Below are 54,040 nucleotides of genomic sequence, written 5' to 3' on the forward strand. Positions count from 1 at the left end.
GATCAAAAAGTCCATGATGGCCGCCGCCGTGACCGGCGCACTGGCTCTGGCAAGCTCGGCCGCGATGGCGCAAACCTTCCCGTATTTCACGGTCAACGAAGGCTCGGTCGCTGGTGCGAATGCGAATACCTTCACCGCCGACAAAGTGACTGGCAACTACACCGAAGTGATTTCCTTCGGCGCAAACAATAGCTTCAATGTCTCGCTGCTGTGGAATGCCGGTCAGTTCGTCACCAACAACGGTGCTACCCCGGTGCCGACACAGCTGGGCCAGACGGGCTCGGTGGTGTCTCAACAGTACGGCCTGTATGCGCTGTACACCGGCAGCGGTACCTACAGCATGAACAATGGCACCACGAGCTTCAACTTCACGCCGGGCGGCGCCCTGTCGGTGTACATCGATCCGAACACCAACACCATGTTCAACAAGCCGGGTAACGGTTCGACTGCCTGGACTACCACCAACAGCGGCGACGACTACCTGATCGGCACCGGCATGCCGACTTCCGGCCAAGGCACGCTGGATCCGTCGCTGTCGACCTGCGGCAGCAGCGGCGGCATCAACTGCGGCAGCTTTGGCTCGTCCACCAGCTTTGCCCTCACCGCGCAAGGCAGCCAGTACTTCACCTCGCCGAACCCGTTCTACAACGTGTCGTTCCAGTCCGGCCAGTTCAACAACATCCCGCTGAGCGGCACGCAGACCGTCAACGGCTCAATGGACGTGATCTTCGGCAGCACCGCGGTACCGGAACCGGCCAGCGTTGCGCTGATCGGCCTGGGTCTGATGGGTCTGGGTCTGTCGCGTCGCAAGAAGCAGGCGTAAGCCTCGCAGCGCTGAAAAGCAGCAGTCTCATCACCGCCGCGGCGACCAATGCCGCGGCGTTTTTTTTACCCTCGTCCCGAACGCAGTTCTTGGTGCGAACCCGACACGGTATGCCAGCTCTAGGCATTGCAACGTGGCGAAGCATTGCGCGTACATCGCCGCGATGGTCGAGATTAGCGCCGACCGCCGTCCCTATTGCCCAGAAGCGCTGGCCGCGACATTCTTGTCGAGTTCGAAGACCTGCGACAGACCCGCTATTTGCGCAGCGCGTTCGAGCATGCTGGCTGCGGATCCGGAAGCCGCCTGCACCATCTCGGCATTCTGCTGCATGCCCTGGTCAATGGCTTCCACGCTGCGCTTGACTTCGACAACAGCCCGGCTTTGCTCGTCGCTCGAGTGAACGATCCGCGCCATGATCGCGCTGACCTCGCGGATCGATTCCACGATCCCATTCATGGTCCGCCCTGCCTCGCTGGCGAGTTCGCTGCCATTGGCGATCGTGGTCGTGGTTTCGCCGATCAACTGCCCGATCTCGCGCGCGGCCGCTGCCGAGCGTTGCGCCAGCGCCCGCACTTCCGAGGCGACTACCGCAAAGCCGCGTCCCTGCTCGCCGGCGCGGGCGGCTTCCACCGCCGCATTCAGCGCGAGGATGTTGGTCTGGAATGCGATGCCGTCGATGACGCTGATGATGTCGACGATGCGCCGCGATTTTTCGTGCAGGCCATCCATCGCCTCAACCACGCGCGACACCGCCGTGCCGCCGTCCTGCGCCTGTGTCGAAGCCTGGGTTGCCAACGCATCTGCCTGGCGCGCATCCGCATGGTTCTGCTGGACCGCTTCGGTGTACTGGCTCACCGCCTCGGCCGTTTCCTGAAGATTCTGCAACTGGGTTTCGGTGCGCTGCGCCAGCATAGCGTTATCGTCGACCATGGTCTGCGCAGCCACATGAATATTTTGCCCGCCCTCACGTACATCAGAAATGGCGCCGTGCAGGGTGCGCAGCATAAGGTTCAGGGTGCGCGCCGATGTGCTGAGGTAAGTCATATCCTGCGCTACGAGATTGATGCGGCCTTCGCCGCCACCACTCAGCGCTTCCACGCGCCCCGCGAGTTCGACTTCCTGCCGTGCCTGGCGATCCATGACGATCGATAGATAAATGAGTACGCCGGCTTCCGCCACCACATAGGCTGCATGCACCAGCACGATGTCCAGGCCGGTATGGGTGAAGCACAGCACCCCGTAGCCGAATTCCTGCAGAAAATTGAAACTCAGATGGTGCAGTGCGACCGCTACGGCCGCGGTGAGGATGACGGTCCAGTCGCGATAGCAAAGCAAAAACGACAGCAGCACGAAAACACCGAAGTGGACTTCGGTCATCCCGCCGGATTGATGGATGTGAAGCGCACAGTACACCATCACTGCTACCGCCACCACGCAGCGCGTGAAACGGGTGCCGGGGAGCCAGACAATGCAGGCAGCGGGGATGATGAGTGTCGGCACGCCGATGATGGCGGCCCATGCCAGCGTGTTGTGGAGGTTCGAAAGCGCAAACGACATTGCGCACAGGATGGCCAGTACGCCGAGCATCAAACGGTCAGCCTGCTGGTAGTACTGCTGCATGCGTCGAGCGGTATCGTTCATTTTTGGGCGGTCAGATGGGCAAGACTGCGAAGGGGGGAAATGCGGTCGGGCGTGGACTTGGTCAGTCCTGGCCATCATATGTTATTGCCATGAATAAACATATTTATTTCAACTTCGCTGTGCATTTGCGCCCTGCTCGCTGCGCCACCGGCGAATTTTTTTGTTCCGCGGCGCGCGCTGACGACAGCAGCAGACCCTGTTCTATGCCGCTATGGCTTCGCGGCCACCTCCGGCTTTGCAACGCCATCTGAGCGGGCGGGCGGGGCAAGCACATCAAGTTCTTTCGTCCAGAACAGTTCGACGCGCTCGCCGGCGCGATTGGTCGGTTCGAGCCGCACATGCCACAGGCCGTCGGGTTTGCGTCCCGCCTGGTTTTGCCGCAGCACGATCCCGCGGCGTCCCGGGTACTTCGGCCCGCCCAGTCGCGTCTGGTCGTGCCGCACCGCGACATGCTCGCCCGTGAGCATGTCGCCCGGCAGCCGCGTCGCCATGAGGCCTTGGCGCGTAAGCTGGTAGCCCTGTTCGGCTGCCTCGATCATGCCAGAGGCAATCAACCGCAATAGCGCTGCCTCGACCGCAGCAAGCGAGGCGTGGGCCGAGTCATCGAACCCTTCCAGCCGCGCATGCAGTCGGCTCGCGGCGAGGCGCTGTGCGTTCGCATGCGGCGTGAGCAGCGTGACGATGGCCGCCTCGATGGGATGCGTTTTGTGTTCCTGCGCAGTCGCTTGCGGCTGCGTGTTCGAGGTGGTCATGGCGCGTCTCCCCGGCGGGACGCGGTCCTCTCGCGCGAGGACACTGGCGGCAAGTACCGCTGCAGGTAGTCGCGCCGCTTCACATGCTCGATGGCCTCTTCGATGCGCATGCCGAATTCCTGGGCGAGAAACTGGGCGAGTTCTTCGTCGCCCGACGATTCATCGTTGGCGAGAATGCCTTCGATTGCCGATTCGGTATTGGCGATCGCGAAAATCTGTTCGCCACGCGCTTCGGCCAACACCGCGCCGTTACAGTACGCGACCATGTCACGCAGGCCCTGCAAGATGACCGGGTCACTCGGCAAATCGACTGCGGCCAGGTGCTCGATGACAGCGCGTTGCGCCGGCTTCAGAATGCATTCTGCGTTCGCTGCGTGAAGCAGCTCGCGCAACGCCTGCAGATGCAGGCCGGCCATCACGCGCGCCGTTTCTTCTGCGGTCAGCGTCGCCGGCGGAAATGGCGGGAACGCCAGTGTGGAATTGCTCATCATGGAACCTCAGTCGGATGGGAGATTTCATCGTCTCATCCGCAAACGCCGTCGCAAGTGCGATTAGGGCTTGATAAGCCATTGATTCCAAACAGCCATTACAATCATTGGGATCGCCGAGCCAGGAAAAGAGGCATAGCATCGGCGGCTCTCAACGGTTTTCGCCTGGTTTGCGCAGGGAGGCTGCGATGGCACAGAGCATTACGTATCGGGGATTCACGGTGTCGAGTACGGCGAAAGAGGCTGGCGGCAAGTGGTGTGTGACGCTGTGCATCGAAAAAGATCAAAGCATCGTACGCAAGCGCCAGATGTTCTTTTCACGATGCACGCCGGACCAGGCCCAGCGCAATGGCACTACCCATGCAATGCGGGAAATCGATGCGCTTGTTCAAGGACAAACCGTTCCCCGAAGAGGTTGAAGGCGCTGCTGACTCCGTATCAGCCTTGGGAGTAGAGCATGTTTTATGACACCGACCGCCACCGTCCGCGCAGTTGACAACGCTCCGCCCCTCATGAAGGGGCAGGAAAGGAATTTGCGCAAAAAACGTAACGATGTCAGCTCGGTCGATGGGTCTGTGTACCAAATCGTGCCTGACTTGGAAATCGCCATCGTGAACTCTGACGTAGGCGACATTCAGCTTCATCTGCCGGCACGTCTTTGCCCTGTGCCGTTGCATGAAATGCGCGTGGGACAAAAGCTGACGGTCAGTCTCAAGGGCGTCCTGGCGCTCAGGATATTGCAGGTCAGCCTTGCGGAGACCTGAACTTCGCTCATTCGGCGAGCACGTCGAAACATTTCTCATTGCCTCGGGCTCTCAGATCGCGAGCGAGGTGTTCGGCGATCTGCCGGTCAACCGCTTCGGCTGCCACCATCCCTCGATTCGCCACAAGCGCATGCCGTAGCAGCTGCTGGTGCTTCATGCCTTGCGCTTCCGGGCCGAGCGCATTGAGTACGCCAACGACAATGTCTTGCGCCGTCGGCTCTGCGACCATATTACCGGTTTCGACCTCACCCACCGCGAAACCCTCCGCTTCCGGCCACGCCTGTAGCCATTGCTGGCGAAGAAACGCATATCCGGTCGGCACCCTCTTTGCCTTCCCCGCCGGCGTGCGGCCGCGTTCCTTCTCCAGAGGCGCCACGCTGCGATTGCTTTCCGATGTAGTTGATTCCGGCGTCCATTTGCGGCCCGCAAAGCGAGCTCTAATGTTCTCGTCGATGGACACGATATCGAACGCCTCGGTGTCCCATCTGGCGGGAATCGAACAGGCATCGAGATAACGGGCAAGCTCGGTGCGATATACCAACTCGAGCACGGCACGTCCGCGCGTAATGAGGCCTGTGCCGAGCGCCGTCCACGCTTCGTCGGAACGGCGGCAAAGATTGAACAGCAGGACCTGCGTGTGCAGGTAGGGGCTGGCGCTTTCCAGCGAACATCTGTGGAAGATCGCGAACAGCACTTCCGCGGCTGGTACGTGAGAGGTTTTGCCACCCACCCTGGCGCGATATCCGAGACGCCGTCGCATGAAGTCCAACGAAGCCTGTACGGCATCTTCATGCGCCGCAATCAGCCGCTCTTCACCGGCAACCAGAGCGGCAAGCCCTACCCCCTGTGGCGCCGCGAACGTCATGTGCAAGGCGGGAGTTGCGTTACCGCGCTGCCGCGCCCAGGTGCCGCCGATGTCGCGTGCCAGAACGCGCTGGATCTGCGGCAGGGTAGGAACGCCGACCAGCCCAAAGCGGTCCTGAAGCCCGCCGTACCAGAAGCTATGGCGGCGATATGGCAGGTACGGCCTGTCGAGATAGGGAACGGAAAAGTCCGCAGAGACCAAAGCAAGTGGCAGCACCCCGCAATTCCTTTATCCCGCCGAGTGCCGCAACAGACAAGGCATCGGCGCGTTCGCGGCGACCAGGGCATTGATCGTCTCCGCGATCGAATGCGGCGAGCCCGGACGCGCGCCATCGGGGCCATCAACCTTCGTCGTCCACAGCGCCGTATGGGACAGTGCAGCAGGCGAAGAATCGACTGCGCCAGCGGTGTCGGCCACGGGCCGGCCCGACCTCTTCTCGTAGGCGGCAACGACTTCTTCAGCCGTGCCGGTGCCGGCGATCCAGACGCCGGGGCCGAGGCAATACACATCGATATCATGCTCAAGCTCGCACGAACTGCACACGCCGATTCCGCGCGCGCGGTCGACCTCGATCCACCAGCACCCTTCTTCGCAGGCGTGGTAGTCGTCACAGCCACAGGCAACGCAATGGGCCACCTTCGTCAATTTCCGGTACAGCATGTGAAAGTCTCCAGAAATGAAATCAGTCTTGATTGATGAGATTGGTCTGCAGCAGGTATTGCCGGGCATTGCTCGCGAGCTGGTGATCCGGCGACGCGTCTTCAAGCGCCTGAGCGAGCTGCTCGACCAGAGCGGCGAGTTCCGTGATTCGGATGTGATCTGCCCCACGCTTTGCCTTGCGCGCGCTGACCCGGTCTTTGATGAATGTTCGTCCCATCGATGACATGGGCGCCTTGACGCCACTGCCTGTCCTTGTCATGAACGAACCCGGCTATTCGCCGCTGCCGAACCGCGCCCGCAGATCTGCTGCAAGCTGAGGATGACTTGATGCACAGGAATCCGCATAGGCCCGCAGCGCCGCTGCCGCGTGCGGATCGTGATTTAGATCCAGCACGAAGTATTCACAGCCATGGTGCCTTCCGCCAGCACCGTCACTGCCGTCGATGCGGGTCACTATGAATTTGCGGAAAAGGCCTTGCTGCTCGGCCGGCTTGCTGCCGTCTCGCGACGGAAAGGATGCACTGTCCACTCGAATCTCCTGTTCCTGCCTGGTCGTGATTGCGAAGTACTCTCGCTGCACGTCAGCAACGATCGTGTTTGCCGTACTGTGTCTTTTGCTTCAGAGAAATCGGCTTGCCACATACCGGGCAGAAGTGACATCGCCGTAGCGTTACCGGCTTCTTGTCCACGCAAGCGCCAGCCCGCGATTGCGAGGCATGACGGTTGCGGTTCTTCCTCCAGTCTGAATCGGCGTAGCGCATGTCAATTTCGATGTGTAGTCGCCGCTAACGCTTCGCGGCCTGCATCCGTCGCGTTCGCGGCTGCGCGCCCGCCACCGAACTCGCCTATGCGCATGAGCTTGCGTTTGACCAGCGCGTTGACTTCTCTGGTCGCCGGCTCGCCGGCGCATATCCATTGGTACTTCCCGCGGAGGGACAAGCCTTCGGCACCGCGCCTCAGTACTTCCTTCTGCCGCTCCGACAGCCTTTCGATGCGCGCTGCCTTCGCCGGCGCGGCGATTCGGCTTGCGTCGTAGATCGCCCTCGCAGCGTCGATCGCCGCAGTCAGCGTGCTGCCGCGCCCGATGGGCGTCCACTGCCGATCATTGCGGCTGCCGCTGACGCGATAGACAACGCGGACCGTGTCGCCGTCGTCGTCCTCGCGTCCGATCTCGATATCGACATTTTGCTCGAGCCACTGCATACGCTCGGCGTCCAGAACCATGCCTTTCATGTGGTTGCGCGGCATGGCTGCGGCCGAAACCTCGTGCCTAGCTTCCATCATTGCCTCGTTGCGTCGGTGCTTCAACGGTTGCACTGCCGTGGCGCCGGACACATTCCAGGCAGGTTGCCGGCTCCCCGTGCGCAGGCCGCCAGCCGCCGCGCTTGCGCATCTGGTAGGCACGGTTGCGCGGCCTGTAGCCGCATAAAGCGGTGCCGGTATTGCGATTGACGATGTGAAGGACTGGTGCGCTGCCGGCGCGGCAGACCTCCAGGCGCGGTGTTTCCGCAGCCAATACCGACGACACCTGCTGTTGATGGCATGCCCAATGCGCGCCGGTGATGCTGTACAGCTGCTCGTCCGAAGTGACTGGCTTGCCGCAATGTCCGCAAGTGTCGACAGCCTCCTGCGCGCTGGTGTGTTTCTCGATTTCTGCAATTGTCATGATGACCTCCGGAAGTAACCCTGCTTCCAGGATGCCTCAGCAAGAACAGCGCGCAACCCGCGTTTTTGTCGTGGCATCGCAATGTCATCGAATTATTTTGCGAGCGCAAGCAGGTCCTCTCGCATTTGCGCTATCACGCTCTCCCAATCACCCGCTCTGGGCTGGCGGTAGACCACAGCAGACGAATACCAAGGGCTGTCGCGGCGATCGAGCAGCCAGCGCCAGCAGGTATCGAAGCGATTCAGAATCCACACTGGCTTGCCCATTGCAGCCGCCAGATGCGCAGTCGACGTGTCGACGCTGATCACCAGGTCGAGATTGGAGATCAGCGCTGCCGTATCGGAAAAATCGTGGAGCATGTCCGCATGGCTGTGCAGATTCGACTCCGGCCACACTTCGTCTCTGCGCAGGCGCAGTTCCGATTCGGCCGGCTCGCCCTTCTGCAGGCTGTAGAAGTCGATGCCATCGCATCGCAGCTGCGCTATCTGCTCCAGGGTCAGGTTACGACGCCGGTTCACAGCGGCGAGGTCGGGCCGGTCGGCTCGCAGGCCACCGTTCCATACCAACCCGACCCGCGGCCGCGTTTTCGGTCCGAGCCTGTCATGCCAGGCGCGGACCTTGGACGCATCTGCGGCGATGTAGGGAGCGCGAAACGGGATCGACTGCAGATCGGTCTTGAATAGCCGCGGCATGCTCATCAGCGCGGCGTGGTAGTCGAAGGCGGGCCTGGGATCGCCTGCTGCGACAACATGCACCCCCGGCAGGCCGCGCAGCACGCCGACCAAAGCCGGCTGCACTTCGAGCACCACGCGCGCGAACAGCGCCTTGGCCAATAGGGCGTAGCGGCAGAACTGGATCGTGTCGCCCAGTCCTTGCTCCGCATACAGCAGCAGCGTCTTGCCGTGTCCCCATTCCATGCCAGTCCATTCCGGCTGCGAGAACCTCGGTTTGCGCATCATCGGTTGGCACAGCCAGCGCGCCTCGTACAGTTCCCAGCCGGGTCGCAAATCCCCGCGCAGCAGCACAGCCAGCGATTCGTTGAAATACGCTGCCGGCGCGTCCGGCTTGAGCGCAATGGCGCGCTCGAAACTGAGCACGGCCTCATCCACCCGGCACGAATCGCGCAACACCACACCGCGGTCCATGTGCGCTGCCGCATAGTCGGGCTGACACGCGATCGCGGCGTCGTAGCTGTCCAGTGCGGCATCCAGGCGTTCGAGGCTGGCAAGGATGGTGGCGCGAATATAGTGGGCCTTCGCGTGCAGCGGCTCCATCTGAAGCGCCTCCTCGCTGCTTGCCAACGCCTCTTCCATCTGGCCCAGCTCGCGCAGCACTGTCGCGCGATTCGCGAGGTCGTTGGCAGACTGCGGCCGCAGCGCCAGTGCACGGTCAAAGCTGGCAAGGGCATCCTGTGGACGGCCGAGTTCGCTCTGCACGACGCCGCGGTTGGCGTGCGCTTCGTACAGACCCGGCGTCAGGATGATGGCGCGGTCGTAACAGCAAAGCGCGTCTTCCATCTGCCCGAGGGCCTGGTAGGCGCAGCCGAGGTGGTACAGCGTGTGAGCATTGTGCGGGTGATAGGCCGCCGACCTGCCGAAAAAGCCCGCCGCGCTCGCGTAGTCGCCGCACTGGAAGGCGATCGCCCCGACACCGTGCAATGCCTTGTGGTGGTTGGGACTCAGCGCCAGCACTTCCTCGTAAAGCCGCATCGCGTCATCGAGCGCGCCGCGCTGGTGAAACGCGAACGCGGCCTCGAACCGCTGCTTGACGTCCGGTGCAGCGCCCGGATCTTTTGCCCGAACGGGCTTGTTTCGCTTCGGCATAACAGAGCGCAGGAACCAGGAAGTTGAATGGGATACGGGCATCGTGCATTTTCTAGTTTTCCACGTTGCAACGCCCGCCCCGTGAGGAAATAAACGCGTAATTGTCGCTTTAAAAGCACACAGGCGAAACGAAAAGGAGAACTTTCGCTTCCATGCCAAGCTGGCCGGCCATGCGAAGGTGCGGTCTTGCCGCATGCCATTTGTTGTCGGTTTTGCCTGTGTAGGATTTTTCTGAAGCTAACTGGCGGCATTGACCGGCTTGTTCCGAGCGCCAGCTTTCCCCATGATCAGTCCACCGAATTCTCGGGGACTCTGGCGTCCATCATCATGACTTCTACTGACTTCCAAGGGCTGCTGAATGCAGTGCCTGTTTCTGTCGAGGACCTGCATATCGCAGTGCAGGAAGTACATAAGGCCTGTCCCAAATCGGCCGACGTCGAGACGCGGCTGTGCACGCTGTCCGGCATATTCGGCGGGCATCGGGAGAAAGGCGCGGCAGTCGAGGCTCGCCTGACGGCAATGGCCAACGTTGTCGCAACCGGTGCGTTGCCGAAGGACGTGATTGCTGTCGTTGACGGCGGTGCGGTCGACCTGATGCTGCCTGTCTGGCAGGCTGCGGCCACGCTGCCTTTGATCGTCGACGAAGAAGTCGGCGACGTGGAGTTCGATGCACGGGCTTTCCTCGATGCGACGGTGCAGTTCGCCGGGCATCCAGCCGCGCATATGAGCCAGCCGGCCAACTAACCGCGAACGTCAATGTCGATGGGCATGGTGCGCAGGAGCGGCGCTTTGATCTCGAAGTAGCCACCTTCCAAGGGCGCGGCATGCTCGCGCAGCCATTCCGCGGCCATTTCACCCGACAGCGCCGCCTTTACGCGCTCGAGCATGGCGTCGTCGTCGCAGACGACACTGAGATGGTGATTCATCGGCAGGTAGCCAGCAGGGATGGAAGTCGGGCGCGGCGTTCTCGCAATGCGTGACACGAACAGCGACGGCTTGTCTAACCGGAAATTGTGGAAGGATTCCGGGGCCAGCCACGGCGTTCCCCTGCGTGCGCGCTTCTGCGGGGCCGGATTACGTTGGAGGTGCGCCAGCACTTCGGCACAGGGGATCTCGTCGGGCCGCGTCAGAACGGCAAAACGATCTGGTTCGGCCAGCGTGTAGTCAGCGATATCGTCCACGTCGAAGACCGGCACCAGAACCTCGCGCGGCAAGCCGCTGTGCGCTGCCTGCGCGGCATTGACGACGAAGCGCCCAGGCCGGCCCAGCCAGGGTGCGAGGCGCACCGTGGCGAGGTCGCCTAGCATCGGCATCCCAGCGTAGCGAGTGGCATCCACGCCGGGATAGATGGCACGGCGTGACAGCGCGCGGCCGCTCCCCGCCGCGCCCAGCACCAGCGCCACGGGATGCACGCGCGGCGCGGTACCGACACGCCGCTGCTTCGGATAGTAGAACGCGCTGGATGGCTCCAGTCGCTGCATGTGCCGGATCGCCAGCCGCTTGCCGACCGCTTCGCGCAGTTGCGCCGTACTGGCGCCGTACAGCCAGCGGTCCGAGGTCACCAGCGCGATCTCGCCGCCATCGCGCAGGCATGTCACACATCGATCGAGGAACGAATGCAGAAGGTCACCGGCCGCATACCGCGGCACCAGCGCTTCATACTGTGTGCGTAGCAGCTCAGGGACCTTCAGCCAGCGCAGGTAAGGCAAATTGCCAACGATCAGATCTGCCATGGGCGAGATCGGCCCGGCAGCGAGAAAATCCCGGTTGACGACGATGTGCTGCGCAAGCCGTTGGGCGGCGGCGGCGCTGCGGCCGTGGGCCACGAAGGTCGCTTCGATACGCGCCCTCGCCTGTGCGCAGGCGAACGGGTGGATTTCCCAGCCCTCCACGATGTTCGCAAGTGTCTCATCGTCATAAGCATGCAGCGCCAGCGCCTTGGCCAGCGCCGCAGCCAGGAACGCGCCATCACCGCAGGAAGAATCGAGTAGCCGCGCCGTGCCGTTCGGCCAGTTCAGCCGGGACAAAAGCTCGTTGACCACCGGCTCGCAGGTATAGATGGCGGTAGCCGCATGCAGGCGGTCGATGGCTTCACATTGCGCGGCGTGCGCGCCGTCTTCGGCAAACAGCGAATAGGTGTCAGAGGTGGTCGGCATGGCGTGTTCTGAGGTCGTGGATCGTCAGAACCATCATGACAGTCGATAGCGACCGCGCAAGCCGCTTCCAGCGTGACCAGGCGTGGCTACAGGCCGTCGCCCACCGCGCAGCACCGATCGGCGGGACCGCGCCAGATGCTGCCATCCTCTTCGTCGAGGACCGTCAGCATGTCCGTATGCTCATCGCGAGAAAGGACGCGCCCGTAACCGTATTGCGCATGGCCGACTTCGTATGCCACGCGCTCGCGTTCGCGCAATGGGATCGGTATGGGATATGGCATCGGCTACTCCAGCCGCTTGACGATGTGATCGCCGCCGTCCATCACGACGCTCTGGTTCATCGTCAGCGCGCGAATTCTGCGGATATCGTCTTTGTCGTAATTGTTGTCGACATCGAAGAAGTCGAGATCGACAATCTCGGTGGCGGGCCGCACGTAGCTGCCCTTCCAGACAGCTTCGAATTTTCGTTCCATGGCCAAGGCTCCTTTTGCCGATTCCCCATCCTATTGGGATTTCCCAAAAGAATCTAGCGGCTAGCCGCAGTCGGTATCGCATCCGGCAGCCGGGTGATGGTGTGGCGCTCGTGCACCGCACCGACGATGGTATGGGTCTCGCCGACGCGCAGCGCCGCGATATCGACAATGTCTTCGTCCGAGTAGCCATTGTCGTCGCAGAAGAAGGCCGGATCGACGTCTGCCGGCTGGGCGTCGCCGTAACCGACCGGCCATCGGCATTGAAAGCGGGCATGCGCGGGGATGGTAGCCATGAGAATTCCTTTGGGGGAGGGATCGATGACTCGATCCTGTCGGGCCGAGCTACGACCATGCTGACATGCGCAGACCGCCGCGCAACCGGCGCACGCGCCGTTTCTCCCGTTCGTGCTGCTATGCTTGCTCCTTTGCTTGAAACGCACAGGGGGAATGGAGTTGGATGAGCTGAAACAGCGGCGCGATCAGCGTCAGGCAGACAAGCGGACGGCGAAAGAGCTCGCCAAGCTCACTGAAATGTATTGCGGCTTGCCGACCGATGAATTCCGCGCCGAGATCATGGACATTCTTTCCCGAGGCAACGAGCTGGCGCCCGCGGAATTTCAAAAAATGCTGCGCGACTTCGTGGAGCGCGTGAACGCATGGTATCCCTCTGCCGAGATCATTGCGTTTCCCACTGCCCGCAACTGACGTTCGACTACGCCAGTGTGGATGCACGCCAGTTCATTGCAGCCGCCTCGCGCATCGGCCCGAAAGGCTCAAGACCCCGGCGTGTCCCTACCCAAGCTCTTGACTAGTACGCGGCCCGTGCGAGGAAAGAAATGCACCTTGCGCGGACGCACGTCGTTCAGGTCCTCCGCAACGACGGGAATCTTCTGCTCGTGCAGGTAGGCTTTGACGAAGGCGGCGTTGCGCTCGCCCACATTGACTGCCGTCAGACCGCTTATCACATTGCCGCCGCCGAACACCTTGGCCTCCAGGTTTTCCCGACAGGCTCCAAGTCGCAGTAGCTCGATGATGAGCGCTTCCATCGCGAAGTTGCCATACCTGGGTGATGGGGCAAGCGCGGCCGGGCCGTCGAGATCCTCGGGCAGCAGGAAGTGATTCATTCCCCCGACGCCGGAGACGCGGTCGCGGAGGCAGGCAGCCACGCATGAGCCGAGTACGGTGACGATCATCATGTCGCGGTCGGTGCCGAAATATTCGCCCGGCAGTAGCTTGGCCGTATCGCAGCTGAAGCGGTGATCCCAGTAGATATTCGACGTAGGCTGTGGCGCAATCCGTTTCACGGCGCATCACCCCTGAACGACGCCAACTGGTACACCGTCTTGGCCCGCAATGAGAAGGCGTCGGTTACGTACATGAAATTCTCGGAATGCCCGGCAAACAGCAGCCCATCCGGCTTGATGATGGGCGCGAACCGCGCCAGGATCCGGGTCTGCGTCGGCTTGTCGAAGTAGATCATCACGTTGCGGCAGAACACCGCATCGAACGGCTCCGATAGAGGCCAGGACGCGTCCATCAGGTTGATGCGCTTGAACGTCACCATGCGCCGCAGTTCCGGGCGTACTCGAGCAAGACCGTGTTGGGCTCCCTGTCCTTTCAGGAAAAAGCGTTTCTGGCGCTCCGGGGACAGCCGCTCGACGCGCTCGATCGGATAGATGCCCGCCTCTGCCGTTGCCAGCACGTTGGTGTCGATGTCCGAGGCAAGGATGTGCGCTGGCGGTGTCAGGCTGCCATAGGCTTCGCACAGCGTCATCGCGATCGAATACGCCTCTTCCCCAGTGGAGGCAGCGCAGCACCATACCTGCACGGCCTCGCGGCGCCGCACATGCTCGGCCAACAGCGGGAAATGATGTTCCTCGCGAAAAAAGGCGGTCAGGTTGGTGGTTAGCGCATTCGTGAACGCTTCCCATTCGGTGTGCCCGGTGTCGCTCTCGAGCGCATCGAGGTAGCCGACGAACGAATCGACGCCAACAGCGCGCAGGCGTCGCGCGAGGCGGCTATAGACCATTTCCTGTTTTCCGGCCGCAAGTGCAATGCCGGCTCGCTCGTAGATCAGCCGCCGGATGCGCTCGAAGTCGCGCCGTGTAAACGCGAATTCCTTCTGAGCGTCAGCCGCATTCTGTGCCGTCGGAGCCATGCTCGATGCATCCCGGTTTTATCTGCTTAGTGCGTTGGCCAGCCAGGGCAGGACCGATTTCCCGAACAGCAGAGGAAATAGTTTTCCTGTGGAAATTATCCCTATTTTCGCTTAGGAGGGTGTGGCTGCATAGACAGCAGCATGGAATTCATGGTTACCTGTACATCATTGCCAGACTTTTAACCAGAAGAGCGTTGATTCCGGGAGGGTTAGCGACGGCTTAGCAAACGCACCACCGAGCGATGGATACCGCCGTATCGGCACAATCGCAATCTACGTTTGCGGTTTTCGCTATTTTGTATCCATATATTGCATCTTTAACAAATATGTTCAGAAAATTCCGATACTATTAGGAACTTTTAACGGAAGGCAATTGTCGACATTGACATGGACCAGTCATCTACCACGCCGCGCAATCCGGGCGCCTACAATCCGGACAACCTGCTCGACACGCTTTTGTCGATGCTCCATCTGAAAAATGATGCCGCACTGTCGCGGGCGCTGGAAGTCGCGCCGCCGGTGATCAGCAAGATCCGCCATCGCCGGCTGCCGGTCGGCGCCTCAATGCTCATTCGCATGCATGAGGTCTCTAACCTGCCGATACGCGAGTTGCGCGATCTGATGGGCGACCGCCGCCAGAAATACCGTTTGAGCGATGCGCAGGGCAAGCCGAAGGAAGCAGGCCAAATCGCCGAGTAACGTCGAAAGAAAAAGCCGCGGTCGGCTCACTCTGTGACCTTCCGCGGCCATTGCTTCTACGCCGGCTACCTCACCGGACGTTTCTTCCACGCGCCTTGGTAGCCACCCCAGTACTCTTCAGCCATCCAAAGCGGCGTATCGGGCCCAAGCAAGCTCCGTAATCCTGCGATGGCTTCTTCATAGTCACGGCTGCTGAACTTCGTCCAGCCGACATCCCTCAAGCGGCGCCAGAGCCTCTGATCACCCACCTTCGCGCGCACGATGGCTTGCAGCATATCTCCGTCGATCGGTGGATGCAGAGCGGCGATGAGTGGATGCATGCAATTCTCGGCAGTAATCAAAACCACTTTGAAGTACATGTTGATCAGCTTCGCCGCGATGCCGTGCGTGAAGCTAAGCCCGCACGCAGCGGCTGCAGCAATGACTGAGTGCCTGAGACTGTGGTGGAACTCGTTCATCTTGCATGGTTCTGGCCAGGACAGCGCGCCCGTCAGCAGATCTACGATCCCAAGCTCGATGATGCGGGTGCCTGTCTCTACATCGAAGCGACAGCTAGGACTAGACCGCGCTGCTGTGCTGGCGGCCCATGCGGCAAGGCGATGCATGTGAACGTGGATGGTGTAGACGTCGCCATTGCGTGTAGCTGACGACACTAAGGCAATGCTCGATGGGACTGTAAAAGCCTCGGGTTTCATACCAAACTCCTCATGTGTGTTTGGTTGGAGCGATGCGCGATATAGCCCACGGCCCGAGTCTTGAACCATGGGACAGTTATCGACACATCACGCCTTCCTCGTCCAACCACACCGAGGGCGGTAATTGCGCTCGCCAAGCGCACAATGTTGTGACAAATCTACTTGCACGGAAACCGTGCCGTAATCTGGGGCCTTTCCGCATCAGTGAGATTCCCGACTCTAGCCTGCTTCTGTCCGTCCGCATTTTTATCCGATTATTGCATTTAATGCAAGTGCGTTCAGTAAGCTCAATGCAGCTGGAAGCCATTTCGGATCGTCGCTGCCAGGGAGGCAATCTCGGGTGGCACGAGCGCGCCCTTGCGCGTAATTTGGTAGTAGTTCAGTGGCACCCGCGGCTCCTCGAGGATAGCCATTCTGACCCGGTATCTTCGGCAGGCTGGCGCAATGAAAGTCGGCAGGATCGCCGTACCCTGCTTGGCTTCGACCATCGCCAGTAACGTCTGCAGGTTTTCATACGTCGGCCTGTCCTCATTGGCGCGCTTAATCGGTTTGAGACGAAGCTCGATCAGTTGCTGGATGTCGTTTGCGGCAGGCAGGCCGATCAGCTGCTCGTCGCGCAGGGCTGACCAGGTCGTTTTGCCGAGGTTGTCAGGCGTTTGAACCCCGCCCGCATGCCGCGCCGCGGGAAAGACGTGCGCCATCGCGAATTCCGCAATTACCTTGGACTCGATACCAGCGGTTGGATTGAAGAAGGCGCCGAACCCAACGTCCAACTCCCCGCTTGCCACGCCATCCTGGATGCGCTGACGGTCGATATCCCTCACGCGCAGGTTGATCTCGGGGTGCAGCTTGTGAAAGGCCCTGCTTGCCGACGGCATCACGGTTGCTGCGATGAGCGGCGTGACCGCAACGGTGAGGATCCGCCTGGCTCGTGTCTCGAACTTGCTGATTGCCGCTGACACCGTATTGAGTTCAGACAGCACCCGGGTCGCTACGGGAACGAGCTGCTCACCGGCGTAGGTCAGCGTCACCGAGCGGGTAGTACGGTCGAACAGCCTGCAATCGAGCTGGCGCTCAAGGTCGCGCAGGATAGCCGACAGGCCGGACTGACTGATGTGCATGCGCTCGGCTGCGCGGGTGAAACTGCCGAGCTCCGCAAGGGCGACAAACGCATGGAGCTGACGTTGCGACAGATTCATCAGATTTTCTTCTGAATTGAGAACAATCTGCTGATTATATCTTAGCCGCATATGAGTTCTAATTTCAACTTGTGCATTTTGTACGATGTTGAACGAACCAATGAAGAAACCCCTTTCTATCCTGATTGCTGGTGCAGGCATCGGTGGCCTGACCGCGGCGCTGGCGCTGCTCAAGCGCGGCTACTCGGTACGTGTGTTTGAGCAGGCATCGGAATTGCGCGAGGTAGGCGCCGGCCTGCAACTGAGCCCCAATGCGCTGCGCGCGCTGTATCAACTCGGCCTGGGCGACGCCTTGCGCGCCGTCGCTTGCGAGCCGGACGGCAAAGAGGTGCGTCTGTGGAATACCGGGCAGACCTGGAAACTGTTCGACCTGGGAACGACCGCCGTTGAAAAATACGGCTATCCCTACTTCATGATGTATCGCCCGGATCTGCACAAGGTCCTGGTGGACGCGGTTCGTGCGATCAGTGCCGATGCGATCGTGCTCGGTGCGCATTGCACCGGGTTCGAGGAGATCTGCGACCGCGTCGTGCTGAAAATGAGCGATGGCCATGAAGCGCATGGTGACATTCTGATCGGCGCAGATGGCGTGCATTCCCCGATCCGCGGGCAGATGTTCGGCGCGGACAAGCCGACGTTTTCCGGCATGCTGGCCTGGCGCGGCGTCATCCCTATGGAGCGCCTGCCGCAGCGCCTGCGCCGCTCGGTGGGAACGAACTGGGTCGGCCCCGGCAAGCACGTGATCCACTATCCGCTGCATGGCGGCGCGCTGATGAATTTCGTGGGCATCGTCGAGCGCGACGACTGGCAGGTCGAATCCTGGACACAGAAAGGCACGCACGAGGAATGCCATGCCGACTTCGCGGGCTGGCATGACGACGTGCATGAACTGATCCGCAATGTCGATGTGCCGTTCAAATGGGCGCTGATGTCGCGCGAGCCGATGCAGCAGTGGGCGGCCGGGCGCGTGGCGCTGCTGGGTGACGCCTGCCATCCCACGCTGCCGTTTCTGGCCCAGGGTGCGGTGATGGCAATTGAGGACGGCTACATCCTCGCACGCGCTATCGAAGCACACGAGGGCAATCCAGCGTTGGCGCTGAAGAAGTACGAGGCCGCACGTGTCGAACGGACCTCGATGATCGTGCAGCGATCCACCGAAAACGGAAAGCGCTTCCACAATCCGGCGCTCGCCTCCGTCGACGGCGCGGCGGCCTATGTCGACCGCGAATGGGCAGAAGAAAAGGTGGTGCAGCGCTACGACTGGCTGTTCAGCTACAACGTCGATGAGGTGCCGATCTAGCCATCCCGAAATTCAAGCTTGCGGCGGCGGAAAAGCAGCGCATCATGGATAGCAAGGGAGCAGCTGCAGCAGTCAAGCCGAAAAGAACAGCGGGATGCAAAGAACATCCCGCGTCAATCACTTAGGAGACTTGCCAGTGGATCAAATCCATACCCGGACGGATGTAGGAACAGCGCCCATAGCCGCACATGGCGCGACGATTCAAATTAGCGACGTCATCGAGCGACAAGGCGTCGGGCGCTATCAGATCTGGATGCTCGTTGTCTGCTTCGTCGTGGTACTCATGGACGGCTTTGACACCCAGGCCATTGGCTATGTGGCGCCGGCCCTGTCCGCGGCGTGGAAATTTCCCAAGCAGGCGCTCGGCCCGGTCTTCTCAGCAGGCCTGTTCGGGCTGATGCTCGGCGCGCTGTTGTTTGGTCCTCTGGCAGACCGCTACGGCCGCAAGGTCATCATCATCGTGTGCACGCTGGTCTTCAGCGCCTTTACGCTGGCCAGCACCCAGGCGCATAGCCTCGATCAAATCCTCGTGCTGCGGCTGCTTGGCGGGCTCGGGCTCGGCGGCGCGATGCCGAACGCGATCGCGCTGATGTCCGAATACGCACCGCGCCGTCACCGCGCGATGATGGTGGTGATCCTCGTGTGCGGCTTCTCCGCCGGCGCAGCTGTGGGCGGCTTCCTGGCCGCGCATATCATCCCGGCGTTCGGCTGGCCTGCCGTTTTCTACGTCGGCGGCCTGCTGCCACTGGTGCTGATTCCGCTAATCGCATACGGCCTGCCCGAGTCGGCCCGCTTCCTGAGCATGAAACAAGGCACCGAGGCGCGCATCGTCGCCATCCTCCAGCGCCTGGCTCCCCGCATGAATATCCCAGCAGACGCGCGCTTTGTCGCGGAAGGCGAAGTGAAGTCGTTCCCGGTCAGCGAACTGTTCACCGAGGGCCGCGCGCGTGCGACCAGCCTGATCTGGTTCGCCTTTCTGATGAACCTCATCGTGCTGTACTTTTTCTCCAGCTGGCTGCCTAGCGTGCTGACTAGCGTCGGCATGACGATGGCGCAGGCGGTCAAGACGACGGCCTACTTCCAAGTGGGCGGAACCGTCGGTGCATTGACGATTGGCTGGATGAGCGACAAGTTCCGGCCGACGCGAATCCTGGCGCTGGCGTTCGCCGGGGCTGCGGTGTTCATCGCCATCATCGGCAACGCCGGCGCGTCTGCCTGGGTGGCGCCCGCAGTGTTCGGCGCGGGGTTCTGCATTGTGGGCGGCCAGATCGGCGCCAATGCGTTCGTGGGCGGCTTTTATCCGACCCGTATCCGGTCGACTGGCGTGGGCTGGGCCCTCGGTATCGGCCGGGTTGGCTCGGTCATTGGACCGATGTTGGCCGGGTGGCTGCTCGCGATGAAATGGTCACCCGCTTCAGTGTTCTTTATGGCGATGATCCCGGCATTGCTTGCCGGCATTTCAATGCTGATGGTTGGGCAAATGAAGAACAGCACGAATGTGCAGGATAATGGTGCGCTGCCAGCTGCCGCGAGTAATTAGTTCGACACCTTGTTTGAGAGGGTGGGCATATTACTGATTGGATTTACCCCCGTACTACCAGACACAGCGTCACACCAAGGCTAATGATTCCGTCCCGCGCCGAAACTCGCGTGGCGGCCGATATTTCAGCGCGCTATGGGGATGCTGCTCGTTGTAATGTTCGAAGGCGATAGCCAGGTTACGTACCGCCGTCACGGCATCTGGCTTGGGCATGAAGACGATCTAATCTCGCTCCTTGGTCTTCACGAAGCTCTCTGCCATGCCGTTGTTATGCACTGAATCCTGCTCAGATGAAGCCCAACGCGCACCACTTGGGATACCGAGCCATTGCCGGCAGCCCCTCAAACTCGGTGAATTGCTTGATCAAGGACTCGCGGGCAATACGAGTCGCCATGTCACGGAAATTCATGCTCGCTGGCGGTGGCGGAATAGGGTAGCGGCAAGGGGACCGCAACAAAGGCGAGAATTTCAGTGAAGAAAGACAACAAGGCGCGAATATTCTCCAGGAACGAAACTATCGTCGGACGAATACGAAAGGTGCCGCAGTGTTCAATGAACGTAGCCCAGCCGGAAAACGGAGTTGTAGGCGGTTGGCACAATAATCTGTTATCGCGCCAGTTTGCCGTACCGATGGACAACAGATACGAAGGCCGAGAAAACGATGATGAAGGCACCGCCGAGGATCGCGATCAGATGCCAAAATCCATTTGCCTCGTCCCGCACATCGCCGCGATATTCGCCGCGGTCTTTGTACACTTTGATAGGGTCGCCAACGTGGTAGATGCGCAGGCCTGCCAGGGAGTCGGGGGATATAGTCTCGGGCCGGAAGTCAGAGAAGGTGTGCCTGACGCCTGATTCGTCCGTAAATTCGATGATCGGGTAGGCGTAGTGGGCGCGGTTTGGGTGAGAGATGTCTAGCCCAACGACTACCCCATCTAGGCGTTTCGCTGTCACTCTCGGGTATTCGACGCGAATCACGTCAACGACAAAATACAGGAAAACCAATGATAGGGCTGCGAGCGCGATACGAAAGAACCGAAGCGCACCGAGGTCGTTGGTAAAAAAAGGCATCGTTCCCGGGCGGGCAAACAATATCCCCGACCAGACAAGAAGCGGAATCGCTGCCTTTGATACGGTGAAATGCGACTCCCTGAAGTCCGAGACGATGCAGAAGATGGCGAAAGCCATCAACGTCAGAAGGGCAGCACGGACAACAAGTTTGGAAAGTCGCATTCCTTGGCAGTCGCTTAATCGCAATCAGGATCGTCCGAATCTGGATACCCGCTCTCCGTATCATCGTCCGAGCAGACGCCGACCGGCTCTTAGTGCCAAGTAGGTGGTAAAACGCTGTTTAGTGCCAAGTCACTGACATCTAGGATGGGTAAGTGCCAAGTTGGATGGTTCCCTACAAAATTTCTATACCACTGAACCTAACTTGAATATCGGCAAGTACATCGATACCACAAGTCCTCCTATAAGCACACCAAGTATTACCATAATAAGCGGTTCCATTAAGCTCGACAACTGCTCGACCGCTTCATCGACCTCCTGCTCGTAGAAGTCCGCGACCTTTCCGAGCATCGAATCCAGCGCTCCTGATTCCTCGCCGATGGATACCATCTGCGTGACCATGGTCGGAAACACGTTCACGCCCTGCATGGCAATCGTCAGGCTGGTGCCGGTAGCGACCTCGTTCTGGATCTTCTTCGTCGCATCCTTGTAGACGGCATTGCCGGAAGCGCCGCCCACGGAATCGAGTGACTCGACCAATGGCACGCCGGCGGCGAACATCGTGGCCAGCGTGCGCGTCCAGCGCGCGATAGTGGCCTTGCGGATCACCGCGCCGAACACGGGCGCCTTAAGCAGCAGCGCGTCCATCTTGCGCTGCATCTTCAGCGATCGCTTCCACGACTGGAAGAAAAGGTACAGCGCTCCGAACAGGCCGCCGAACATGATGTACCAGTTCGCCACGAAAAAGTCCGACATGGCCATGACGATGAGCGTCGGCGCCGGTAGGTCCGCGCCGAAGCTGGCGAACACGCTTTTGAATGCAGGGATCACCCAGATCATGATGACGCTGGTGACAATGAAGGCCACCGCCAGAATCGCGATCGGATAGAAAAGGGCCGAGCGGATCTTGCCTTTGATGGCAAGCGTCTTTTCCTTGTACAACGCAAGGCGGTCGAGAAGTGTCTCGAGGATGCCCGCCTGCTCGCCGGCAGCAACCAGGTTGCAGAACAGCTGGTCGAAGTGCGTCGGGAATTTGCGGAAGGACTGATTCAGGCTCGTGCCCGTTTCCACATCGCCGCGGATATCCGTGATCAGCCGGGACATGGCCGGGTTGCCGTGGCCACGCGCGACGATATCGAACGACTGCAGCAGCGGCACACCGGCCTTCATCATCGTTGCGAGCTGGCGCGTGAACAGCGCAATGTCCTTCTCGGTGATCTTTTTGCCGGTGCGCAGCTTGCGCTTTTTGACCTTGGTGACAGAAATCCCCTGGCGGCGCAGCGTTACGCTGACCACGTTCTCACCGCCGGCGCGCAGTTCGCCGCGCAGGATCTTGCCGCTGCGGTCCTTGCCTTCCCAAACGTAGACCGATTCCTTGGATTGCTTGCTGCTTGCTGTCGACGCCATCGCCCTACCCTCGCTCTCGCCTGGTGACGGCGTTCCGGTTTCCCGGTGCCGCAGAAAGGTGATGCTGCCACGCAACTTTCTATCCTTCAAGCAATTTAAGCGAATATTTGGCGAATAAAGCTCGCATTCCCTGCGAGTGTAGGAAGTTGATAGCGCGCATGCCATTACGCCAACATTGCGCGCACAATCGGCTTTTCGTGCCGGAAAGGCGAGCCATGAAGCTGCGCTTACGCGACGCCCTGCGTCTCAAGCCGTTTGACGAATCTGCGGAATCAGGCAGCGCAATGTTCGTTTATTACAGCTCGCCTTCCTTGATGGTCGGCGCTGTCGTGACGGTACTGCTTGCCGTTGCTGCAGCTGGACTTGCAATTGCCGGCTTCTCCCAAGCGATGGATACCATCTACGCGGGCCTCGGCGTCGGCGCCATCACGACCGGCCTGGAATGGAATGCCGGACTGAAGGCGCGCTCGTTGAACCATCTGTTTCTGGTGCTGCTCGTTCTGGGCGCACTCGCGGTATCGCGCGCGGTCTTTGGCTGAAAGGCGCCCTATTCGTCGTTTTCCCTATCTTGGTCATCGCGAGGGAAATTCCAATGCAGTACATCGGCGGCGACATTGGCGAGTTGGGTTCTGACACGCTCGGATGGCTCGGCGAGCTGAGCATAAAGCGGGCGCAGGCCATCCCGCGCAGCCTCAATGCATTGTCGGACCACGGCCTCGAATCGCACTTCGTCCGGCGTGTCGTGAGCGAGACCTTGATCCTGAAGCGCGAGGCATGAGTCGTCTATCGGGATGCCCGCGCTTTCGCATAGCCAAAGCGCGATCGCGTTGCCCGGCTCATCAGCCATCTGCGAATCGCCGCTGGTGACCTCGGGATAGAGGTCGGAAAATCTTTGCCAGAAAGCCGCGATACCTTGCACGATCCCGCGGTCGAATTCGGCCGGCACGCCGGCCGCCAGAAGGTCCTCCCGGTTCTGGATCAGGCTGGGTTCTAGACTGTCTACTGGATTGGCTGAGGATGACATGATGGAATTGGGCTTAGTTGTACGCCCATCCATTCTTGCGGATCGACATAGCAGCGCAACCGCCTTTTGCCATGGATCGGCGCGGCATCCTGTACCACTCAATCCGCATGTTCGATGTCAGGGCGTGGCAGCGGCCGCAGCAGGATGCCGGTAACGCGTACAGAAAGCGATCGCTTGCCGGATGACTTTCTCATCGCCGCGCGTGATGGAGCGTCCTTGTTCCAGACCGTGCGCTATCCAGCGCAGAGGCGTCATGTCGGCGGGATTCTGCCATCCGGCCTGCTCCAGAGGGCAGCCATCCCAGACCGTGTTCTTGGCAGCCGACTCGAGTGCGACAAGCTGTGCTGGCGACAACGCAATCTTGTCGATATGGTGGTACCCCGCAACGCCGAGAAAGCCTGCGGAACCCAGCATGAACACGCCGAGCAGGATGTCGTTGACATTGCGGCGTTTAACGGCGCCGCGTGGCCGGTCGTTGCGACTGGCCAATGGGGCATGGTGATGAATGTCGGCATGCATAATGGAAACACTTCGAAAGGGAAACCTGTTTCAGACTTGCCGGAGCGCGAAAAATTCCCGGCGCTCCGGTCCGTTGCGCACGGCGCGGGCGCCGCAACGCTGCGAAGCTCAGGCGACTTCCGCCATTTCCCGCTCGTGGTACAGATTCGCCTCGATGATCGCCTTCGCGACGGGGGGACACACGCTGTTGCCGATCATCCGGATCTGCGCCGTCTTTGACAACGGCTTGCCGTTGACGACCGGGTTGAGGATGTACGAGTCCGGAAATCCCTGGGCACGCGCCAACTCGCGCGGCGTGAGCATGCGCATGCCGATATCGACGATCGCGTAGTCCTCGCCGTGGATGGTGACAAGACCCAGCCGGTCCTTTGTCGGTATCGTGTGCATCGGATCACGCACATCCTGCCATTGGCCGCCGTCGCCGTAATACTTGATCAGGAACGCGCGCACCTCGCCCAGATGCGTGCCCTGGGCGCTGACCGTGTGTAGCGGCTCGTCCACCGCCTGGCCGTGCTGGCAGGTTCCGCGCAGCTTGATTAGATGCGATGCGCAGATCGCATCGCGAGCGTGCGCGCCGGTCGCGTTGGCCGCTTCATCGGCGGCGGTGTCCCGACCTTCGGCGTTCTCCGCCCCGGATAGTGCCTCCATACGGGCTACGACAACCGAATGGTGGTCCGTGCTGGTGACCGTGCCAGCAGGTGTATCGACCGGTATGCCGACGACGCCGCCGTAGTGCTTGGCGAGGAACGCGGAAACCAGTGCATGTTTTGCGCCGCCAGCCACGATGGTTCCGAGCGGCTTGTCCACGCCGGGCACACGCGGCGCTTGTCCTTCGCGCTCGCCATATCCGGTCTGTATCAACGTGGCTGCGACCAGGCCCATCGCGTGCGCGGCGCCCGCTGGCCTTGCGCATTCGCCACCGGCGGTGATGGTGTGAATCGGCTCGTTCAGGGCGGTACCGGTGCTCCCGGTGCGGAATTTCGTGATGTGGGCAGCGATCACGGCGTGGTGCCCGCCCTTGACCTGTGCGCACACGGTTCGCAGCGGCGCATCGGCCGGCATGCAGCGCGGAGAGGATGCATTCGCATGCTCGGTCAGTACCGGAGCCACAAGCGGCTCGACCAGGTAGTGATGGTTGCCGGTCGTGGCAGTCGGCAGAGGAACGTCCACTGCGGCAGGCGCATGGCGGGTCGTATTGGTGACGATGAACGGATCGGGGTTGTCGACCACGAACTTCATGATCCCCTTGGCGATTCTGCGCAGGGTTGCATCCTTCAGCGGACGCTTACGCTCGAAAATCGATGGGCAAGGTATCGACCAATCGATGCATTCCGCGGCAGTGCGCCACGGCGCCAGCTCGCCGCTTCTCACCGCTGCCGACTTCGGGTCCCCGTGGGTCGCCGCTGGCCAGCGTATCGGCAGGCCATCGCGGCGCGCGATGATGTAGACGCGCTTGCGGATGGTCGGCGTATCGTGATCGCAGGCGCGGATGATGCGGTACTCGAGCTTGTATCCGAGCCCGTCGAACAGCCGGTGCATCGGGAAGTCGGCGCCCAGCGCCGCGTAGATCTCATCGATGTCCGGGTGGTCGCTTGCCAGCCCTGTCGTGAGGGCCGCGATGAAGGCGCGGAAGGTGCGGCCGCGTTCGGATTTGATCGGCTTGTTGTCCGGGCCAAGGGGAGCCCAGTCCACGAATTCGGGCACGTTTTCAATATAGATTTGCCGCGGATACTGGAAAGCTGCCCATTTTAAAGTCACCCATGCCAACCCCCTAATTTTCTGGTCGCGCGGCTTGCCGCCCTTTGCCTTGCTGTGGTGTTTGCAGTCGGGAGAAAACCAGCATGCGCCGATGGGCTGCTCGCGCGTGACGAACCCAGGATGCACATCGAATACGTCCTCCTTGTAGTGCGCCGTGTGCGGGTGGTTCGCCGCATGCATGGCGAGCGCCTCGCCGTCGTGGTTGATCGCGATATCGACCGGTCTGCCGAATGCCTGCTCCAGTCCTTCGCTGGCCCCGCCGCCGCCGGCGAACGAGTCGATGATCAGTTCGGGCAGAAATGCCAATGGCATGGAACCGGATTTGCTCTTAGCCCGTGCGCGGGCGCGGTGGGTCGTTTGCATGGAAGGGAGTCCTGTTGGTCTTGATCGAATGCGCAGGCTTCGTTCTGCGGCATGGTCTTGTAGCGACCAGACCAGATTGCCAGGGGAGACTCGCCGCGCAAGCCGGAATCCGGCGATTGCGCGGCATGGACGCCATTGCAGCGTCCCCATGCGATGCGACGTGCTTACATCGCGTAGTCGCAGGCCTTATACGAGCCGCTCGCGGGGTCGCCAAAGGTCGCGTTGTTGCAGGCGATGCCGCCGGTGGCGGTTTGATAGAAGTACTGCCCCGGTACGCCGTAGCGCACCTGGTGGGTGCCGGAGAAGCTGCAATAGCCGTTCTCGGCGGCGCAGTTCGCCCAGGTCGTGGTAGGGGTCACGGTGATGGCCGACAGCGTGCTCGTGGAAGTGCTGCTGACCGGGGAATAGTCGCAGCTCTTGACGATGCCATAAGCGGGGTCGCCGAAGGTGGCAAAGGTGCAGGCAATCGAACCGGTCGCGGTCTGGTAGTAGTAGCTGCCATTCGCGCCAAAGCGCACCAGCGCGGTGCCGGAGAAGCTGCAGGTACTCCATTCGGCGGCGCACGCGGTCCAGGTCGTGGGACTGCTCGAGCTTGTGGTTGTGTTGGTCGTCGAGGTGGTCGGCGTAGAGGTGGTCGTTGCCGGCGAATAGTCGCAGCTCTTGATGATGCCTACGGCAGGATCGCCGAAGGTGGCGTCGTTGCAGGCGATCGAGCCGGTCGCCGTCTGATAGTAATAGCTGCCGTTCACGCCGAAACGTACCTGTGCCGTGCCAGAGAAGGTACAGATGCCCCATTCAGCGGAACAAGCTGTCCAGTTCGCAGCCGTGCTGGTGGTCGAGGTGGTACTGGTGGTGGGCGTGGTGCTGGTCGTCGGCGTAGTGGCAGTCGTGGAAGACGCGTAGGCGCAGGTTTTGGTGTAGCCCACCGCAGGATCGCCGAAGGTGCTGTTGTTGCAGGCAACCGGGCCTGTCAGGGATTGGTAGAAGTAACTGCCGTTGGCGCCGTACTGGACCTGGCGCGTGCCGGTAAAGCTGCAGGTGCCCCATTCGCTGGCGCAGACAACCCAGCTTGTCGTACTGCTTGTGGTGGAAACCGGCGCAGTGAAGGTCGTGCTGGTCGGCGCTGGCGCGCTGGTAGTCGTGCTGGTAGTGCTGGAGGCTGCAACCTCGTACGCGCCGATATCGATGGTGCCATTGACCGGCCTGGCCTGCGTCTGCGCGGTAGCGAGATATTGGAGCGTCGGCGTCAACGCGAAGCCGGAAGCGGCATTGCCCGGCGCCGAGCCGCCGTCGATCATCGGCGAGCCAGCCGCAGGAGTAAGGTTCCAGTTGGTGCGGTCGACGAACGCCGGCGACACGCTGCGGTAGTTGTTCCTGTCGATCGCATTGGTCTGCGTGGTGGCTGCTCCGGTGCCGCCAAAGACGTTGTTCTGCATCAGGACCGAAGTGGTCACGCCGCTGCCGACCATAATGAAGGTGCCGTGCGAGCTGTCATCGTTGAGGAAGGTATTGTTGACCACGTACAGGTCCTGGCCGCTGTTGGAAGCGCCTTCCTCGCCATAGGCCAGCATGTTCGGATTCGAGTCGTTGGCCGGCTGGTGGATCACGTTGCCGACCACATACGAGCTGCCGGCATTGGGCAGGTCGATCTCGTAGCTGGGCGAGCCGCCCATGGTGCTGGAGAAGCGGTTGTACAGGATGGTATTGGTGTTGGCACGCGACTTCAGCAGATGGCCGATATTGGCGTCGTGCGAGTAGTTGCCGTGGAAGGTCAGGCTGTTGACGTGGCCGATGTAGAGGTTGTGGGTGTAGCCGTCGCCAGCGCCGTTGAAGGCGAACTCGGTGTTTTCGATGTCGATGTTGGAGACGCCGTCGTTGCTGGTGAGGATGCCGTCCTGGTTGTTGTGGAAGTAGCTGCCGGTGACGGTGAGATGCTGGCCGTCGAGCCGGATGCCGGCGCCGTTGCCGTCGGCGACGGTGGCGCCGGAGAGTTCGACGTTCTGGACGGTGGTGTTATTGCCTTCGAGGACCCAGATGCCCTTGCCGCCGGCGTTCTGGCCATTGGCATCGATATGGGGCCGGCCGTTGACGCCGCGGATGGTGAGGTTGCTCGGATAAATGAAACAGACGTCGCCGGAATAGGAGCCGGAAGCGTCGATCTCGATGGTGTCGCCATTGGCGGCGGCGGCGAAGGCGCGGCAGGGGGTTGCGTAGGTCTTGCCGGGGCCGACGGACAGCGTGGCTGCCGAAGCGGCCGTGACGCCAAGCGCCAGGAGCGTCGCCGCTGCCGATGTGATGGAGCGACGTGCGCCGGGCCGGCGCAGGAACTGCGGCTGAAACATTGGAACCTCAACTTTCTTGGTATCGATTGGCGAAGGTTACTTCCTGGAAATTGCTTCCAATCGACAACATTCTCTTGGGAAAGGTTCCATTGCCTTGCGGCATTTTCGCATTTTCCGCGAATCTCGCGGACGAACGGTTGACGTGCGCCGTCTAGCGTGTTGTCATGTGATGCAGTATGGAAACATTCACATGCGGCGTGTACCTGCACGACGAACCACCGCGCTACGCCTTTGGCCCTTCTGTGGCCTGCGCCGAGGAAGACGATGGATCTCGAAACTTGCTGGTATGAGGTATCGCCGTACATGTATATCGCCGGCGGTACAGCCTCGATCTTCTACGCGGAAGCGCCGATGGCGCGTCTGCCCGGACTGCTGCTGATCGCAGCGGCCGCAACGATCATTCGCCTGCGGTGGCGGCACCGCCGCGCCGAGGTTGCCAAGATCCCGCGCGCACATGATGTCGACCAGGGCAAAGCCGATCTGCCCGGCGTGTCGCATCGCCGCAGGTAGCCGTACCGGCGCGAAGCCGGCAACACCGAAGGAGCGTCATGAAAGTCATGGCTTGCAAACTCAAGGACCAGCGCGGCCTGTCGCTGACGGGCCTGATCCTCTCGCTGGCAGTGATCGCCGTCGTTGCGATCGTGGCTCTGCAGATCGTTCCGGCGCAGACCGAATACAACTCGATCAAGAAGGCGGTGGCGAGCGCGCGCGCGAGCGGCACGACGCCTAAGGAAATCCGCGACGCCTTCGATCGGCAAGCGGAAGTCGGCTACATCACGTCGCTCAGCGGCGCCGATCTGGATATTGAACAGAACAACGGGATCTATGAAGTTGGCTTTGCGTACCGCAAGGTGATCCCGCTTTTTGGTCCGGCAAGCCTGGTGCTGGACTACCATGCTTCGACCGCGCCCGAAGGGACAATGAAGACGGCCTCGCGGTAGGCAGTCTCCCGGCGCCGCTCGGGCCGGCGGCCGTCGAGGTCTTAGCGCGTCGTGCTCGCAGCTTTCATGACGCATTTCGACAGCTTATCGAAATGCATCAGTGCGGCCTGCGACAGTTCCACCTGCTTGCGGCGCGCATCCTCGGTATCGGAAAGCAGAATCCATCCCTTGGCGCGCATGGACTTCAGGCGGGTATGGATCGTCGCGGGAGCCCCAAACTCTACGCGAGACATCATTGTGCGTACGGACAGGTCGGCGCCCTCATCGTTGGCACGGGCAATGCTGCCGAGCATGCGCTCCTCGAGCGGATCGAGCGCCGGCAGGCTGGGCAAACTGCAAATGGCTTCGGCCAGTTCAAGAAACCGCAGATAGGTCGCGCCCAGTCGAGCTTTCGTCGTCATCAGAACACCTCCGGTTGAGACAGGCATGCCACGCCAGGCACGCATTCGCTCAAAATTCTACAATGAATTTCACATGAATAATTTTTCGCGCAAGCGTAGAGTGATGCCCTACCACAGTTCATGCAGCCGCATTGCGTTACGAAAATATTGCGGATTTGAAATTCAATATGCTGAAAAAGTTGCAGCGAAATGTTGCGTTTCCGCGTGATAATTTCGAGTCCGCTATGCTTTAAATAGGAGGTCTTTTACCTGCTATGCGCCGCTCTCGTTGATTTTGGGCACATCACCCATTTCCTGTTTGATTTCGCTGGATAGCGGTGGGAGAGCGACAGCGCGCATGAGAATGTCGGCGGCCTCGGAGATGGCTTTCCAGTTATCGATGATGTCTGCGGGTGCAGCTCTGCCCTGGAAGAGTTGCCGGTGTATCCCGGCCGCATGATATGCCCTGCTGAATGCGTCCCGTGCCTCGGGCTCGAGATAGAGGCAGTTATTTTCCCACCACTCCTGGCATTCCATCACGACTTTGCCGATCTCATCGGTGTTGGCCGCGGGAAGAATTTTGCGCCAAAGAGCGAAAGCTTTCTGATGCGCCTCCAAGCGCTTGTCCAATGCAGCTAGGCGCATCTGGTTTGACGTTTTGTGCTCCTCGAGCAGCACGTTAAATTGGTGTGTCAGCGCCTGGAGCTGTGCGGCGTTTTGGGTCTTGACCGATTCCACAATCTCGGTGAGCCGATGTAGATCTTCCTTGTCGGCGAGGTTTTTACCTTTCTGGCCAGTGTATGCGGATAGGTATTTTCGGGCGACGAAGAAGAGCAAAGCAACGGCGAGCGATCCGCATGAAATGCCTGAGATAGTGGCTGCGATGAACGTGTCGATAAACGAGGAGGCTGGCATGAAAGCTTTGAAGAGGTCTGGGTGCAAAATTCTACACAACGCTGCGCGCCCTCACCGCTTCAAAATCGCAGCCCCCTCGGAAACAGGCAGTCAGGGCGGTGTTTCTTTGTCCCTGACCCTTCCGAAGAAACCGGCCCGGTACAGGCCAAGGATGCTGGTAGCGACGAATCCGGTTTGCTGAAGCAGCAGACCGTAGCGGTGAATGCCTAACGCGAATGCAATCATCGCCAGATTCGCGGCGAAAAACGCGAGCCAGCCATAGCGACTGAACCGGGTATGCGTGGCCAGCAGGAATGCGCCGACAAGTCCGAGCAACGAGCCCGCCCACTCGAAGAACGTGATCATCGCAATACCCCTTCGCCTTGTTTGCCATGAGCCTCCTGCAAGAGGGAATCAAGCGCGGTCCCGAGCGCCTCGCTGCGCCCTTCGCGGTACGCAGGCCACGGCGCAAATGGCTCGCCGAAGGGATGTCCGGCTACGATCGACGTTGGGCACCGGTAGCGATAGGCGGCGCCTTCGCGTCGCACGAAAACATAGCCGCTTTCACACTGCACTCCGGCTCTTTCGAAGACCATCGCCGACATGACGCCGGAACCCTTCCCGCGCCAGAACATCAGGTCGTCGGCCGCGGCATAGACGACATAGGCCGCCGAAACGCTCGCCAGCACGAGGAAGCCGAACGTCAGATGCGCCGTCGCATCCAGGCGCTTGCCGCGCCCCATCAGGTAGGCGATTGGACCAAAAACGCACAGGCCAACGGCTCCTGCGACCAGGGCCAGCAGCGGCGTGACATTCACGCTTTTGCCGTTCACCCACTCGACAGGCGGATAGAGCGAAGAAACGAAAGTGGCTGCGAACAGCAAGCCGCTCATCAACACACATTGCACCCGCCAGTCAGCCGCGGCGATCTGCATCGTGCTGCGAAGCGTCGCCTGGATGAAGAAGGTCGCAGCAGCAAACTGGCACAGCGTAAGCGCGAAAAGGTAAGTCATGTGCCCTTCCTCCGCTGAATGAAGTAGCACGGTCCGGCAAAGCCCTTGTCGGTGCGTTCTTGCATCAAGCGCTGTTCTTCGCTTCGTGCGTCCTTGTAATTCAAGCCGCCTTTGACAACGGTTTCCGTCTTGCGACGGCCGAAGCCGATGGAAAGGATGACATCGTAGATTGCGCCTTCTCTTTGCTTGCGCCGCAACTCGGCCAGCGTTTCGTCTAGGGAGTTCAATGGGATTCCTCGGTTGGAGCCGCGCCGCTGCGCGGTCGTGCAACATGGCAAGAATGCCTGACGCGGCTTCAAACGCAAGCGCGATTCGCGTATCTGGCGAAATTTCTGCAAGGCTTGGGGATGCCCACGGTTCGTCGCGCCAAGCACTCGTTGCGAAACCGGCTCTTTCGTGAGCAAATGGCGGCATTGCCCGCGCACCGCATGCCTGGGCCGCTCTACTCACAGGGATCAAGCAAATGTCTTCCAAAAAAATCGTGGCTGTGGCCACAGCGTCTCTCGTCGTCGCAGTCGCAAGCCTTGGCTTCGCCGCCTACGAAGCCCAACGCGCCGGCGAATTGGCCGAAATCGCGGCTGAGGCGCAGATCAATGCGGACGCCACGCAGCGGCAGTATCTGGCGTCCCTGGACTACCGCATCTCGCGCCTGGAGGAAGGCGGACAAGGCGATGACGGCCAGGGCGACGATGCGGCAAACGGACAGGGGGGCGACGCCGCACCCGTTTATCAGGACGGCTCGCTTCAGGCCACCAGGCACGATGCACACCATCGACTCGATCGCAAACGTCTGCATGCGCGAACGCGCGCCGTCGCCTTTGCGCGTCATAGTCACAAGCCGCCGCGCCAGCCCGGCGTGCATCGCACGTCCTGAACGCATACGTATTGGCGGTCCAGACTTCCGGTGCTATGCCGATCTTTGCCCGACGCGCTGCGGATCTGCGTAACAGCAACCACACGTGTCTATCGATTTTCAGTCGTTCTCGTTCCGCGGCAACAACGCATCGCGAAAAAGATTGCAAGAGCGCATGAATTTAGGAAATTCCTCAAGGAAATTACGCTAAGCTGGCAAATGCATTAAAGACCATGTCAGCGGCATAAATGGCTGCATGTGCGTCGTCCCGGCGAGACGCCAGCAGCCCCGGCCGCAAGCGGCGGGCCTTGTGGCACGCCATTCCATCGCTGTGCGCGTATTTCCATTCTCACCGGGCCATGAAATCCATTTCTACACTGAAGCTCGCCCTTCGTTTTACCCTCGGCTTCGGCCTGATCGCTTTAATCATCACCGCCCTATCCACCTTTTCACTGATCCGCGTGTCGCAGATCACGACCGTGGTCGAGCAGCAGAATCGCTTAAGGACCGACAAGCTCGAACGGCTCTACACCGCACGCGAGGCGCTGGACCAGACCGGCCTAGCTGCACGCAATGCCTTCATCTTTCCGGACGGCGAGCGCGCGCGCGAAGAACTCGATCTGCTGGACAAGGAAAAGGCGCTCTACCTCGATGCGCTCACGGCCATGACGCCGCTGTTCCACGGCGATGAGCATTTCGCCAAGGTGCGGTCCGGGCTGATGTCGATGGCGGATGAACTGCGCCGTCCCCGCAAATACCGCGAAGCCGGCCAGATGGAGGCATACGGCAAGTTCCTCGTCGAAGAGTGCAGCCCGCTGCGCCGCCGCATCGTGGCCGACATCGCCGTGGTCATCAAGGAACTGCAGCAGCAGGTCGATACCGAGAGCCAGCGCGCCGAGCATCTGTCCGTACAATCGCAGTCGATAATTCTTGCCGTCTCTGCGGTAGCGGTGCTGTTGAGCATCCTCATCGGCTGGATCCTGACGCGCAGCCTGCTGCGCCAGCTGGGCGGCGAACCGGAACAGGTCAGCGCCATTGCGCGCCACATTGCCCGTGGCGAGCTCACCGCCGAAATTCCGGTCAAGAGCGGCGACACGCGCAGCGTCATGCATGCGATGCAGGACATGCGCGACAACCTGGTGAAAATCGTTTCCGACGTGCGCGTGGGCACCGAAGCGATTAACCGCGCCGCAGGCGAGATCGCGGCCGGCAACCTGAACCTGTCCACCCGTACCGAGGAGCAGGCCGCATCGCTAGAAGAGACGGCCGCTGCGATGGAGGAGCTGACCTCGACCGTGGCGCGCAATACGCAAAACGCCGAGGAAGCGAACTCGTTGGCGATATCTGCCGCGTCCGTCGCCGGCGATGGCGGCCAGGCGGTGGCGCGCGTCGTTGAAACGATGGGCTTGATCGATGAAGCCGCTCGCCGCATCAGCGACATTACCAGCGTCATCGACGGTATCGCGTTCCAGACCAACATCCTGGCGCTCAATGCCGCTGTCGAAGCCGCGCGCGCGGGCGAGCAAGGTCGTGGCTTCGCGGTCGTCGCCGCAGAGGTCCGCGCATTGGCGCAACGCAGCGCCGGCGCAGCCAAGGAAATCAAGGACCTGATCGGCAAGTCGGTCGACATGGTGGCGCTGGGCAGCCGGCAGGCCGGTGAAGCCGGCGAGACGATGAGCGAGGTGGTGTCGGGGGTGCAGCAGATGGCCGGCATGATGACCGAAATCATGGAGGCCTCGCGCCAGCAAAGCGCGGGCATCGTCGAGGTCAATCAGACGATCCTCCAAATCGACGGTTCGACCCAACAGAATGCCACGCTGGTGCAGCAGGCCGCCTCGTCTGCGGCATCGCTGCAGCACCAGGCAGACAAGCTATCCGGCTCGGTCAATTTCTTCCAGCTCGGCGCAGTACCTGCGGCTGTGCCCTTGAAAGCGCTGCCGAGCGCTATCGCGCCGACGAATACGCCGCGCGCCGCTGCACCGAAGGCGGCAAAGCCTGGGGCCGCACCTGCCGAGACCAAGGAAGCACCGCCCCGCGCCGCCCCGGTTGCGAGAGCAGCAGCCAAATCGACCGGGCGTGCGTTGCGCACCGCGCCGCAACCGAAGCCGCGCCTGGCGCCGCATCAAAGCGACGCGGACTGGACTGAGTTCTAAAGCGCAGCCGCCTGGACACCGACAGTGCGTTCAGGCGGCGCGAACACGGAAGGTGCAGGGCCGCCGAAATGCGCCCTGCCGCCGACCGGGTGACGGCGCCAGCCTACATGAGCATGTGTTGCTCGAAACCTTCCGCATCCTCAAAGCGCGTCGACGCGCCCCTGATCGATTCCACCGCAATTTCGGTGCCGACCCAGCGCCGGCTCAGACTCTCAGCGGCTCTGCCGGTCGTGCCGCTGCCGAAGAACGGGTCGGCAACCACATCCTCCTTTTCCGTCAGCAGCTCGATCAGAAATTTCGGCAACGCCAGCGGCATAGGAGCCGTGTGCGGGGGGAGGCCCATGTCTCGCATCCTCCTCTTGTAAGTGTTTTGGTCCGCGCAATTATGAGACAGCCTGATGATGTTCCGAGGAATGGTGCCGGCCGTCTCATTGCCAAAGCTTCCCGGACGAATGCGGTAAGCGCCGCCGGCAAACGAGCCAGTGCGCCTCTCGCCGCCGCCCTCAATCAACCGTGCGTGGCGCTCGGTGTGCGGCTGCAGCACGCGGCGGTTGTCGCTTTTGACACGCTGGGCATCGTTGGAAAGCCAGAACACGAAGGAATAGGTCGCGGTCAACTGCACGCGCCGTTTGCTGGCCCATTGCACTGGCGACGGTGGCGCCGACGTGTTTTCCCACACGAGCCGATCCATGAGTTCAAGTCCAAGCCGGTCATGCAGCGCCAGCAGCAGGCGCTCGCAGTACATCGAGCGCGCCGGGGACCTGGGCATGTAAATGTTCGGGCTAATTTCGAGGCACACCGAGGCACCCGGCACGAGACGCTTGATGACTGGCTCCAGCGCCCTGGTGATCCAGTCGACGAATTCCTTTTCCGACACATTTCCGTAATTGCGGGGATTCGCCAGCGGAAAAGGTGGAGAGGAGACGATCAAAGAGATCGGTATATCGAGGCGGGAAAAAACGGAATCGCAGGAGCCGAGAATTGCCAGCCCGAGCTTGGTCGAGAACGCGAGGACGCTGTACTGCGGCAAAATCTTATGGAGGTCTTTACCGGCCTTTTCGGTTAATTCCCAGACGCCGCGCTGGCCAGGCACATGGCGCAGAATGCCGGCCTGCTTTGCCGACTGCTGCCACCAGCGCAGCTTTCTCTTGATGACATTTCGCGGCGTGCCTGATTTACCGATCGGCACCAGGGAATTCATGGCTGTATCGTCGAGGTTGGCGCGCAATGCGACCTCGCGATAAAGCTGCTCATTTGTCAGCCTGCCGGCATTGGCTTGATAGCTTTCGAGAACGGCCTGAAAAAGATTGAGTTGTTCCATTGGGATTCGGGGCGAAGGATCGATAATCCATTTTCGCCCCGAATATGGCCGATGCAACCGGCAAACAGCAGAGTGTCAGACGCGGAATTGATCGGCGTCTTTACCTTGAATCCATGCCGGTTTGCGACCGCGCCCCGACCAGGTATTGCCCTGATCGTCGCGGAACTTCACATCGCCGGACGATTTCTTGGCACCTTTCTTTTTCTTGTCTTCCAGATCGTCGATGCTGATGCCGTAGTCGCTCATCAGTGACTTGATCTGACCAATTGCGCCGTCGATTTCCGCGCGTCGCTGCTCTTCAGCCTGACGCTGCAATTCTGCGATCTTCTCTTGGATTTCCTTGTAGCTTGCCATCAGTCGTACCCTTCTAAGGTTAATTAATAGCCAGAAGCTTCAGCTATTGGGGGCGAAGCCTATAACAATTTCCTGACGCCTACAACCCGATTAACAAAGAATTGCACTGTTCATTGATTGATTCAGATTCGCATATCGGCGTGAAATACATTTGCGGTAGCGCAGCCCTTGTAATTTCCGTTTCACCGTCAGATTGCTTATCCAATTGCCGCGCCGCAGATTGCTTCAGAAATCGAAATTCCGCTCTAAAAATTAGCGCAATTACCGGCCTACGCGATTACCCTCATTAATCATTATCCAACGCAAGCCGACATTCGCCTTGAAAGGCATGGGCCCGGCATACGCATTTTTGAGAAAGAAAAAAAATTTTCAATGAGATCGCGTATTTGATGAAAATTGGAAACAAAGCTGCCGAGCCGCTTTTGGAAATGGCGGGAGCAGAATTGTTTTCGGTTCCCGTGGTTTTGCGCAGTACGCGGCGTATGCGGTCTGTTCGATTATCTATGTGGGCGCCTGGGACATTGCCCCGACCGCCAGAATGTCGCTATGCAGCTGCCATCCTGCGCCGCGAATGAAAATCTCGGTCGATGACCAGTGGTGCACCACTGCCCTTGTGGCCCATTGTCGCCACTTTTCCAATGTGCAGCGCCCACTCCTTTCAGCGCCAAACGGCTGGCTGCTGTAGCAGAAATGGACGGTACCGTCCTGCACTGACACGACATGGCGATACACGGCTGCAGCGCCGCCGGCGCTCGCCATCAGGCAGTCTGCGTACTTCGGATCGATTCTTGGCTCACGGCGCTCCGCTGCGAGCGCTTCGTTCATTAGCCGAGCCCGTTCTTCGGGCCGCATGGTTTGCAGCGCTTTTTCGATCAGGCGTCGGTCAGGGGACATGGTGCTAGACCAGCGAAAACAGGGCGACGTCTTCACTGCAGCACTGCACGAGGTAAGCGACTGCCTTCTGCGCGAGTGGATCGCCGAGTGCGGCGCGCGCCTTGACGTGCGCCGCGGCTGCGGCATCGTCTGCAAATGCGTCCGTGTCAGCGTCGCGCTGCAGCTCGCATTTGCCTTCGCAATCGAAAATATCCCAGCCGTCGTGGGATGCTTGCCGGCTGTCTCTGGTGGTCCATGCTACAGAAGTCTGGTTGCTGTTCATACATTGTCCGGGTAGCTATGCGCGGTATTGCGCTGCCTTGGAGGATGCCACCCGGACCACGCCGCGCAACCGTACGCAGCGAGTCGGGTCGCCTTCACTGGGTAGTTACCGGAGCGAACCGCAGTCCTTCTTCATGCGGGCACGAGTCAGACTGCTCAGGTGGCGCTAGGCACCTTCAAAGCTTGTCTACCTCGGTGTGCCAGGCGACCGGCGTTAAGTCGCCGCTGAAGCCCGGCTGGGCTGCCCACTGCGCCACCGGCAGCGACACCTGCTGCGGCTGGCCGCCGCCTGCAGTGCTGCGCGAGACCTTGATGTCGCTGTCCAGCACATCTCTCCACGATTCGTCGAAGACGTCGACGCCTTTACCGTCATCGCGGTATAGCTTGCCGTCCACCAGCCTGATTCGAAATGCCTGCGCATAGGCTTGAGCGTCGTCTTCGGACGGAAAGTTGGGGACGGCAACCTCGACGGTCCAGTCCGGACCGCCCTGGAATACGCCGAAGGCTGTGTAAAGAGTTGGAGGCAAGGCGGTAGTCATAATTGTCCCGATTCAGATTGTTGAACCGCCACGCTAATACAGCGCAGACGCCGAGAAGCGCCTCGCATTAATCCAGCGTCGAAGGGGTCAAATCCCGCCCGTATATGAACGCAATCAGTCAGGTCAGCGTTTCTCAGATTTCATATAAGCAAACATTTCATCAGAGATCCCTTGCGTAACCCGGCCTTCCCTGATGGCGGTGTTTTCGTAATTGCGAAGGGCTGTTACCTTCAGGCGCTTTTTCCACCATGCCTCGTCGGAGAGCATGCCTTTGGCAATTTCACGCAAGCGGTGCGCATTCGGTGATTGGGCCGTGAGCGAGCATTTTGGCGGTTCGATTCCCTGCGCCGAGCAATACTCGATCGCCTCGGCTAGTCGGCCCTCGGTTAATAGACCGATACAGTGCTGCGCGTGCTTTCCAGCCGACTCTTGCGCCAGTTCCACCATCTTCTTGATGTCGTCCGCCATAACCGATCTGCCTTTAGGAAAAGGCAGGATTATCGCAGCGTTTTTTTGGGCGTGGGCCTATAGGCTTGGCCTGCGCCGTTCTACAGGTGCCAGGTGCGGTGCGCACCCGGCACCGCGGCGGCGGAAGCGGCTGCGTCCGCTGGGTGGTCCCCCTCGTAAAACCATGCGATCTTGCCGTTTGTCTTCCAGCCAAGCTCGAGGAGCTTCTTGCGGTCCTCGGCCGACATCGTAGAAAGTAGGAAGTCCTGCAGATTCAGCGGTGCCGGCCCCGACGAAAAGGCGATCGTCGGATTCGGCGTGTATTTCCTGAAGATCGGCGCGGCGGCCGCGATAACAGATTCGAGTTCGGTCAGAGTCATTGAAACCTCCCTTTTCGTGCAATTGACGCGCCCAGTCGGGCGCTGGACCTCATAAGCCGGTCCTTTCGATGCCCGGATCCATCCGATCCGGCGCGTAGAGATTGCGCTTCAGCAGTTCGTCGTCCGATATCTCGAACCGCTCGCGTTCGTCCTCGGAATAGCTACGCACTGGCCCATTCAGCAATACCGTCGACAGCAGGCGATAGCCCATCCACGCCAGCATCAGCGGAAACGCCACCCCGTATAGCGTTGCCTGCATCACGGTTGCCGCCAGCCCAAATACCGCATTGGTCTTGCGCACGTTGAGTACGGCCATGCCGATGCAGATCGCCACGCCCGCGCCAATGATTACAAGCATCTGTCTGGCGGTACCGACTGGCAAACCGCGTTCGGCCAGGTATGTGGTCCCGTAGATCAGCGAGTCGGCAAACATGAACGCCACGAAGGAGCGCTTGGTAAAAAGCCGGAAATTCGCATGTTGTGGCTTGCGGAATGTCGCCAGGTAGACGACTGCCGATATTGCGACGACTGCGTAGATGACATCAGTTGCGACATTCAACCAGTTCACCGGCGGGTTCATGGCGTCTCCTTCGAATATTGTTCTCACACAGCATGCCACCAGCGGCCCCTACCGCAACCGCTTTGCGCCGCAAATCTCCTCCGTGGGTGCGGATATGCGCAAAAGGAAGGAAAAAAGCGACAGCCTGTTTCTTTGGAGAAAAATATGCGAAGATAGTCCCACAGACTTCACAGCCCGGCAAACAGTTTCCTTGCGCGCGACGCCCCGGGCGCTGGCGCCGGTCGCAGCAGCTGGATTACGCAGCAGATCTCAGGTTGCTGAACTCTTTACGGAAATCCGGAATGACTGATTGCGATCGTGACGACATAACGGCTGATTCCGCTGCCAGCGGCAACCTCACGTCCGCACCGGGCGGCAGCAGGAGTAATAAATGAGCACGGAACTACGCGTACTCGTAGTCGACGACATGGCCAGCATGCGCCGCGTTGTATCCGCACTTCTTGTGTCCATCGGCTATTCCAACGTTGTGGAGGCCGACAATGGCAACACGGCGCTGGTTCATCTGCGGCGCGATCGTTACGACTGCGTGGTATCGGACTGGAACATGCCAGGCATGACGGGCATCGATCTGTTGCGCACGATGCGCGACGATCCGAAGCTCAAAGAAATCCCCGTGTTGCTCGTCACAGCCGAGGCGAGCCGGGAAAACGTGCTGTGCGCGGCGCAGTCGGGCGCGAGCGGCTACATCGTCAAGCCGTTCAACAGCGCCACGCTCGAATCGAAGATGAGCGCGATCATGCGCCGGCATGGCAAGGAAGTGCCGAAGCGGAATTAGCACGGTGAAGGCGGCTGCCCGCAGGGCATGCAGCCATGGCTAACTGCGGCGCAGCACTTTGGCATGGCCGGGCGGCGGTTCATTGACCAGAGCCCAGAAGATGCCGAGGTCAGCGATGGCCTTCATGAAGTCGTGGAAATGCACTGGCTTGACGACATAAGCGTTCACGCGCAGGTGATAGCTGCGCAAGACATCCTGCTCTTCCTGGCTTGTCGTCAGCATCACCACCGGCAATCCTTGCAGCTCTTCCGATTTCCGTATTTCGCTCAATACCTCCAGCCCGTCCAGCTTGGGCAGCTTCAGGTCCAGCAGAACCACCGCTGGCTTGCCCTCGGGGCGATCCGCATACTCTCCGCGGCGGTACAGGTAGTCCAGCGCTTGCGCACCGTCATAGGCAACGACCACTTCATTGGCCAACTGGCTGCGCTCCAGCGCAATCATCGTCAGCTCCAGGTCCTTCGGGTTGTCCTCGACCAGCAGTATGGGTTTGAGCATTGTGTGCCTTTACGCTGGAAGCGTCTTGGGTATCGAGAACGAAAACACGGCGCCCTGATCCGGCGTCCCTTCCGCCCATGCATGGCCGCCATGACGCTCGACGATGCGGCGCACGTTGGCAAGACCGATGCCGGTGCCTTCAAATTCGTCCATCCGGTGTAGGCGCTGGAACACAGCGAAGAGCTTGTGCGCATATTCCATCGAAAAACCGACGCCATTGTCGCGCACATGGAAGATGAACGCATCATCGCTTTGTTCACTGGAGATGCTGATTTCCGCAACCTCCCGGCCACGGCTGTACTTGACCGCGTTAGCGACCAGATTGAATACCGCAAGCTCGATGAATGTCGGATCGCATTCAATTGTCGGCAGCGGATCGATTTTCCAATGGATCGTGCGGTCCTTTGCTTCGGTTTGCACTCTCTTCACTGCGTTTTTCACGATGGAGTTCATATCGGTCGCTTTCGGATGCAGGGCCGCTCGGCCCATCTGCGAAAACGACAGCAAATCGTCAACGAGCTTCCCAGCGAAGCGTGCTGCCTCGCCGACATAGCGCAGGTGGCGGTTCGCTTGCTCGTCCAGTTTCCCGGCCTGTGAATCGAGCAGCAGATCCGTGTAGCCAACGATGTGCCGCATCGGCGCACGAAGATCGTGCGAAACCGAGTAGGAGAAAGACTCCAATTCCTTGTTGGCGCGGCCAAGTTCATCGGCCAGTGCTGCCATTTCTTCCGCACGGGCCAGGACAATGCCGAGGATGGCGCCGCGAAACTCCAATGCCGTCTCGATCTCGCTTTCTTGCCAGGGGTCAGATGTGCCACGCACTGTCTGGCGCCAGGACTCGAAGCTTTTTCGCGGCGAAAGCGGCGTCGCCTCCTTCTGCAGCATGGCCTTATGCTCGGGGTTGCCGGCCCATTCCACCGTCCGAACGACTTCAGGGCGGAACCAAATCACGTAGTGCTGGTAGTTGCCCGAGATCGCGACGGCAAGCATGCCGCTGGCGCAGGTCCTGTATCGTTCTGCCGCCGGGTAATCGCGCGAGAGCGCCCGGGTGTGAAAGACTTCCCCGGCTTCTGCTCCCTTGTGAACGGCAAGCCACTCGACCAGCTTGGTGACCTCTGTTGCATCGGGTGTGTCGCCGAACAGGATGGTGCGTCCTTCGAACACCAGGGCCGCGCCAGTGGCGTTCATCAAGTTCAGGAGATCCGCCGACGCATGACCCATGCTCGACACGAATTCGTCTCCCTGGCTCAGTGCCGCCAGCAAGGAAACGAGCTTGCCGCGCAATGCAAGTCGGTAGGCATAATCCTTTCCCTCAATGATCGACTCGATCCGCAATGCAAGAATCTGACCAAGCTGTTCGCACGCAGTGCGCACCTCAAAGGGGAGATACTTCGCCGTCGCGTTGTGGCAGGAAATCATGCCCCAGAGGCGTCCCTTGATCACGAGAGAAATCGACATCGAGGCGATCGTGCCCATGTTCTTCATGTACTGCACGTGGACTGGCGAGACAGCGCGCAGTACTGCATGCGACAGATCGGTGGGCGCGTTCGTTACGGGATCCAGCGGCGGCACCAGCGGCGACGGCTGATAGTTGGCGTTGGGGATCAGACGTATCGGGTTGGTGGTATAGAGCTTGCGCGCTTGCGCCGGGATATCCGAGGCGGGGAAGCGTTGTCCAATGTAGGAGGGATAGCTTGGCTCCAGGGTCTCGGCGATCACCTGCGAATCGTCGTTATGGTCGAACACATACAGGAAGACGCGGCCAAACCCGGTGACCTCGCGCAGCACGCGCACTGCATAATCGCTCAGCGCCTCGACCTCGCTCACATGCGCGACCCGTTTCAGGAAGGCGCCCAGCAGCGAATACAGCGACCGGAAATCGGCGGGATGGCTGCGGTCCACGGGCTCGAATTCGACCAGCTTGGCCTTTCCGACGCAATGCGCGATGACGTCAAAGCAGCCGATATCGGTGAGTTCGACGATACCCACGTATATCGGGTCGTTTTGCTCGATGGTGGCCGCGAGGGCGGTCGCAACGGCATCCGCACCTTTTTCGCCAATGAGACTTTCCAGCCGCTGCCCCAGGATGCCGGCAGCCGGCATGCCGAAAACATCGGCGGTATTCGCGCTGATCTGCTGTATCACGCAGTCTCCCTCGGAAACTGACAGGAGGAATCCGTGCGGTTGAATGGAGCCCGGGATATGGATCGGCTCGCGGTCGCATTCAGTCAAGTCGACTTGCTCGGAGAAAGGGTATTGGGAAGCGGGATTCGGCATTTGAATGGTGACAGAGGCAATGGAAGTGCAGGCGGCCAGCATAAGCGATGGGTACGGCCGGGGCACTGAGGACAGACGCAGCTATTGCTGCAAACTTGATGTTGCGCCTTCGAATAGGGCGCGCAAGGCAGTGCTCGGTGTGCATCGACGCTGCAGAGGCAGACATGAAAAAACCCGCGATCGTCTCCGATGCGGGTTTCCTCTGAGTCTCCTGCGCAGCCTGCCTTGGGGCATGGATTTTGTATGTCACATTTTGATACATTTGTTCCAAACCGTCATCTTGCACTGCACAATATATGTTTGGGTGAAAAAAAACCCGCACCGTGGATCTACCCGTTCTAAAAAGGTGTTGGTAAGCGGGTTGTAATTCCGTAAAATCCCTTGACGGTGTAATGCTTTCAGGGGATTTTGTTTTGCCGAAGATATTTCCGGGAGAAGATGGCGCAGAGGGAGGGGAGTCTACTGACTCGCCCGAAAAGCCGCGCTCTTCCTCGAAAAAATCAGCCGGTGCAGCAGGGTCTTCCATTCCCCGCATCCCGCCGCCGGTCGAGGGCATCCAGGTCAACTTCTGCAAGGCCCCAACCTGTTCCAACTTCGGCGTCCCGCCTAACCCCATCAGCAGGCGTGGACCGGGCTCCTCTAGCCACGACACCTACGTGCTGTCGGGCGGAATCAGTAAGCGCGGCACTCCTCGCACAGCCATCAAGTGCAAGCTGTGTGGCGATACACCCCCGCTCAAATCCAACTTGGCTATCGCTCAGGAAGTCGCGCGGCTCATGGCCTATCTCGACGGCGAACCTGAGCCGTCCTGCCAGAACTCGGCTTGTGCCCAGTTCGGCTTGGGAGTTCACTCCAACCGAAGCCGGTACATGAGCCATGGCCGTACCGCTCATGGCTCCCCGCGCTTCCGCTGCAAGGAGTGCGGGTCTACTTTTGCGGTCGGCGGCCCCACTACTGGCCAGAAGAAGCCCCATGAGAACCGGGAAATCTTCATGGAACTGGTCAACAAGGCTCCGTTCCGCCGCATCATGGAAAAGCGCGACATCTGCGCAGCCACGCTCTACGGCAAGATTGACTTCCTGTTCGCCCAATGCCTGCTCTTCCTGGGCGACCGGGAAGGCAAGTTACTGGAGCGGCTGCCTTTGGGTCACCTGTCTATTTCCGTAGACCGGCAGGACTACTACACCAACTGGACCCGGCGGGAGGACAAGCGCAATATCCCGCTACATTCGGTCGTCTCGGCCGACAACCGCACTGGCTACGTTTTCGGAGCGCACCTGAACTTTGACCCCCGCTTTGACCCGGAAGAGGTCGAAGCGGATGTCCGGTTGGACGATGACGACCTGCTGCCGCAGGAATACCGGCGTAATGCCCGGTTCTGGCTCAAAAGCGACTATGACGCTTCCATAGCGGCGACCGCTGCAAGGAAGCGGTATAAGGGGAAGAAAACGGTGCTCGATGCGGCTGCGGCTCGGTATGCCACGGCGGCCGACCGGGAGGACGTCGAGGTATCGGACGAATTTGACAGGGAGATGCAGTTGCCGGGTACCGGGATGCAGGTTCACGGTGAGTACACCCTCTACGCTCATTTCCAGGTACTCAAAAGGTCGCTGGCCGGCGCACAAAGCATCACTTTCTATCTTGACCAGGATGCTGGCATGCGGGCGGCCTGCTTTGCTGCCTTCCATGAGGAGATTCAGCACGACTTCGTTCATGCCTTCTTCGTTACGGTCAAGAAGGAAATGACCAAAGGCCAGAAGTTGGCGGCCTTCAATGAGGCGCAGAAGCGGTTTGCGGCTGCCAAGGCGTCGATGGGGCTGCTGGACGACGAGTTCATCAAGATTGCGCTCATCAAGGAGCAGTTGCCATTGATGAAGGAAATCGGCGGCTACAAAGACAAGTGGCTCCTGCATCCGCTGCCGACCATGAACGAGCCTGAAAAGGCCTTGGCCTACTTAACCGCTCGGCCGGATTCCCAAGTGAGCGAGGACCAGTTGGCGAAGATGTACCTGTACGGCTCGATGTACGGGGCCGACCGGTTCATGGAGCTGATTCGCCGCCGGCTGAGCCCTTTGGAGCGAGCCCTATCAAGCTCCAGCGCGGCCGGCCGTATGTGGTACGGCTATGCGCCCTACAACCCCCGAATCATTGAGAAGCTGCTGCTCCTGCTTCGGGTCTACTGGAACTATTGTTTTGTGCCGAAGGGCAGTAAAGACGGCAAAACACCGGCTGAGCGGCTGGGGCTGGCAAAAGGGAAACTACGTGTCGAAGACATCCTCTACTTCGACGGAAACAAGAAGCCGTAGCGGGTGAAGATAGCGCGCGCAACATGAAAGACTCACCTCAGGCTCCTGTTGGCAAGGGGCAGACATTGATTCTTTAAAAGAGGGATACGTCTATATCGTTTCCTCTAGCCACAAGATTGCCTGTGCCATGTCGTTATAGAAGACTCGGTACGCACCTTCGCCGAATTGCCCAAAAGCGATTCGAGCCAGATAAGCGATACGAGTATTGGGGACCAAAATGGCTCTTCGTAGCGGAATGGGACCTATCTGTTCCCAAGCCTCCGAGTCCATTTTCTGTTGTAACAGAACCATATCGACCGTAGGGTCTTCCATCTCCAATGCGTCATATAACACCTTGACCTGACTCGTGTCCTTCACGAGTTCGAAAATACGATGCTGACACTCTTTCAATATCTCTTCATCGCATCGTCCACGTAGGCGTGCCAGAACGATTTCGCCTACCGGCTCTACCCAAAGCTGCTGATTCATCTTCAAAGTCACCGACGTTATAGCTGGACTCGATACTTTATCAGAAGCGTCGGGTATAGCGTACCTGCATCCTTGTTGGCTGTTTGACCATTTAGGCAAGAAAGCCCCCAAAACCTATCGGGTTTGGGGGCTTCTCAATCAAAATGCGCCTAAGGCTTCACCAACACCTTTTTAGAACGGGTAGACCGTGGATACGGGCGGGTTGCAATCCATCCTTGGTAGGTTGGAGGAGACGGTTCGAAGATTACCTTCACTTCTACATCTGATCCATCAGCGGAACACCTAATCGCTTGTAAGAATTTTCTTGCAGTGCACAAGGAAAACGTTCGGTCTCTACTGGTATTCACGGATACGATATTTGGTATTGGGAAATGGAATTTCCGCATCGCCCGCGTGGTCGCTATAGTTGCACTTGTCTCCTCCACCCTCCCAAGGATGGATTAACCCGCTCCCTGTGAGCGGGTTTTTTTTGCTCTACGCATCGAGAACGATCAGGCTCGCCGGCAGCATCTATGGCCGTATCGCAGGGAAAAGCTTCTTTCGCTGGATCAGCGCGGCAGCATTGTCCGGCGGCACCGGCTTCGAGATGAAATAACCCTGGATTTCATTGCAGCCCAACGCCTGTAGCGTGTGCAGCTGTTCGACGGTCTCGACGCCTTCGGCTACAACGAGCATGTCTATCGCATGCGCCATTGACACAATCGCGCGGAATAGCTCGACCCCGGACGGCTTCGCCAGTTGCGAAGTGAATGCACGGTCTACTTTCAGGCCCTGCATGTCCAGATGCTGCAACTGCGACAGCGAAGAATAGCCTGTACCGAAGTCGTCTACGTACAGGCTGAGCTCCATTCGCTGCAGCGCTGCAATTTCCTCTGCTGCGATCTTGCTCCCGGCTACCGTTTCGGATTCCGTGATCTCAATCTCGAGCAAGGCGGGCTCGATCGCATATGCCTTCATGCAGTAATGAACTGTGCTGCTCACACTGCCGCCATTGATCTGCCTCGCAGAGACGTTCACCGCGACTGGCACGAGCGGTATACCGTCGCGGCGCCACTGCGCCAACTGGCGACATGCCTGGTGAATGACCTGTTCGCCAAGCGGTACGATGAGCCCTGTCTCTTCAGCGACTGAAATAAACGCATCCGGCGGCACCATGCCGTGCTCAGGATGCTTCCAGCGTACCAGTGCTTCGAGGCTCGTGATCTCGCCTGTGACAGCGTCGACGCGTGGCTGGTAGTGCAGCAGCAGCTCTTCATGCTCGATGGCATGCTTCAGCTCCTTCTGCCAGTTCAATCTGCGGACCAACTGATCGGACAGGTGAGCATCGAAAAACCGGTAGCCGCCCTTGCCTGCTTCCTTCGCCGAGTACATTGCGATATCGGCGTTCTTCATCAGCGTTTGCATATTGTCGCCGTCGCGCGGAAACACGCTGATACCGATCGACGCCTTAATGGTATGCGCGTGGCCGCCGGCGACTACGAATGGCTCTCGGAGCCGCTCGATGATGCGGTTTGCGATAGTCGCCGCGTCGCTTTCGCCGTCGATGGATTCGAGCACAAGCATGAATTCATCGCCGCCCAGGCGCACGGCGCTGTCTGTGGGGCGTAAAACGCCCTGCAAACGCATGGCGGCGGCACTGAGCAGTTCGTCTCCGGCCGCATGCCCAAGCGTGTCGTTAAGCAGCTTGAAGTCGTCAAGATCGACGAAGAGCAGCGATAGGGGGCGGTGCGCATGTTGTACCCTCTCGATAGCTCTGGGCAGGTATTGCGTCAACCAGTGCCGGTTTGGCAATGACGTCAGCGCATCAGTGTGCGCCAATTGCTCGAGTCTGGCTTCATGCTCCTTTATCGTGGAGATATCCTTGACCGTAATGGCAAGGCCAACACCGGTCTTCGCCATGCGGCGTTGGACCCAGCGCGGCGGGTGCGCAGTACGTTTGGGGACGTAGATCTCATCCTCCAGATAGCCAACTTCCATCGCGCGCCGAAACTCCGGAAGCGGATTAGCCACTTCGCCATTGCCGTAAAGCTGGCTCAAGGTCATGCCTACGAGTCTGTCACGTTCGATGCCTTGGTTTACCGCGCCCTGGTCGTTGCAGTCCTCGATGACGAAGTCAGTGATGTTCGCCGCGGCGTCTTGCACAGGTCGCAGGATGTAAAACGCATCTTGGGTATTTTCAGTCGCGATCCGGTAAGCATCACGCACCTCGCTTCTATATTTCCTTTGCTGGTTCCGCCACCGCGTGTAGAGCGTTGCAGCGGCGGCCAGCAGCACGAGAAACAGAGTGCCGATAGCGAGAATCATTACCAGCTCGCGCTTGCGGGGGGCAAAGGCCTCATTGCGCGCCGGTATCGACATTCCGGCCATTGAGAACACGGGATATCCCCGGACTTTTTGCCATGCCACCACGCGCGGGATATGGTCGTAGAACCGCTCCTTTGGCGCGATGCCTACTCCGGAATCACGTGTGAAGTCGGTATAAGAGTCGGCCATGGGGCCACGGGCACTTTTGTCCGCAGGTGTCTTCGCAGCAAGAAATACGCCGTCGCTCTTGCGAACCGCGATGAAATCGTCCCTATCCGCAGCACTGGCATCGCGAAACGACACCAGGTAGTCGGGATCAATAGCGACGATAACGATGCCGTCGAACATGCCGCGAGCGTCCTCAAGACGGCGCGAAAGAACGATCTTCGGCTGCTTGGTTCGCATCCCAATCAGGGGGTCCGAGATCAGCAGCCCTGCGTTGGCATTGCGTTGATGTTCGAGAAAATGCGCAGTCTTGCTGATACAAGGCGTTTTGCGATCGAACGGGGTGGTGCTGGTCACCAGGCAGCCATGACGGTCGACGATGGAAACGATCAGTTTGTTCTCATCCGGGATCAGCCCGGCAGCAACCTGCCGCTCCAGTTTTACATTGCCGTGCGTTTCTCCCCAGTGGAATTTCAGGCTGAGCAGCAGATAATCGATTTGGGAGAGCGTGCGGTCGAGCTGTTCGGCATAGGCCTTCGCCTGCGCGGAGACGGACGCTCGCATCTCCTTATCGATCCGGGCCTTCTCTTGGGCGATGGTTCCGAACACCCATGCCCACAACAATCCGATGAAGAGCACAACCGACGCTATCGGAATAATGCTGGGTACGGCCTGAGTGCGTAGCGAAGAAGAAACCATAATGGGATGACGTTGCGGCAGCGGCGATCCGTGTTTTCAAAAAATCGAGCGTCATCGATTGCCAAATGGAAAAATACGCAAAGATGTTAACTTTTCGCAATCATACAGCGTTACAGAAATCGTGCGGAATGCGTCACACGAAACAGAAGAGCGCCTGTTTCGCTGGCGCGTATCGCGCACAGAAAGCTGCATACCTGTTGTTGAATAATTTAAGATTGCCGTTTTTTCCGGCGCGAACCGCATTGGCGGTCGATATCAACGTTCGCCATAGCAAAGGTATCTGCCCCTTGAAACTACTTGTCGTCGATGACTGCGTCCGGCATGCGCAATCTCTCGCTGAGCTGCTGCGTATGCGTGGATATGCCGAGGTAACGGTGGTCACGGACCCAAGCGCGGTAGCAGCGTTGCATGCTGCCCAAGACTACGACCTGATTTTGCTTGATATATGCATGCCGGGGCTCGATGGCCTGGCTGTCATGGAGCGCCTGCAGGCAGAGTCGAACGGCCATCTGTTACCGATCTTTGTCGTGACCGGGTACGGCAGCCGTCGAAACGAAGCGCTCGCCGCCGGCGCGCTGGATGTCGTCACCAAGCCATACGACCTGAACGAGCTGGATCTACGTCTACGCAACGCTCTACGCGTTAGGACGCTCGTCAAGGATCTGTCCCGACGCTCTGAAGAACATCGCTTAATGGCACTCCATGATGCGCTGACCGGCCTACCGAATCGTCGTTTGCTCCTCGATCGGATCGACACCGCGCTTCATCTGGCAAAGCGAAACAGCAAGCATATGGCGCTGCTCTACATCGATCTGGACGGTTTCAAGGAAATCAACGACCGCCTGGGTCACGCAGCCGGCGACGAACTGTTGCAACACGTGGCCAGACGCTTGTCGCACAGTGTGCGGCAGGCAGACACCGTGGGACGCCTTGGCGGCGACGAATTCGTGATGGTGCTTTCGGAGATCCGTTCGCCGGAAGAGGCTTCTGTGCCGGCCGACAAGGTGATTCACACCTTGTCATCCGCTTTCGCTGTGGGCGGGCGTGAGGTCGGGATCAGCGCCAGCGTCGGCATCGCCGTCTATCCTCAACACGGGAGCGCAGCGTCAGATCTGCTCGCGCATGCTGACGCCGCACTGTATGCCATGAAGATTTCAGGCAAGAATGGCTATCGGTATGCCGTTGATATCGCCGTTGACGGAAAGGCGTAGCGTAATGAATAGTTTACCGACGGTGCGCAGCTTCATACAGCGGCATCACGGTCGGCATCAGCGCAGACAGCGACTCGATGCGGCTTGCATCCGACGGATGCGTGGAAAGAAACTCGGGCGGCGCCTTGCCCTGCGAGGCCGTTGCCATCTTTTGCCACAGCGTGATCGCCGCGCGCGGGTCGAAGCCGGCGCGTGCGGCCAGCTCAAGCCCCATCTGGTCGGCTTCGACTTCGTTCTGACGGCTGTTCGGCAGCGTGAAAAGTAGCTGCGACGCCTGATTCGCCAGACCAACGGTACCGGCCGCGCCTGGTGCAGCGACCGAGGCGATCTGCACTGCCGTGTTCTTCAACATTGCCTGCGACAGCTTTTCCCGCCCGTGCTCGCGCAACGCATGCGCGACTTCATGGCCAAGCACCACAGCGACCTCGTCGTCGGTGAGATGCAGCGTTCTGGGCAAGCCCGTGTACAGGATGATTTTGCCGCCTGGCGCGCAGGCCGCATTGATCTTCGGATCGTTGATGAGAGCGAATTGCCAGTGCCAGGCATCGGCATCATCGCGGAACGTATTCGCCTGCGCCTTCACGCGCATTGCAATCGCCTTCAGCCGGTCATACTCCGGGCCTTGCGTGATGAGCTTGCCTTGCATCTTGGCCTGCACCGCCATCTGCAGGTAGCTGTCCGCCGCAATCTTGTCCACCTTCTCGGAAGACACCCAGAGCGTCTGCTGGCGCGTCACTCCTACGGCGCCTGGCCTGGTGCTGGAAGCGCAGCCGGTGGCGACGAATGTGACCGCCGCGATTGCGAGCAGCTTTTTCATCGCACGCTCCCGATTTGAAATACGTTCTTCATGTCGGCGGTACGTCCTTCCGGTGAAGCCACAAACGCATGCTGGTCGATTTCTTCGCCATCTTCATCGTGAAGCGTCACCTCGCCACTCCAGCGCAGCACGCGCAAATGCGCACCCATCCAGGCGAGATAGTCCTCGTACGATTGAGTTTGCCAGAGTTCGCGGTTCTGAAAATTGCGGCCGGACAGGTTATTGAAGATGACGCGGCATGAAACGTCGTCGCCGGTCATGATCTGCTGTCCGTTTAGCCTGAGTGAGAATTCAGCCATCGTCGAGTCTCCAAAGTCGATGGCTACAAGGGTAGCTGGCAAAGCATGGCGCGCAAGCCGTCGATATGCCGCGCACGCCATAGCGACTATGCGGCCGGCGCGCAGTCGATCAGGCCATGAGTGATGGCGTAATGCATCAGTTCGCCGTTGTGCCGCAATTTCATCTTCGCCAAAAGGCGGGTGCGGTACTGTGAAACCGTCTTGATCGACAGGCTCAGCTCGCTGGCAATGTCGACCGGGCGCTTGCCGGAAGCCAGTTTGATCAGCGTCTCGAACTCCCGGTTCGACAGCAGTTCGTGCGGCGCCGGGTTGTCTCCATCGCCGGCAAGCTGGGCCAGCGCCTCGGCCAGCGTCGGGGTGATGTACTTGCGGCCCGACACCACATGACGCACGGCGGCAAGCAGTTCGCCCGGATGGATATGCTTGGACAGGAAACCCGCCGCACCGCATTTCAGCGCGCGCACGGCAAACTGCTGCTCCTCGTGCATCGACAGCATCAGCACTTTGAGACCCGGAAATTCCTTGCGGATCTGCGCCAGGAGGTCGAAGCCGCTGCGCCCGGGCATCGAAATGTCCAGCAGCACGACATCTGCCGCGCAAGACCGAAGCAGCGTCAGCGCTTGCTGTCCATCTGCCGCTTCGCCCGCGAAGGTCATATCGCCGGCGTCGTTGACGACGTGCCGGATACCTTCGCGAACGAAGGGGTGGTCATCGACGGTGACCACGCGAATCGGATGGTCGCTCATGCGCGCGCGCTGACCCTGCGGGGTTGCACGTTGCCACCCTTTACGGCGGCAAGGCACTGCTCGCACCACTCGCTCGGGTCCGATTGCACCATCCGGGCATGCATGAGCGTTGGGTGATATTGGGTGACCTTATGATCTTCGCACACGACAGCCCACTCCCCTTGCGTGCTGTCCAACCCGGCCTGCTCGCTGTGGTACAGCGTAATGACCGTGCCGGTTCGACGGTTCCCGCGGCGCATCATGCACCCTGGAATACCTGCGTGGTTGTAGATGGCTGGGGTAAGGTGGCGTGGCATGGCGATAAGGCTTGTCTATTAAGGTTATGAGGCCGCATGGAGCCGGGATGCCCTGCTACTGAACAGGGCAAAGGTTACTTTCGGATAGGGAACCGGAGCCCGTGAAACCAACGTGAATTCCGCCGGAATTCATGTTTTCCATGATGCCATCATATTAGCGATTTCGTCGCCATAATTCCGTATATTCGCCTTTCCTTATCTCCATAGTTACCAAACTCCAACATCCTCCTATGCACGCACGAACATACGCCCACGGCCATGTGCGTGAAAAGTTGGTGCCCGCATCGGCCCCAGCGTGAACGTCGGCGCATTTGAGATAGATGCCGCGCAGAAATAAAAAAGTTACTCCAAGGCGAATTATTATGCAGAACTTGCGACAAAATCGACAAAATGGCTAATTTTGATGCTGTTGAGCCGAAATTCGTTGTAGATTCACTTAGCTAAAAATTTTCGCGTTATTGGAAAAACTGTAGAGACGCTTGGAACCATGCGTCCTGAATAACGAAATAGAAACACCTCATCGCCTTCACGCTTGGACTGCCATGCTCCGACTCGACAAGATCATCTGGAACGAATACAAGACCAAGAGCTATCCGCCCCGTATCAATGAGCCTTCAGAGGCGATGGACGATCCGGAGCAGATCCGCTCTTATGTTGCAGCTTACGAGTGGGGCGGTCCGAGCTCGGCGCTGCAGCTGCATCACCTGCGCAACCTGTCTCGCATGATCAAGCCGGGCGACACCATCCTCGATCTTGCGTGCGGCCCCGGCCCGCTGCTTCTCGAGCTTGCCGTTCTCTATCCCGAATGCCATTTCATCGGCGCGGACCTGTCGCCCAACATGCTTCAGCATCTCGAAGAGGAAGCCCGCGCGCGCGGCTTGAGCAACGTTTCGATCCTGTGCGAAGACATCCGAACGCTGCCGAGCTTGTCTGAAACCAAGGTCGATCTGATCATCACGACCTCCGCCCTGCATCATGTGCCAACGGAAGACGGCTTGCGCCAGGTATTTCACCGCATGGCGACCCTGCTGCGCGAAGGCGGCGGCTTCTATATCTTCGATTTCGGTCTGCTGAAGTCGCCAAAGACCCGCGAGATCCTGGTCAATGAAGTCGCACGTCTCGCGCAGCCGATCACGGTGCAGGACTACGACGTCTCATTGCAGGCCGCCTACCCGATTCCCACAGTGGTGTCGCTTGCAGAGCAGGAGCTACCCAAGCCTTTTACGACTGAAGTCTGCTCGATTGCGGATATTTTTTACTTCATCCGTACCGGCGTTCGCAGCGAACCATCGGCGCGCGCGCTTGCATACATCGACAAGCGCTGGAAGGACCTATCGCTCACCCTGAAGGGCGAGCACATCATGCTGCGTACGCTGCGCAAGACCATCTGAACGCTAACCGCCGCGCGCCAGGCGCCGCGCCCGTGCAGCGGACATCTTCGGCGGATTCGGTAATGGCAGCAGGTCGTTCTGGCGCAGCCGGCAGTTTTCGCAATCGCACTCCACTCGGGTGCGGCTATCCACCACCGCAACCCGCTCGCCCTGCGGGATGTACCGAATTTCAATTTCGGTCACGCACCCTGCCTCGCGAAAGACCTGCGCGCGCCAGTGCGCGTGGCCCGAACAGAAGTGTGCGGCAGATTTTGCGACCCCTTCGGAGGTCGTCCAGCGCAATACGAAATAGGGCACGCACTTGAGCGGCCAGTGATTGCGCAGCAGCCGCGCATGCGGATCCGGATGGCACAGCGCATTGAAGTCACGCACCTCTCTCTCGGTCCATTCGTACACAAGATTCATCCTCCGCTCCATACAAATTCGATGAGGCCAT

Annotated in this window: 63 protein-coding genes and 1 pseudogene (1 of these 64 only partly in view); 18 read left to right on the forward strand and 46 right to left on the reverse strand. The window is 59.9% G+C overall.

Going from position 1 to position 54,040, the window contains the following annotated elements; all coding sequences use genetic code 11:
* Window positions 1-823, forward strand: partial view of a flocculation-associated PEP-CTERM protein PepA gene (gene pepA, locus JJB74_RS15925; RefSeq protein ID WP_200593228.1) — the 3' portion only. Its footprint begins 11 nt before the window's first position; 823 of the gene's 834 nt are visible here — the last part of the coding sequence; its start codon lies off the left edge, out of view; the stop codon is at window positions 821-823.
* Window positions 824-1,015: 192 nt separating this feature from the next.
* Here pepA and JJB74_RS15930 read toward each other — a convergent pair whose 3' ends face one another.
* The 3 genes from JJB74_RS15930 to JJB74_RS15940 all read right to left on the reverse strand — a co-directional run bounded on the left by JJB74_RS15930 (window position 1,016) and on the right by JJB74_RS15940 (window position 3,707).
* Window positions 1,016-2,464, reverse strand: a complete 1,449-nt coding sequence (locus tag JJB74_RS15930) for a methyl-accepting chemotaxis protein (protein ID WP_200593230.1) — start codon at window positions 2,462-2,464, stop codon at window positions 1,016-1,018.
* A gap of 209 nt (window positions 2,465-2,673) precedes the next feature.
* Complete coding sequence (locus JJB74_RS15935) at window positions 2,674-3,216, reverse strand: hypothetical protein (RefSeq protein WP_200593232.1); 543 nt, start codon at window positions 3,214-3,216, stop codon at window positions 2,674-2,676.
* Window positions 3,213-3,707, reverse strand: a complete 495-nt coding sequence (locus tag JJB74_RS15940; RefSeq protein WP_200593234.1) for a hypothetical protein — start codon at window positions 3,705-3,707, stop codon at window positions 3,213-3,215. Before JJB74_RS15940 ends, JJB74_RS15935 begins: the two co-directional genes overlap by 4 nt.
* A 185-nt stretch (window positions 3,708-3,892) precedes the next feature.
* Here JJB74_RS15940 and JJB74_RS15945 point away from each other — a divergent pair, with 185 nt between their 5' ends.
* Entirely contained in the window at window positions 3,893-4,123 is a 231-nt protein-coding gene (locus JJB74_RS15945) for a hypothetical protein (RefSeq protein ID WP_200593236.1), read from the forward strand.
* A gap of 45 nt (window positions 4,124-4,168) precedes the next feature.
* Entirely contained in the window at window positions 4,169-4,468 is a 300-nt protein-coding gene (locus tag JJB74_RS15950) for a hypothetical protein (protein ID WP_200593238.1), read from the forward strand.
* A 7-nt stretch (window positions 4,469-4,475) separates the two neighbouring features.
* On the opposite strand, the gene JJB74_RS15955 is transcribed toward JJB74_RS15950, so the two are convergent.
* The 7 genes from JJB74_RS15955 to JJB74_RS15985 form a co-directional block, all read right to left on the reverse strand.
* Window positions 4,476-5,549, reverse strand: coding sequence for a relaxase domain-containing protein (locus tag JJB74_RS15955; RefSeq protein ID WP_200593240.1), 1,074 nt, complete (start codon window positions 5,547-5,549; stop codon window positions 4,476-4,478).
* A 12-nt stretch (window positions 5,550-5,561) separates the two neighbouring features.
* Window positions 5,562-5,993: a hypothetical protein gene (locus JJB74_RS15960; RefSeq protein ID WP_200593242.1), complete on the reverse strand. Its 432-nt coding sequence runs from the start codon at window positions 5,991-5,993 to the stop codon at window positions 5,562-5,564.
* 22 nt (window positions 5,994-6,015) lie between these two features.
* The gene (locus JJB74_RS15965) at window positions 6,016-6,219 is read right to left on the reverse strand and encodes a hypothetical protein (protein ID WP_200593244.1); all 204 of its coding nucleotides are present in this window, start codon (window positions 6,217-6,219) and stop codon (window positions 6,016-6,018) included.
* 45 nt (window positions 6,220-6,264) lie between these two features.
* Window positions 6,265-6,522, reverse strand: a complete 258-nt coding sequence (locus tag JJB74_RS15970) for a hypothetical protein (protein WP_200593246.1) — start codon at window positions 6,520-6,522, stop codon at window positions 6,265-6,267.
* Window positions 6,523-6,755: 233 nt separating this feature from the next.
* Window positions 6,756-7,217 (reverse strand): response regulator transcription factor, encoded by a 462-nt coding sequence (locus JJB74_RS15975; RefSeq protein ID WP_200593247.1) that lies wholly within the window; start codon window positions 7,215-7,217, stop codon window positions 6,756-6,758.
* Window positions 7,218-7,263: 46 nt separating this feature from the next.
* Entirely contained in the window at window positions 7,264-7,659 is a 396-nt protein-coding gene (locus JJB74_RS15980) for a hypothetical protein (protein ID WP_200593249.1), read from the reverse strand.
* Window positions 7,660-7,751: 92 nt separating this feature from the next.
* Window positions 7,752-9,677 (reverse strand): tetratricopeptide repeat protein, encoded by a 1,926-nt coding sequence (locus JJB74_RS15985; protein WP_200593251.1) that lies wholly within the window; start codon window positions 9,675-9,677, stop codon window positions 7,752-7,754.
* Here JJB74_RS15985 and JJB74_RS15990 point away from each other — a divergent pair.
* Window positions 9,669-10,226: a hypothetical protein gene (locus tag JJB74_RS15990; RefSeq protein ID WP_200593253.1), complete on the forward strand. Its 558-nt coding sequence runs from the start codon at window positions 9,669-9,671 to the stop codon at window positions 10,224-10,226. The genes JJB74_RS15985 and JJB74_RS15990 overlap by 9 nt on opposite strands.
* On the opposite strand, the gene JJB74_RS15995 is transcribed toward JJB74_RS15990, so the two are convergent.
* From JJB74_RS15995 to JJB74_RS16010, 4 genes are all read right to left on the reverse strand, one after another.
* On the reverse strand, window positions 10,223-11,638 hold the full coding sequence (locus JJB74_RS15995; protein ID WP_200593255.1) for an Eco57I restriction-modification methylase domain-containing protein: 1,416 nt from the start codon (window positions 11,636-11,638) through the stop codon (window positions 10,223-10,225). The two genes, JJB74_RS15990 and JJB74_RS15995, sit on opposite strands and share 4 nt — an antisense overlap.
* A gap of 86 nt (window positions 11,639-11,724) precedes the next feature.
* Window positions 11,725-11,919: a hypothetical protein gene (locus tag JJB74_RS16000; protein WP_200593257.1), complete on the reverse strand. Its 195-nt coding sequence runs from the start codon at window positions 11,917-11,919 to the stop codon at window positions 11,725-11,727.
* Window positions 11,920-11,922: 3 nt separating this feature from the next.
* Window positions 11,923-12,111 (reverse strand): hypothetical protein, encoded by a 189-nt coding sequence (locus JJB74_RS16005; RefSeq protein ID WP_200593260.1) that lies wholly within the window; start codon window positions 12,109-12,111, stop codon window positions 11,923-11,925.
* A gap of 53 nt (window positions 12,112-12,164) precedes the next feature.
* Window positions 12,165-12,404, reverse strand: a complete 240-nt coding sequence (locus JJB74_RS16010) for a hypothetical protein (RefSeq protein WP_200593261.1) — start codon at window positions 12,402-12,404, stop codon at window positions 12,165-12,167.
* Window positions 12,405-12,564: 160 nt separating this feature from the next.
* On the opposite strand from JJB74_RS16010, the gene JJB74_RS16015 reads away from it, so the two are divergent.
* Complete coding sequence (locus tag JJB74_RS16015) at window positions 12,565-12,816, forward strand: hypothetical protein (protein WP_200593263.1); 252 nt, start codon at window positions 12,565-12,567, stop codon at window positions 12,814-12,816.
* Between the two features lie 68 nt (window positions 12,817-12,884).
* On the opposite strand, the gene cheD is transcribed toward JJB74_RS16015, so the two are convergent.
* Both cheD and JJB74_RS16025 read right to left on the reverse strand, forming a co-directional pair.
* A complete protein-coding gene (gene cheD / locus JJB74_RS16020; RefSeq protein WP_200593265.1) occupies window positions 12,885-13,415 on the reverse strand; it encodes a chemoreceptor glutamine deamidase CheD in 531 nt (176 codons plus the stop codon).
* Complete coding sequence (locus JJB74_RS16025; RefSeq protein WP_200593267.1) at window positions 13,412-14,269, reverse strand: CheR family methyltransferase; 858 nt, start codon at window positions 14,267-14,269, stop codon at window positions 13,412-13,414. The genes cheD and JJB74_RS16025 overlap by 4 nt, the downstream gene beginning before the upstream one ends.
* 387 nt (window positions 14,270-14,656) lie before the next feature.
* Here JJB74_RS16025 and JJB74_RS16030 point away from each other — a divergent pair, with 387 nt between their 5' ends.
* Window positions 14,657-14,968, forward strand: coding sequence for a hypothetical protein (locus JJB74_RS16030; protein ID WP_200593269.1), 312 nt, complete (start codon window positions 14,657-14,659; stop codon window positions 14,966-14,968).
* 65 nt (window positions 14,969-15,033) lie between these two features.
* Here the strand turns inward: JJB74_RS16030 and JJB74_RS16035 are convergent, their stop codons facing one another.
* Entirely contained in the window at window positions 15,034-15,663 is a 630-nt protein-coding gene (locus JJB74_RS16035; protein WP_200593271.1) for a hypothetical protein, read from the reverse strand.
* Between the two features lie 287 nt (window positions 15,664-15,950).
* Complete coding sequence (locus JJB74_RS16040; RefSeq protein WP_200593273.1) at window positions 15,951-16,862, reverse strand: LysR family transcriptional regulator; 912 nt, start codon at window positions 16,860-16,862, stop codon at window positions 15,951-15,953.
* A 100-nt stretch (window positions 16,863-16,962) separates the two neighbouring features.
* Here JJB74_RS16040 and JJB74_RS16045 point away from each other — a divergent pair, with 100 nt between their 5' ends.
* Complete coding sequence (locus JJB74_RS16045) at window positions 16,963-18,162, forward strand: FAD-dependent monooxygenase (RefSeq protein WP_200593275.1); 1,200 nt, start codon at window positions 16,963-16,965, stop codon at window positions 18,160-18,162.
* 136 nt (window positions 18,163-18,298) lie between these two features.
* Entirely contained in the window at window positions 18,299-19,702 is a 1,404-nt protein-coding gene (locus JJB74_RS16050) for an MFS transporter (protein ID WP_200593277.1), read from the forward strand.
* Between the two features lie 69 nt (window positions 19,703-19,771).
* On the opposite strand, the pseudogene JJB74_RS16055 reads toward JJB74_RS16050, so the two are convergent.
* From JJB74_RS16055 to JJB74_RS16065, 3 genes and pseudogenes are all read right to left on the reverse strand, one after another.
* A pseudogene (locus tag JJB74_RS16055) lies at window positions 19,772-19,981 on the reverse strand (integrase core domain-containing protein); the annotation flags it as partial.
* A 327-nt stretch (window positions 19,982-20,308) separates the two neighbouring features.
* Window positions 20,309-20,935 (reverse strand): DUF3592 domain-containing protein, encoded by a 627-nt coding sequence (locus tag JJB74_RS16060; RefSeq protein ID WP_200593279.1) that lies wholly within the window; start codon window positions 20,933-20,935, stop codon window positions 20,309-20,311.
* A gap of 183 nt (window positions 20,936-21,118) precedes the next feature.
* Window positions 21,119-22,339 (reverse strand): type II secretion system F family protein, encoded by a 1,221-nt coding sequence (locus tag JJB74_RS16065; RefSeq protein WP_200593477.1) that lies wholly within the window; start codon window positions 22,337-22,339, stop codon window positions 21,119-21,121.
* A gap of 215 nt (window positions 22,340-22,554) precedes the next feature.
* On the opposite strand from JJB74_RS16065, the gene JJB74_RS16070 reads away from it, so the two are divergent.
* A complete protein-coding gene (locus JJB74_RS16070; protein ID WP_200593281.1) occupies window positions 22,555-22,878 on the forward strand; it encodes a hypothetical protein in 324 nt (107 codons plus the stop codon).
* An 8-nt stretch (window positions 22,879-22,886) separates the two neighbouring features.
* Here JJB74_RS16070 and JJB74_RS16075 read toward each other — a convergent pair whose 3' ends face one another.
* The 4 genes from JJB74_RS16075 to JJB74_RS33675 form a co-directional block, all read right to left on the reverse strand.
* The gene (locus tag JJB74_RS16075; protein WP_200593283.1) at window positions 22,887-23,363 is read right to left on the reverse strand and encodes a hypothetical protein; all 477 of its coding nucleotides are present in this window, start codon (window positions 23,361-23,363) and stop codon (window positions 22,887-22,889) included.
* A gap of 117 nt (window positions 23,364-23,480) precedes the next feature.
* Window positions 23,481-23,882, reverse strand: coding sequence for a hypothetical protein (locus tag JJB74_RS16080; RefSeq protein WP_200593285.1), 402 nt, complete (start codon window positions 23,880-23,882; stop codon window positions 23,481-23,483).
* Between the two features lie 108 nt (window positions 23,883-23,990).
* Entirely contained in the window at window positions 23,991-25,952 is a 1,962-nt protein-coding gene (locus JJB74_RS16085) for a DNA cytosine methyltransferase (RefSeq protein ID WP_200593287.1), read from the reverse strand.
* A 215-nt stretch (window positions 25,953-26,167) separates the two neighbouring features.
* Entirely contained in the window at window positions 26,168-28,345 is a 2,178-nt protein-coding gene (locus tag JJB74_RS33675; protein ID WP_200593289.1) for a right-handed parallel beta-helix repeat-containing protein, read from the reverse strand.
* 264 nt (window positions 28,346-28,609) lie between these two features.
* On the opposite strand from JJB74_RS33675, the gene JJB74_RS16095 reads away from it, so the two are divergent.
* Both JJB74_RS16095 and JJB74_RS16100 read left to right on the forward strand, forming a co-directional pair.
* A complete protein-coding gene (locus JJB74_RS16095; protein ID WP_200593291.1) occupies window positions 28,610-28,855 on the forward strand; it encodes a hypothetical protein in 246 nt (81 codons plus the stop codon).
* A gap of 38 nt (window positions 28,856-28,893) precedes the next feature.
* Window positions 28,894-29,286 carry a DUF4845 domain-containing protein gene (locus tag JJB74_RS16100; protein ID WP_234484214.1) on the forward strand — a complete coding sequence of 131 codons (393 nt, stop codon included), beginning with the start codon at window positions 28,894-28,896 and terminating at the stop codon, window positions 29,284-29,286.
* Between the two features lie 41 nt (window positions 29,287-29,327).
* On the opposite strand, the gene JJB74_RS16105 is transcribed toward JJB74_RS16100, so the two are convergent.
* The 5 genes from JJB74_RS16105 to JJB74_RS16125 form a co-directional block, all read right to left on the reverse strand.
* A complete protein-coding gene (locus JJB74_RS16105) occupies window positions 29,328-29,687 on the reverse strand; it encodes a winged helix-turn-helix domain-containing protein (protein WP_200593293.1) in 360 nt (119 codons plus the stop codon).
* A 252-nt stretch (window positions 29,688-29,939) separates the two neighbouring features.
* Entirely contained in the window at window positions 29,940-30,581 is a 642-nt protein-coding gene (locus tag JJB74_RS16110; RefSeq protein WP_200593295.1) for a hypothetical protein, read from the reverse strand.
* A 90-nt stretch (window positions 30,582-30,671) separates the two neighbouring features.
* On the reverse strand, window positions 30,672-30,926 hold the full coding sequence (locus JJB74_RS16115) for a hypothetical protein (protein ID WP_200593297.1): 255 nt from the start codon (window positions 30,924-30,926) through the stop codon (window positions 30,672-30,674).
* Entirely contained in the window at window positions 30,923-31,573 is a 651-nt protein-coding gene (locus tag JJB74_RS16120) for a hypothetical protein (protein ID WP_200593299.1), read from the reverse strand. Before JJB74_RS16120 ends, JJB74_RS16115 begins: the two co-directional genes overlap by 4 nt.
* Window positions 31,570-31,977, reverse strand: coding sequence for a hypothetical protein (locus JJB74_RS16125; RefSeq protein WP_200593301.1), 408 nt, complete (start codon window positions 31,975-31,977; stop codon window positions 31,570-31,572). Before JJB74_RS16125 ends, JJB74_RS16120 begins: the two co-directional genes overlap by 4 nt.
* 59 nt (window positions 31,978-32,036) lie before the next feature.
* On the opposite strand from JJB74_RS16125, the gene JJB74_RS16130 reads away from it, so the two are divergent.
* Complete coding sequence (locus tag JJB74_RS16130) at window positions 32,037-32,447, forward strand: hypothetical protein (RefSeq protein ID WP_200593303.1); 411 nt, start codon at window positions 32,037-32,039, stop codon at window positions 32,445-32,447.
* A gap of 338 nt (window positions 32,448-32,785) precedes the next feature.
* The gene (locus JJB74_RS16135) at window positions 32,786-34,579 is read left to right on the forward strand and encodes a methyl-accepting chemotaxis protein (RefSeq protein ID WP_200593305.1); all 1,794 of its coding nucleotides are present in this window, start codon (window positions 32,786-32,788) and stop codon (window positions 34,577-34,579) included.
* Between the two features lie 103 nt (window positions 34,580-34,682).
* Here the strand turns inward: JJB74_RS16135 and JJB74_RS16140 are convergent, their stop codons facing one another.
* The 8 genes from JJB74_RS16140 to JJB74_RS16175 all read right to left on the reverse strand — a co-directional run bounded on the left by JJB74_RS16140 (window position 34,683) and on the right by JJB74_RS16175 (window position 39,355).
* Window positions 34,683-35,900, reverse strand: a complete 1,218-nt coding sequence (locus JJB74_RS16140) for a site-specific DNA-methyltransferase (RefSeq protein ID WP_200593307.1) — start codon at window positions 35,898-35,900, stop codon at window positions 34,683-34,685.
* 75 nt (window positions 35,901-35,975) lie between these two features.
* Window positions 35,976-36,254: an H-NS histone family protein gene (locus JJB74_RS16145; protein WP_200593309.1), complete on the reverse strand. Its 279-nt coding sequence runs from the start codon at window positions 36,252-36,254 to the stop codon at window positions 35,976-35,978.
* A gap of 501 nt (window positions 36,255-36,755) precedes the next feature.
* The gene (locus JJB74_RS16150) at window positions 36,756-37,148 is read right to left on the reverse strand and encodes a hypothetical protein (protein ID WP_200593311.1); all 393 of its coding nucleotides are present in this window, start codon (window positions 37,146-37,148) and stop codon (window positions 36,756-36,758) included.
* A 4-nt stretch (window positions 37,149-37,152) separates the two neighbouring features.
* On the reverse strand, window positions 37,153-37,410 hold the full coding sequence (locus JJB74_RS16155) for a hypothetical protein (RefSeq protein WP_200593313.1): 258 nt from the start codon (window positions 37,408-37,410) through the stop codon (window positions 37,153-37,155).
* 175 nt (window positions 37,411-37,585) lie between these two features.
* Window positions 37,586-37,948, reverse strand: a complete 363-nt coding sequence (locus tag JJB74_RS16160; protein WP_200593315.1) for a hypothetical protein — start codon at window positions 37,946-37,948, stop codon at window positions 37,586-37,588.
* A gap of 123 nt (window positions 37,949-38,071) precedes the next feature.
* On the reverse strand, window positions 38,072-38,416 hold the full coding sequence (locus tag JJB74_RS16165; protein WP_200593317.1) for a hypothetical protein: 345 nt from the start codon (window positions 38,414-38,416) through the stop codon (window positions 38,072-38,074).
* An 80-nt stretch (window positions 38,417-38,496) separates the two neighbouring features.
* Window positions 38,497-38,775, reverse strand: coding sequence for a hypothetical protein (locus JJB74_RS16170; RefSeq protein ID WP_200593319.1), 279 nt, complete (start codon window positions 38,773-38,775; stop codon window positions 38,497-38,499).
* A 49-nt stretch (window positions 38,776-38,824) separates the two neighbouring features.
* Window positions 38,825-39,355: a hypothetical protein gene (locus JJB74_RS16175; RefSeq protein WP_200593321.1), complete on the reverse strand. Its 531-nt coding sequence runs from the start codon at window positions 39,353-39,355 to the stop codon at window positions 38,825-38,827.
* On the opposite strand from JJB74_RS16175, the gene JJB74_RS16180 reads away from it, so the two are divergent.
* The gene (locus JJB74_RS16180; protein WP_200593323.1) at window positions 39,354-39,644 is read left to right on the forward strand and encodes a hypothetical protein; all 291 of its coding nucleotides are present in this window, start codon (window positions 39,354-39,356) and stop codon (window positions 39,642-39,644) included. The two genes, JJB74_RS16175 and JJB74_RS16180, sit on opposite strands and share 2 nt — an antisense overlap.
* A gap of 81 nt (window positions 39,645-39,725) precedes the next feature.
* The gene (locus tag JJB74_RS16185; protein WP_200593325.1) at window positions 39,726-40,130 is read left to right on the forward strand and encodes a response regulator; all 405 of its coding nucleotides are present in this window, start codon (window positions 39,726-39,728) and stop codon (window positions 40,128-40,130) included.
* A gap of 39 nt (window positions 40,131-40,169) precedes the next feature.
* Here JJB74_RS16185 and JJB74_RS16190 read toward each other — a convergent pair whose 3' ends face one another.
* Together JJB74_RS16190 and JJB74_RS16195 are read right to left on the reverse strand one after the other, a co-directional pair.
* Window positions 40,170-40,625, reverse strand: a complete 456-nt coding sequence (locus tag JJB74_RS16190; RefSeq protein ID WP_200593327.1) for a response regulator — start codon at window positions 40,623-40,625, stop codon at window positions 40,170-40,172.
* A gap of 9 nt (window positions 40,626-40,634) precedes the next feature.
* On the reverse strand, window positions 40,635-42,944 hold the full coding sequence (locus JJB74_RS16195) for an ATP-binding protein (RefSeq protein ID WP_234484215.1): 2,310 nt from the start codon (window positions 42,942-42,944) through the stop codon (window positions 40,635-40,637).
* Between the two features lie 371 nt (window positions 42,945-43,315).
* On the opposite strand from JJB74_RS16195, the gene JJB74_RS16200 reads away from it, so the two are divergent.
* Window positions 43,316-45,208, forward strand: coding sequence for a hypothetical protein (locus JJB74_RS16200; RefSeq protein ID WP_200593329.1), 1,893 nt, complete (start codon window positions 43,316-43,318; stop codon window positions 45,206-45,208).
* Window positions 45,209-45,298: 90 nt separating this feature from the next.
* On the opposite strand, the gene JJB74_RS16205 is transcribed toward JJB74_RS16200, so the two are convergent.
* Together JJB74_RS16205 and JJB74_RS33940 are read right to left on the reverse strand one after the other, a co-directional pair.
* On the reverse strand, window positions 45,299-45,676 hold the full coding sequence (locus JJB74_RS16205) for an STAS/SEC14 domain-containing protein (RefSeq protein WP_200593331.1): 378 nt from the start codon (window positions 45,674-45,676) through the stop codon (window positions 45,299-45,301).
* 510 nt (window positions 45,677-46,186) lie between these two features.
* Entirely contained in the window at window positions 46,187-48,784 is a 2,598-nt protein-coding gene (locus JJB74_RS33940) for a bifunctional diguanylate cyclase/phosphodiesterase (RefSeq protein ID WP_200593333.1), read from the reverse strand.
* Between the two features lie 125 nt (window positions 48,785-48,909).
* On the opposite strand from JJB74_RS33940, the gene JJB74_RS16215 reads away from it, so the two are divergent.
* Entirely contained in the window at window positions 48,910-50,055 is a 1,146-nt protein-coding gene (locus JJB74_RS16215) for a diguanylate cyclase domain-containing protein (protein WP_200593335.1), read from the forward strand.
* A 13-nt stretch (window positions 50,056-50,068) separates the two neighbouring features.
* On the opposite strand, the gene JJB74_RS16220 is transcribed toward JJB74_RS16215, so the two are convergent.
* The 3 genes from JJB74_RS16220 to JJB74_RS16230 form a co-directional block, all read right to left on the reverse strand.
* Window positions 50,069-50,872 carry a M48 family metallopeptidase gene (locus tag JJB74_RS16220; RefSeq protein WP_200593337.1) on the reverse strand — a complete coding sequence of 268 codons (804 nt, stop codon included), beginning with the start codon at window positions 50,870-50,872 and terminating at the stop codon, window positions 50,069-50,071.
* The gene (locus JJB74_RS16225) at window positions 50,869-51,171 is read right to left on the reverse strand and encodes a DUF7688 family protein (protein WP_200593339.1); all 303 of its coding nucleotides are present in this window, start codon (window positions 51,169-51,171) and stop codon (window positions 50,869-50,871) included. Before JJB74_RS16225 ends, JJB74_RS16220 begins: the two co-directional genes overlap by 4 nt.
* Before the next feature lie 86 nt (window positions 51,172-51,257).
* A complete protein-coding gene (locus tag JJB74_RS16230; RefSeq protein WP_200593341.1) occupies window positions 51,258-51,917 on the reverse strand; it encodes a response regulator in 660 nt (219 codons plus the stop codon).
* A gap of 838 nt (window positions 51,918-52,755) precedes the next feature.
* Between JJB74_RS16230 and JJB74_RS16235 the strand changes: the two genes are divergently transcribed.
* The gene (locus JJB74_RS16235) at window positions 52,756-53,604 is read left to right on the forward strand and encodes a class I SAM-dependent methyltransferase (protein ID WP_200593343.1); all 849 of its coding nucleotides are present in this window, start codon (window positions 52,756-52,758) and stop codon (window positions 53,602-53,604) included.
* Between the two features lie 3 nt (window positions 53,605-53,607).
* Here the strand turns inward: JJB74_RS16235 and JJB74_RS16240 are convergent, their stop codons facing one another.
* Window positions 53,608-54,009: a hypothetical protein gene (locus tag JJB74_RS16240; RefSeq protein ID WP_200593345.1), complete on the reverse strand. Its 402-nt coding sequence runs from the start codon at window positions 54,007-54,009 to the stop codon at window positions 53,608-53,610.
* Between the last annotated feature and the right edge of the window lie 31 nt (window positions 54,010-54,040).

Origin of the sequence: Noviherbaspirillum pedocola (genome assembly GCF_016632335.1) — a bacterium.
Taxonomy (GTDB): Bacteria; Pseudomonadota; Gammaproteobacteria; order Burkholderiales; family Burkholderiaceae_D; genus Noviherbaspirillum_A; species Noviherbaspirillum_A pedocola.

Bases quoted from the DNA above. Each gene is read 5' to 3' on its own strand.
- JJB74_RS15930 (WP_200593230.1), bottom strand. From the start codon at position 2,464: ATGAACGATACCGCTCGACGCATGCAGCAGTACTACCAGCAGGCTGAC.
- JJB74_RS15935 (WP_200593232.1), bottom strand. From the start codon at position 3,216: ATGACCACCTCGAACACGCAGCCGCAAGCGACTGCGCAGGAACACAAA.
- JJB74_RS15940 (WP_200593234.1), bottom strand. From the start codon at position 3,707: ATGATGAGCAATTCCACACTGGCGTTCCCGCCATTTCCGCCGGCGACG.
- JJB74_RS15945 (WP_200593236.1), top strand. From the start codon at position 3,893: ATGGCACAGAGCATTACGTATCGGGGATTCACGGTGTCGAGTACGGCG.
- JJB74_RS15950 (WP_200593238.1), top strand. From the start codon at position 4,169: ATGACACCGACCGCCACCGTCCGCGCAGTTGACAACGCTCCGCCCCTC.
- JJB74_RS15960 (WP_200593242.1), bottom strand. From the start codon at position 5,993: ATGCTGTACCGGAAATTGACGAAGGTGGCCCATTGCGTTGCCTGTGGC.
- JJB74_RS15965 (WP_200593244.1), bottom strand. From the start codon at position 6,219: ATGTCATCGATGGGACGAACATTCATCAAAGACCGGGTCAGCGCGCGC.
- JJB74_RS15975 (WP_200593247.1), bottom strand. From the start codon at position 7,217: ATGGTTCTGGACGCCGAGCGTATGCAGTGGCTCGAGCAAAATGTCGAT.
- JJB74_RS15980 (WP_200593249.1), bottom strand. From the start codon at position 7,659: ATGACAATTGCAGAAATCGAGAAACACACCAGCGCGCAGGAGGCTGTC.
- JJB74_RS15985 (WP_200593251.1), bottom strand. From the start codon at position 9,677: ATGCGGCAAGACCGCACCTTCGCATGGCCGGCCAGCTTGGCATGGAAG.
- JJB74_RS15995 (WP_200593255.1), bottom strand. From the start codon at position 11,638: ATGCCGACCACCTCTGACACCTATTCGCTGTTTGCCGAAGACGGCGCG.
- JJB74_RS16000 (WP_200593257.1), bottom strand. From the start codon at position 11,919: ATGCCATATCCCATACCGATCCCATTGCGCGAACGCGAGCGCGTGGCA.
- JJB74_RS16005 (WP_200593260.1), bottom strand. From the start codon at position 12,111: ATGGAACGAAAATTCGAAGCTGTCTGGAAGGGCAGCTACGTGCGGCCC.
- JJB74_RS16010 (WP_200593261.1), bottom strand. From the start codon at position 12,404: ATGGCTACCATCCCCGCGCATGCCCGCTTTCAATGCCGATGGCCGGTC.
- JJB74_RS16025 (WP_200593267.1), bottom strand. From the start codon at position 14,269: ATGGCTCCGACGGCACAGAATGCGGCTGACGCTCAGAAGGAATTCGCG.
- JJB74_RS16030 (WP_200593269.1), top strand. From the start codon at position 14,657: ATGGACCAGTCATCTACCACGCCGCGCAATCCGGGCGCCTACAATCCG.
- JJB74_RS16035 (WP_200593271.1), bottom strand. From the start codon at position 15,663: ATGAAACCCGAGGCTTTTACAGTCCCATCGAGCATTGCCTTAGTGTCG.
- JJB74_RS16040 (WP_200593273.1), bottom strand. From the start codon at position 16,862: ATGAATCTGTCGCAACGTCAGCTCCATGCGTTTGTCGCCCTTGCGGAG.
- JJB74_RS16045 (WP_200593275.1), top strand. From the start codon at position 16,963: ATGAAGAAACCCCTTTCTATCCTGATTGCTGGTGCAGGCATCGGTGGC.
- JJB74_RS16060 (WP_200593279.1), bottom strand. From the start codon at position 20,935: ATGCGACTTTCCAAACTTGTTGTCCGTGCTGCCCTTCTGACGTTGATG.
- JJB74_RS16065 (WP_200593477.1), bottom strand. From the start codon at position 22,339: ATGGCGTCGACAGCAAGCAGCAAGCAATCCAAGGAATCGGTCTACGTT.
- JJB74_RS16070 (WP_200593281.1), top strand. From the start codon at position 22,555: ATGAAGCTGCGCTTACGCGACGCCCTGCGTCTCAAGCCGTTTGACGAA.
- JJB74_RS16075 (WP_200593283.1), bottom strand. From the start codon at position 23,363: ATGTCATCCTCAGCCAATCCAGTAGACAGTCTAGAACCCAGCCTGATC.
- JJB74_RS16080 (WP_200593285.1), bottom strand. From the start codon at position 23,882: ATGCATGCCGACATTCATCACCATGCCCCATTGGCCAGTCGCAACGAC.
- JJB74_RS16085 (WP_200593287.1), bottom strand. From the start codon at position 25,952: ATGCCATTGGCATTTCTGCCCGAACTGATCATCGACTCGTTCGCCGGC.
- JJB74_RS33675 (WP_200593289.1), bottom strand. From the start codon at position 28,345: ATGTTTCAGCCGCAGTTCCTGCGCCGGCCCGGCGCACGTCGCTCCATC.
- JJB74_RS16095 (WP_200593291.1), top strand. From the start codon at position 28,610: ATGGATCTCGAAACTTGCTGGTATGAGGTATCGCCGTACATGTATATC.
- JJB74_RS16100 (WP_234484214.1), top strand. From the start codon at position 28,894: ATGAAAGTCATGGCTTGCAAACTCAAGGACCAGCGCGGCCTGTCGCTG.
- JJB74_RS16105 (WP_200593293.1), bottom strand. From the start codon at position 29,687: ATGACGACGAAAGCTCGACTGGGCGCGACCTATCTGCGGTTTCTTGAA.
- JJB74_RS16110 (WP_200593295.1), bottom strand. From the start codon at position 30,581: ATGCCAGCCTCCTCGTTTATCGACACGTTCATCGCAGCCACTATCTCA.
- JJB74_RS16115 (WP_200593297.1), bottom strand. From the start codon at position 30,926: ATGATCACGTTCTTCGAGTGGGCGGGCTCGTTGCTCGGACTTGTCGGC.
- JJB74_RS16120 (WP_200593299.1), bottom strand. From the start codon at position 31,573: ATGACTTACCTTTTCGCGCTTACGCTGTGCCAGTTTGCTGCTGCGACC.
- JJB74_RS16130 (WP_200593303.1), top strand. From the start codon at position 32,037: ATGTCTTCCAAAAAAATCGTGGCTGTGGCCACAGCGTCTCTCGTCGTC.
- JJB74_RS16135 (WP_200593305.1), top strand. From the start codon at position 32,786: ATGAAATCCATTTCTACACTGAAGCTCGCCCTTCGTTTTACCCTCGGC.
- JJB74_RS16140 (WP_200593307.1), bottom strand. From the start codon at position 35,900: ATGGAACAACTCAATCTTTTTCAGGCCGTTCTCGAAAGCTATCAAGCC.
- JJB74_RS16145 (WP_200593309.1), bottom strand. From the start codon at position 36,254: ATGGCAAGCTACAAGGAAATCCAAGAGAAGATCGCAGAATTGCAGCGT.
- JJB74_RS16150 (WP_200593311.1), bottom strand. From the start codon at position 37,148: ATGTCCCCTGACCGACGCCTGATCGAAAAAGCGCTGCAAACCATGCGG.
- JJB74_RS16155 (WP_200593313.1), bottom strand. From the start codon at position 37,410: ATGAACAGCAACCAGACTTCTGTAGCATGGACCACCAGAGACAGCCGG.
- JJB74_RS16160 (WP_200593315.1), bottom strand. From the start codon at position 37,948: ATGACTACCGCCTTGCCTCCAACTCTTTACACAGCCTTCGGCGTATTC.
- JJB74_RS16165 (WP_200593317.1), bottom strand. From the start codon at position 38,416: ATGGCGGACGACATCAAGAAGATGGTGGAACTGGCGCAAGAGTCGGCT.
- JJB74_RS16170 (WP_200593319.1), bottom strand. From the start codon at position 38,775: ATGACTCTGACCGAACTCGAATCTGTTATCGCGGCCGCCGCGCCGATC.
- JJB74_RS16180 (WP_200593323.1), top strand. From the start codon at position 39,354: ATGGCGTCTCCTTCGAATATTGTTCTCACACAGCATGCCACCAGCGGC.
- JJB74_RS16175 (WP_200593321.1), bottom strand. From the start codon at position 39,355: ATGAACCCGCCGGTGAACTGGTTGAATGTCGCAACTGATGTCATCTAC.
- JJB74_RS16185 (WP_200593325.1), top strand. From the start codon at position 39,726: ATGAGCACGGAACTACGCGTACTCGTAGTCGACGACATGGCCAGCATG.
- JJB74_RS16190 (WP_200593327.1), bottom strand. From the start codon at position 40,625: ATGCTCAAACCCATACTGCTGGTCGAGGACAACCCGAAGGACCTGGAG.
- JJB74_RS16195 (WP_234484215.1), bottom strand. From the start codon at position 42,944: ATGCTGGCCGCCTGCACTTCCATTGCCTCTGTCACCATTCAAATGCCG.
- JJB74_RS16205 (WP_200593331.1), bottom strand. From the start codon at position 45,676: ATGAATCAGCAGCTTTGGGTAGAGCCGGTAGGCGAAATCGTTCTGGCA.
- JJB74_RS16215 (WP_200593335.1), top strand. From the start codon at position 48,910: ATGGAAAAATACGCAAAGATGTTAACTTTTCGCAATCATACAGCGTTA.
- JJB74_RS16220 (WP_200593337.1), bottom strand. From the start codon at position 50,872: ATGAAAAAGCTGCTCGCAATCGCGGCGGTCACATTCGTCGCCACCGGC.
- JJB74_RS16225 (WP_200593339.1), bottom strand. From the start codon at position 51,171: ATGGCTGAATTCTCACTCAGGCTAAACGGACAGCAGATCATGACCGGC.
- JJB74_RS16230 (WP_200593341.1), bottom strand. From the start codon at position 51,917: ATGAGCGACCATCCGATTCGCGTGGTCACCGTCGATGACCACCCCTTC.
- JJB74_RS16235 (WP_200593343.1), top strand. From the start codon at position 52,756: ATGCTCCGACTCGACAAGATCATCTGGAACGAATACAAGACCAAGAGC.
- JJB74_RS16240 (WP_200593345.1), bottom strand. From the start codon at position 54,009: ATGAATCTTGTGTACGAATGGACCGAGAGAGAGGTGCGTGACTTCAAT.